The 55,023-nt window shown below is 69.6% G+C and carries 54 protein-coding genes and 5 pseudogenes (1 of these 59 cut by a window edge); 27 read left to right on the top strand and 32 right to left on the bottom strand.

Features of this window, described 5'->3' with window-relative positions:
- Window positions 1–89 precede the first annotated feature (89 nt).
- The 5 genes from FCH28_RS38340 (at window position 90) to FCH28_RS30110 (ending at window position 4,392) form a co-directional block, all read left to right on the top strand.
- Window positions 90–260 (top strand): hypothetical protein, encoded by a 171-nt coding sequence (locus tag FCH28_RS38340; protein ID WP_169314288.1) that lies wholly within the window; start codon window positions 90–92, stop codon window positions 258–260.
- 361 nt (window positions 261–621) lie between these two features.
- On the top strand, window positions 622–1,434 hold the full coding sequence (locus FCH28_RS30125) for a hypothetical protein (protein WP_136743345.1): 813 nt from the start codon (window positions 622–624) through the stop codon (window positions 1,432–1,434).
- Entirely contained in the window at window positions 1,431–2,093 is a 663-nt protein-coding gene (locus FCH28_RS30120; RefSeq protein ID WP_136743344.1) for a class F sortase, read from the top strand. Before FCH28_RS30125 ends, FCH28_RS30120 begins: the two co-directional genes overlap by 4 nt.
- Before the next feature lie 323 nt (window positions 2,094–2,416).
- Window positions 2,417–3,934, top strand: coding sequence for an alpha/beta hydrolase (locus tag FCH28_RS30115; RefSeq protein WP_136743343.1), 1,518 nt, complete (start codon window positions 2,417–2,419; stop codon window positions 3,932–3,934).
- 146 nt (window positions 3,935–4,080) lie between these two features.
- Window positions 4,081–4,392 (top strand): hypothetical protein, encoded by a 312-nt coding sequence (locus FCH28_RS30110; RefSeq protein WP_136743342.1) that lies wholly within the window; start codon window positions 4,081–4,083, stop codon window positions 4,390–4,392.
- A gap of 352 nt (window positions 4,393–4,744) precedes the next feature.
- On the opposite strand, the gene FCH28_RS30100 is transcribed toward FCH28_RS30110, so the two are convergent.
- The 6 genes from FCH28_RS30100 to FCH28_RS30075 all read right to left on the bottom strand — a co-directional run bounded on the left by FCH28_RS30100 (window position 4,745) and on the right by FCH28_RS30075 (window position 9,389).
- Entirely contained in the window at window positions 4,745–5,038 is a 294-nt protein-coding gene (locus FCH28_RS30100; RefSeq protein WP_136743341.1) for a DUF1330 domain-containing protein, read from the bottom strand.
- 33 nt (window positions 5,039–5,071) lie between these two features.
- Window positions 5,072–6,505, bottom strand: a complete 1,434-nt coding sequence (locus FCH28_RS30095) for an MFS transporter (protein ID WP_136743340.1) — start codon at window positions 6,503–6,505, stop codon at window positions 5,072–5,074.
- A complete protein-coding gene (locus FCH28_RS30090) occupies window positions 6,502–6,864 on the bottom strand; it encodes a MarR family winged helix-turn-helix transcriptional regulator (RefSeq protein ID WP_014173936.1) in 363 nt (120 codons plus the stop codon). Before FCH28_RS30090 ends, FCH28_RS30095 begins: the two co-directional genes overlap by 4 nt.
- A gap of 232 nt (window positions 6,865–7,096) precedes the next feature.
- Complete coding sequence (locus FCH28_RS30085) at window positions 7,097–7,864, bottom strand: dienelactone hydrolase family protein (RefSeq protein ID WP_136743436.1); 768 nt, start codon at window positions 7,862–7,864, stop codon at window positions 7,097–7,099.
- A 296-nt stretch (window positions 7,865–8,160) separates the two neighbouring features.
- On the bottom strand, window positions 8,161–8,637 hold the full coding sequence (locus tag FCH28_RS30080) for a nuclear transport factor 2 family protein (protein ID WP_136743339.1): 477 nt from the start codon (window positions 8,635–8,637) through the stop codon (window positions 8,161–8,163).
- 14 nt (window positions 8,638–8,651) lie between these two features.
- Window positions 8,652–9,389 carry an SDR family oxidoreductase gene (locus tag FCH28_RS30075; protein ID WP_136743338.1) on the bottom strand — a complete coding sequence of 246 codons (738 nt, stop codon included), beginning with the start codon at window positions 9,387–9,389 and terminating at the stop codon, window positions 8,652–8,654.
- Between the two features lie 125 nt (window positions 9,390–9,514).
- Between FCH28_RS30075 and FCH28_RS30070 the strand changes: the two genes are divergently transcribed.
- Entirely contained in the window at window positions 9,515–10,357 is an 843-nt protein-coding gene (locus tag FCH28_RS30070; protein ID WP_136743337.1) for a helix-turn-helix transcriptional regulator, read from the top strand.
- Window positions 10,358–10,594: 237 nt separating this feature from the next.
- Here FCH28_RS30070 and FCH28_RS40140 read toward each other — a convergent pair.
- From FCH28_RS40140 to FCH28_RS30055, 4 genes and pseudogenes are all read right to left on the bottom strand, one after another.
- Window positions 10,595–10,705: pseudogene (locus FCH28_RS40140) on the bottom strand (VOC family protein); the annotation flags it as partial.
- A gap of 79 nt (window positions 10,706–10,784) precedes the next feature.
- Window positions 10,785–11,261, bottom strand: a pseudogene (locus tag FCH28_RS30065) (DUF4158 domain-containing protein); the annotation flags it as partial.
- 213 nt (window positions 11,262–11,474) lie between these two features.
- Window positions 11,475–12,335 (bottom strand): haloalkane dehalogenase, encoded by an 861-nt coding sequence (locus tag FCH28_RS30060; RefSeq protein ID WP_136743335.1) that lies wholly within the window; start codon window positions 12,333–12,335, stop codon window positions 11,475–11,477.
- A gap of 157 nt (window positions 12,336–12,492) precedes the next feature.
- Window positions 12,493–13,278, bottom strand: coding sequence for a helix-turn-helix domain-containing protein (locus FCH28_RS30055; protein WP_169314286.1), 786 nt, complete (start codon window positions 13,276–13,278; stop codon window positions 12,493–12,495).
- Window positions 13,279–14,165: 887 nt separating this feature from the next.
- Here FCH28_RS30055 and FCH28_RS30050 point away from each other — a divergent pair.
- The 3 genes and pseudogenes from FCH28_RS30050 to FCH28_RS30040 form a co-directional block, all read left to right on the top strand.
- A pseudogene (locus FCH28_RS30050) lies at window positions 14,166–14,750 on the top strand (class I SAM-dependent methyltransferase); the annotation flags it as partial.
- 61 nt (window positions 14,751–14,811) lie between these two features.
- The gene (locus FCH28_RS30045) at window positions 14,812–15,291 is read left to right on the top strand and encodes an OsmC family protein (RefSeq protein ID WP_136743332.1); all 480 of its coding nucleotides are present in this window, start codon (window positions 14,812–14,814) and stop codon (window positions 15,289–15,291) included.
- An 82-nt stretch (window positions 15,292–15,373) separates the two neighbouring features.
- Complete coding sequence (locus tag FCH28_RS30040) at window positions 15,374–16,609, top strand: ankyrin repeat domain-containing protein (protein WP_169314285.1); 1,236 nt, start codon at window positions 15,374–15,376, stop codon at window positions 16,607–16,609.
- A 50-nt stretch (window positions 16,610–16,659) separates the two neighbouring features.
- On the opposite strand, the gene FCH28_RS30035 is transcribed toward FCH28_RS30040, so the two are convergent.
- The 3 genes from FCH28_RS30035 to FCH28_RS30025 form a co-directional block, all read right to left on the bottom strand.
- On the bottom strand, window positions 16,660–17,487 hold the full coding sequence (locus FCH28_RS30035; protein WP_136743330.1) for a dienelactone hydrolase family protein: 828 nt from the start codon (window positions 17,485–17,487) through the stop codon (window positions 16,660–16,662).
- Between the two features lie 334 nt (window positions 17,488–17,821).
- The gene (locus FCH28_RS30030; RefSeq protein ID WP_136743329.1) at window positions 17,822–18,286 is read right to left on the bottom strand and encodes a hypothetical protein; all 465 of its coding nucleotides are present in this window, start codon (window positions 18,284–18,286) and stop codon (window positions 17,822–17,824) included.
- A 261-nt stretch (window positions 18,287–18,547) separates the two neighbouring features.
- The gene (locus tag FCH28_RS30025; protein ID WP_136743328.1) at window positions 18,548–19,123 is read right to left on the bottom strand and encodes an AMIN-like domain-containing (lipo)protein; all 576 of its coding nucleotides are present in this window, start codon (window positions 19,121–19,123) and stop codon (window positions 18,548–18,550) included.
- A gap of 163 nt (window positions 19,124–19,286) precedes the next feature.
- Between FCH28_RS30025 and FCH28_RS30020 the strand changes: the two genes are divergently transcribed.
- On the top strand, window positions 19,287–19,628 hold the full coding sequence (locus FCH28_RS30020; RefSeq protein ID WP_136743327.1) for a hypothetical protein: 342 nt from the start codon (window positions 19,287–19,289) through the stop codon (window positions 19,626–19,628).
- A 93-nt stretch (window positions 19,629–19,721) separates the two neighbouring features.
- Here the strand turns inward: FCH28_RS30020 and FCH28_RS30015 are convergent, their stop codons facing one another.
- Window positions 19,722–22,307, bottom strand: a complete 2,586-nt coding sequence (locus tag FCH28_RS30015) for a SpoIIE family protein phosphatase (RefSeq protein ID WP_169314284.1) — start codon at window positions 22,305–22,307, stop codon at window positions 19,722–19,724.
- 387 nt (window positions 22,308–22,694) lie between these two features.
- Between FCH28_RS30015 and dnaK the strand changes: the two genes are divergently transcribed.
- The 6 genes from dnaK to pstS all read left to right on the top strand — a co-directional run bounded on the left by dnaK (window position 22,695) and on the right by pstS (window position 28,727).
- A complete protein-coding gene (gene dnaK, locus FCH28_RS30010) occupies window positions 22,695–24,599 on the top strand; it encodes a molecular chaperone DnaK (RefSeq protein WP_136743326.1) in 1,905 nt (634 codons plus the stop codon).
- A complete protein-coding gene (grpE, locus tag FCH28_RS30005) occupies window positions 24,596–25,255 on the top strand; it encodes a nucleotide exchange factor GrpE (RefSeq protein WP_136743325.1) in 660 nt (219 codons plus the stop codon). Before dnaK ends, grpE begins: the two co-directional genes overlap by 4 nt.
- Before the next feature lie 23 nt (window positions 25,256–25,278).
- Complete coding sequence (locus FCH28_RS30000; RefSeq protein WP_281289774.1) at window positions 25,279–26,292, top strand: zinc-dependent alcohol dehydrogenase family protein; 1,014 nt, start codon at window positions 25,279–25,281, stop codon at window positions 26,290–26,292.
- Window positions 26,293–26,486: 194 nt separating this feature from the next.
- Entirely contained in the window at window positions 26,487–26,654 is a 168-nt protein-coding gene (locus FCH28_RS38335) for a hypothetical protein (RefSeq protein WP_169314283.1), read from the top strand.
- A gap of 155 nt (window positions 26,655–26,809) precedes the next feature.
- Entirely contained in the window at window positions 26,810–27,205 is a 396-nt protein-coding gene (locus FCH28_RS29995; protein ID WP_136743324.1) for a DUF2267 domain-containing protein, read from the top strand.
- Between the two features lie 382 nt (window positions 27,206–27,587).
- Window positions 27,588–28,727 (top strand): phosphate ABC transporter substrate-binding protein PstS, encoded by a 1,140-nt coding sequence (pstS, locus tag FCH28_RS29990; RefSeq protein WP_136743323.1) that lies wholly within the window; start codon window positions 27,588–27,590, stop codon window positions 28,725–28,727.
- 9 nt (window positions 28,728–28,736) lie between these two features.
- Here the strand turns inward: pstS and FCH28_RS29985 are convergent, their stop codons facing one another.
- The 8 genes from FCH28_RS29985 to FCH28_RS29950 form a co-directional block, all read right to left on the bottom strand.
- Window positions 28,737–29,618 (bottom strand): carbohydrate ABC transporter permease, encoded by an 882-nt coding sequence (locus FCH28_RS29985; RefSeq protein WP_136743322.1) that lies wholly within the window; start codon window positions 29,616–29,618, stop codon window positions 28,737–28,739.
- Window positions 29,615–30,562 (bottom strand): carbohydrate ABC transporter permease, encoded by a 948-nt coding sequence (locus tag FCH28_RS29980; RefSeq protein WP_136743321.1) that lies wholly within the window; start codon window positions 30,560–30,562, stop codon window positions 29,615–29,617. Before FCH28_RS29980 ends, FCH28_RS29985 begins: the two co-directional genes overlap by 4 nt.
- Before the next feature lie 76 nt (window positions 30,563–30,638).
- Window positions 30,639–31,871, bottom strand: a complete 1,233-nt coding sequence (locus tag FCH28_RS29975; RefSeq protein WP_136743320.1) for an ABC transporter substrate-binding protein — start codon at window positions 31,869–31,871, stop codon at window positions 30,639–30,641.
- Window positions 31,872–32,109: 238 nt separating this feature from the next.
- The gene (locus FCH28_RS29970; RefSeq protein ID WP_246103355.1) at window positions 32,110–33,015 is read right to left on the bottom strand and encodes a sugar-binding transcriptional regulator; all 906 of its coding nucleotides are present in this window, start codon (window positions 33,013–33,015) and stop codon (window positions 32,110–32,112) included.
- 132 nt (window positions 33,016–33,147) lie between these two features.
- A complete protein-coding gene (locus FCH28_RS29965) occupies window positions 33,148–33,633 on the bottom strand; it encodes an ATP-binding protein (RefSeq protein ID WP_136743318.1) in 486 nt (161 codons plus the stop codon).
- Window positions 33,634–33,892: 259 nt separating this feature from the next.
- Complete coding sequence (locus tag FCH28_RS29960) at window positions 33,893–35,128, bottom strand: PP2C family protein-serine/threonine phosphatase (RefSeq protein WP_246103354.1); 1,236 nt, start codon at window positions 35,126–35,128, stop codon at window positions 33,893–33,895.
- Between the two features lie 83 nt (window positions 35,129–35,211).
- Window positions 35,212–36,609, bottom strand: coding sequence for a diacylglycerol/lipid kinase family protein (locus FCH28_RS29955; RefSeq protein ID WP_136743317.1), 1,398 nt, complete (start codon window positions 36,607–36,609; stop codon window positions 35,212–35,214).
- A 93-nt stretch (window positions 36,610–36,702) separates the two neighbouring features.
- Window positions 36,703–37,950 (bottom strand): cation:proton antiporter, encoded by a 1,248-nt coding sequence (locus FCH28_RS29950; RefSeq protein ID WP_136743316.1) that lies wholly within the window; start codon window positions 37,948–37,950, stop codon window positions 36,703–36,705.
- A gap of 189 nt (window positions 37,951–38,139) precedes the next feature.
- On the opposite strand from FCH28_RS29950, the gene FCH28_RS40220 reads away from it, so the two are divergent.
- Window positions 38,140–38,214, top strand: coding sequence for a hypothetical protein (locus FCH28_RS40220; RefSeq protein ID WP_464332458.1), 75 nt, complete (start codon window positions 38,140–38,142; stop codon window positions 38,212–38,214).
- A 63-nt stretch (window positions 38,215–38,277) separates the two neighbouring features.
- On the opposite strand, the gene FCH28_RS29945 is transcribed toward FCH28_RS40220, so the two are convergent.
- Window positions 38,278–38,928 carry a TetR/AcrR family transcriptional regulator gene (locus FCH28_RS29945; RefSeq protein WP_136743315.1) on the bottom strand — a complete coding sequence of 217 codons (651 nt, stop codon included), beginning with the start codon at window positions 38,926–38,928 and terminating at the stop codon, window positions 38,278–38,280.
- 75 nt (window positions 38,929–39,003) lie between these two features.
- Between FCH28_RS29945 and FCH28_RS29940 the strand changes: the two genes are divergently transcribed.
- Both FCH28_RS29940 and FCH28_RS29935 read left to right on the top strand, forming a co-directional pair.
- Window positions 39,004–39,801 carry an alpha/beta fold hydrolase gene (locus tag FCH28_RS29940; RefSeq protein ID WP_136743314.1) on the top strand — a complete coding sequence of 266 codons (798 nt, stop codon included), beginning with the start codon at window positions 39,004–39,006 and terminating at the stop codon, window positions 39,799–39,801.
- Window positions 39,798–40,298 carry an SRPBCC family protein gene (locus FCH28_RS29935; protein WP_136743313.1) on the top strand — a complete coding sequence of 167 codons (501 nt, stop codon included), beginning with the start codon at window positions 39,798–39,800 and terminating at the stop codon, window positions 40,296–40,298. The genes FCH28_RS29940 and FCH28_RS29935 overlap by 4 nt, the downstream gene beginning before the upstream one ends.
- Window positions 40,299–40,325: 27 nt before the next feature.
- Here the strand turns inward: FCH28_RS29935 and FCH28_RS29930 are convergent, their stop codons facing one another.
- Window positions 40,326–41,081, bottom strand: coding sequence for a hypothetical protein (locus FCH28_RS29930; RefSeq protein ID WP_425472032.1), 756 nt, complete (start codon window positions 41,079–41,081; stop codon window positions 40,326–40,328).
- A 340-nt stretch (window positions 41,082–41,421) separates the two neighbouring features.
- Here FCH28_RS29930 and FCH28_RS29925 point away from each other — a divergent pair, with 340 nt between their 5' ends.
- Window positions 41,422–41,940: a SixA phosphatase family protein gene (locus FCH28_RS29925; protein ID WP_136743312.1), complete on the top strand. Its 519-nt coding sequence runs from the start codon at window positions 41,422–41,424 to the stop codon at window positions 41,938–41,940.
- A 15-nt stretch (window positions 41,941–41,955) separates the two neighbouring features.
- Here the strand turns inward: FCH28_RS29925 and FCH28_RS29920 are convergent, their stop codons facing one another.
- Window positions 41,956–42,525, bottom strand: coding sequence for a PadR family transcriptional regulator (locus FCH28_RS29920; protein WP_136743311.1), 570 nt, complete (start codon window positions 42,523–42,525; stop codon window positions 41,956–41,958).
- A 125-nt stretch (window positions 42,526–42,650) separates the two neighbouring features.
- Between FCH28_RS29920 and FCH28_RS29915 the strand changes: the two genes are divergently transcribed.
- Entirely contained in the window at window positions 42,651–43,064 is a 414-nt protein-coding gene (locus tag FCH28_RS29915) for a nuclear transport factor 2 family protein (RefSeq protein ID WP_136743310.1), read from the top strand.
- 73 nt (window positions 43,065–43,137) lie between these two features.
- On the opposite strand, the gene FCH28_RS29910 is transcribed toward FCH28_RS29915, so the two are convergent.
- Complete coding sequence (locus tag FCH28_RS29910; protein ID WP_136743431.1) at window positions 43,138–44,547, bottom strand: MBL fold metallo-hydrolase; 1,410 nt, start codon at window positions 44,545–44,547, stop codon at window positions 43,138–43,140.
- 258 nt (window positions 44,548–44,805) lie between these two features.
- On the opposite strand from FCH28_RS29910, the gene FCH28_RS29905 reads away from it, so the two are divergent.
- Together FCH28_RS29905 and FCH28_RS29900 are read left to right on the top strand one after the other, a co-directional pair.
- Complete coding sequence (locus FCH28_RS29905) at window positions 44,806–46,095, top strand: ATP-binding protein (RefSeq protein ID WP_136743309.1); 1,290 nt, start codon at window positions 44,806–44,808, stop codon at window positions 46,093–46,095.
- A 241-nt stretch (window positions 46,096–46,336) separates the two neighbouring features.
- A complete protein-coding gene (locus tag FCH28_RS29900; RefSeq protein WP_136743308.1) occupies window positions 46,337–46,741 on the top strand; it encodes a YidB family protein in 405 nt (134 codons plus the stop codon).
- Window positions 46,742–46,790: 49 nt separating this feature from the next.
- Here FCH28_RS29900 and FCH28_RS29895 read toward each other — a convergent pair whose 3' ends face one another.
- The gene (locus FCH28_RS29895; RefSeq protein ID WP_169314282.1) at window positions 46,791–47,276 is read right to left on the bottom strand and encodes a DinB family protein; all 486 of its coding nucleotides are present in this window, start codon (window positions 47,274–47,276) and stop codon (window positions 46,791–46,793) included.
- Window positions 47,277–47,429: 153 nt separating this feature from the next.
- Window positions 47,430–48,434, bottom strand: coding sequence for a tetratricopeptide repeat protein (locus FCH28_RS29890; protein WP_169314281.1), 1,005 nt, complete (start codon window positions 48,432–48,434; stop codon window positions 47,430–47,432).
- Between the two features lie 887 nt (window positions 48,435–49,321).
- Here FCH28_RS29890 and FCH28_RS29885 point away from each other — a divergent pair.
- Window positions 49,322–49,690 (top strand): peptidoglycan-binding domain-containing protein, encoded by a 369-nt coding sequence (locus tag FCH28_RS29885; protein ID WP_136743305.1) that lies wholly within the window; start codon window positions 49,322–49,324, stop codon window positions 49,688–49,690.
- Window positions 49,691–49,855: 165 nt separating this feature from the next.
- Window positions 49,856–50,134 (top strand): annotated as a pseudogene (locus FCH28_RS29880) (3-oxoacyl-ACP synthase); the annotation flags it as partial.
- 39 nt (window positions 50,135–50,173) lie between these two features.
- Here the strand turns inward: FCH28_RS29880 and FCH28_RS38580 are convergent.
- The 3 genes and pseudogenes from FCH28_RS38580 to FCH28_RS29870 form a co-directional block, all read right to left on the bottom strand.
- Complete coding sequence (locus tag FCH28_RS38580; RefSeq protein WP_246103387.1) at window positions 50,174–50,761, bottom strand: class I SAM-dependent methyltransferase; 588 nt, start codon at window positions 50,759–50,761, stop codon at window positions 50,174–50,176.
- Window positions 50,762–50,856: 95 nt separating this feature from the next.
- Window positions 50,857–51,997: pseudogene (locus FCH28_RS29875) on the bottom strand (permease); the annotation flags it as partial.
- Window positions 51,998–52,114: 117 nt separating this feature from the next.
- Window positions 52,115–52,726: a TetR/AcrR family transcriptional regulator gene (locus tag FCH28_RS29870; RefSeq protein ID WP_136743304.1), complete on the bottom strand. Its 612-nt coding sequence runs from the start codon at window positions 52,724–52,726 to the stop codon at window positions 52,115–52,117.
- Window positions 52,727–52,851: 125 nt separating this feature from the next.
- Here FCH28_RS29870 and FCH28_RS29865 point away from each other — a divergent pair, with 125 nt between their 5' ends.
- Window positions 52,852–53,346, top strand: a complete 495-nt coding sequence (locus FCH28_RS29865; RefSeq protein WP_136743303.1) for an FBP domain-containing protein — start codon at window positions 52,852–52,854, stop codon at window positions 53,344–53,346.
- A 45-nt stretch (window positions 53,347–53,391) separates the two neighbouring features.
- Here the strand turns inward: FCH28_RS29865 and FCH28_RS29860 are convergent, their stop codons facing one another.
- Window positions 53,392–53,778: a (2Fe-2S) ferredoxin domain-containing protein gene (locus FCH28_RS29860; RefSeq protein WP_136743430.1), complete on the bottom strand. Its 387-nt coding sequence runs from the start codon at window positions 53,776–53,778 to the stop codon at window positions 53,392–53,394.
- A gap of 291 nt (window positions 53,779–54,069) precedes the next feature.
- Here FCH28_RS29860 and FCH28_RS29855 point away from each other — a divergent pair, with 291 nt between their 5' ends.
- Window positions 54,070–55,023: the beginning of an NACHT domain-containing protein gene (locus tag FCH28_RS29855; RefSeq protein WP_136743302.1), read on the top strand. The gene runs 2,268 nt beyond the window's last position; the window shows 954 of its 3,222 coding nt (coding positions 1–954); the start codon lies at window positions 54,070–54,072; its stop codon lies off the right edge, out of view.

The raw sequence follows: 55,023 nt of genomic DNA, 5'->3' as shown, positions 1-55,023 counted from the left end.
CCGGGGCGGGCCCGAGCCATACGGAGGGATCCGGCAGGTGGGCGTCGGCCGTCCGGTAGCCCCATGCGCAGCATCCTTCGTACTCGGTCATGAAGACGCGGTGCTCGCCGGCCTGCTGCGGCGGCCACGTCAGGATGGTCTCGTACAACTGGCGGTCGACGAGGAACGAGTTGACCGGCGAGGCCATCCAGGCGGTGAGCGCCTCCGGGACTCCGGTGACCGCCGGCTTCGTGTTCGCGCTCCCGACGGCACCGTCGTAGCCGAACTCCCGTTGGAGCTCCGCCACGAGTTGCCGCCGCTGCGGCCACGGAGCAGTCAGCCGCTCGGCGAATCGTCCATAGTCGATGGTCGTGGGTGAGTCAGCGACCCATGTAGACCCCGTGCCACAGCTCCGGTGCCACATACGAGAGACGCAGCTGTCAAGGGAATCCTTCGTTTTTAGACAAGGCGCTACATCGGGCAGGGCGCTGAACACGTCGTCGGTGGGCGTCGTACTACGGGCTACTTGCGCCCGGCAACATCGCACGGTCACCCCAGCCGTGAGAAGCATCGTTGTACGGGCCGTCCGGACGAGACCACGGCGATCCCAGACGGGACACCGCCGGAAGGGAACGAACGACCGTGACAACCCAGCGCACCGCCCGCCTCGCCGCCCTCCTTGTTCTGCCTGCCGCCCTGGCCCTCGTGGGTGCCGCCGCTCCGGCCACTGCTGCCGGGGAGAAGGCGTATCAGATCAACCTGGACCAGCTGAACGACTCGCAGGGCAAGGGCACGGCGTTGCTCAGTCTCAGTGGCAACAAGCTGACCGTGAAGATCGAGTCGGAGGGGCTCGTGCCGGGCCAGCCGCACGCACAGCACATCCACGGCTCCACCGATGGGCACGACTTCCAGTGCCCGGACGAGAGCGCCGACACGGACGGCGACGGGATCATCAACAACACCGAGGCCACGGTGCATTACGGCGATATCAACATCTCGCTCACCACCGATGGCGACACCAGCGCGGAGAGCGGGCTAGCCGTCGACCGCATGCCCAAGGCGGACGCCCAGGGGAAACTCTCCTACGAGCGGACCATCCCCGTGTCCCAGGACGTGGTCGATCACATCAAGGACCTTCATGTGGTGCAGCACGGTATCGACCCGAACGGCAACAAGAAGTACGACTTCGGCGTGGGGAAGAGCGAGCTCGACCCGACGTTGCCTCAGGAGGCCACCGCGCCCGCGGTCTGCGGGATTGTCGAGGGGGCGGCGGTCGGATCCGTTCCGGTGGGTGGCGTGGAGACGGGTGGCGGAACGGCCGCGAGCGACGAGGTGCCCGGGGCCCTGGTGGCCACCGGCGCGCTTGCCGTCGTAGCGACCGCCGGGGCGGTGCTGCTGGGCCGCAGGAAGCGCTCGGCCGCCGGTGTCGAGGCGGCCGGACGGAGCGCCGCGTGAGGGCCCGGATCAAGCGCGTAGCCGGATGCTTTGCCGCCGCCGCGGCGTTGGTGCTGGTCAGCGGATGCGGAGGCCAGGAGTCGGCGTCGCAGGCAGCGCCCGTCGAGCAGCCGCCCGCGCAGGGAGCCCAGGGCGCCCCCGGAACGGGAACGGGAACGGGAGCTGAGAGTGGTCAGGGCGGTGGGCGGGAGACGGGGGGTTCGCAGGGAGCGGCGCCACAGAAGATCTCCGTTCCGTCGCTCGACATCTCTTCCAGCCTGGTGCCCCTGGGTCGGAAGAAGGACGGCGCGATGGAGACGCCCGCCGACCCCGGGAAGGCGGGCTGGTACACGCCCGGCCCGGCGCCCGGCGAGAAGGGCCCGGCCGTCATCGCGGGTCATGTCAGCTGGAACGGGAAACCGGCGGTGTTCCATAGGCTGTCCTCGTTGAAGGCCGGTGACGCGATCGAGGTCGCGCGGACGGACGGGAAGTCCCAGAAGTTCACCGTCAGCCGTGTCGCCCAGTACCCGAAGAACAAGTTTCCCACCATCGAGGTGTACAAGAACGTCGACTACGCGGGCCTGCGTCTGATCACCTGCGGTGGTCAGTACGACGCATCGCAGCACTACTACCCGGACAATGTGGTGGTGTTCGCCAAGCTGGCCGGGGCGGCGGAATAGCATCGCCCGCCGCTGCTGGGGCCGGCTGCTGAAGCCGGCCCCAGCAGCGGCAGCCGCGCTCTGCGCTCTGCGCTCAATGGGTGTTGTTGTCCCAGCTGAATGGGTGTTCTTGTGCCAGCTCAACGGGTGTTCCTGTGCCACGTCCGCCGGGCGCGTTTCGCGGCGTGGCGTCGACCGGCCTCAGGGTGGGCGACGTGCCGGTGAGCACGCCGGCATGAGGCCGGGTCGTCGGCCGGTTCCGCCGACCGTCGTTGCCGACCGCCGTTGGAGGGTTCGTGCCGCTTCCTGCTGCCATCCGTTCACGTTCCAGGACACCACGGGCGATGCGCGTCGCGGCCACCGCGTTGACCGTCGTGGCCCTCATGGCAAGTGGTCCGGCTGCACCCTCGGCCGTCCCGGTGGCTTGGCCCGGCGGGTCCGGACCGCTGACCTGGCATGTCTGTCCCCCCACCAAGTCGGTCCCCCATGACTCGCCCCTGCGCTGCGCCTCCGTCCAGGTGCCGGTGGACTACGCCCGTCCCGAAGGCCCGCGGGTCAAACTGACGGTCTCCCGTCTCCGGGCGTCCGACCCGCGGCATCGGCGCGGCGTACTGCTGCTCAATCCCGGTGGCCCCGGCGGACCGGGGGTGGCGATGCCTGTGTGGTGGAGCGCGACGGTGCCCGCTTCCGTTCGGGCTCACTACGACCTGATCGGCTTCGACACCCGAGGGCTGGCCGCCAGTTCGGGTGTCTCGTGCCATCTCTCGGTCCACCAGTTGGACAATCTGCCGCTGGCTCCGCCGCTGTACGGCAAGCCGTTCTCCGCCACCGCCGAACTGCAGCGGAGCGTCGGCCGGTCGTGCGCCCGGCACGCCGGACCGCTGGTACCGACGATGTACACGAAGAACAACGCCCGCGACATGGACCGCATCCGGGCGGCGCTGAAAGAGCGGCGGATCTCCTACTACGGGGTCTCCTACGGGAGCTATCTGGGCGCCGTCTACGCGCAGATGTTCCCGCGTCGCACCGAGCGGTTGATCCTCGACAGTGTGGTGGACACCTCCGCCACGTGGCGGCGACGCTTCCGGCTCCTCGGCCTGGGATCCGAGCAGCGCTACCCGGACTTCACCCACTACCTCGCCACGCATGACGCCACGTACCACCTGGGCCGGGACACCGGGCGAGTGGGACGGATCCTGTTCACTCTCATTCACCGGCTCGACCGGCACCCGGTCGTCGTCGGCCGGCACAAGGTGAGCGGCACGGTGCTGCGTCAACTCACCTTGCAGGGGCTGTACTCGGACAGCGACTTCCGCAATCTGGCACTGCTCTGGCAGTTCCTGGCCCATGCGCCCGGCGCACCGTCCGCCGAGCGGGTCAGAACTCCGCTGGACGCGCTGTACGCCAAGGCGCTGGATCCCGTGTTCAACCAGCTCGTCCAGCCCAGCGCGGCGGCCACCATGTGCCAGGACGACCGAAGCTGGCCGCGCAGCGTGGCTCCGTATCGGCGCTCGCTACGCGAAGACTCCCGGCGCTATCCGGTGAGCGGGCCCATGAGCAGCGACATCTTCCCGTGCGCCTTCTGGCCCTACCGGCCCCGCGAAGCGCCGGCGAAGATCACGGGCCGCGGGCCGCGCAACATTCTGCTGCTGCAGAACCTCCGCGACCCGGCCACGCCGTACATCGGGGCTCAGGCCACGCGCCGTGCCCTCGGCCGCCGAGCCGCGCTGGCCGGCGTGGAGCAGGGCGGGCACGGCGTCTACGGCTTCACCCCGAACCGCTGCGCGAGCGCCGTCGCCACCGCCTGGCTGGTCGACGGCGCACTCCCCCGTCGCGACATCCGCTGCCCCGGCACCCGCTGACCGGCGGTCCGAACCCGCCGGCAGGGTGTGAGTCCCTGGAATCGGCCCGCACTCGCCCTCGACACCGTCGTTTAGTGTCCGTTGATCTCCGGCAGGAAGGATCACTCTCACAAGGTCGCACCACCAGCCATGAGGGGGAAACACCTATGGGTGTCGTGAAGTTCGTCCGGCTCGAATGCGTCAAGCAGGAGGACTGGAATGGTGAGGACGACATCTACATCACGATCAATGGTGACCAGGTCTACTCGACCAGCATCAGCGAGGACGACAACAAGCGCGACATCGACCAGACCTTCACGTACCAGGGCGACGTCGCGACCGTCCGCATGTATGAGTACGACAGCACCGATGACGACGACCTCCTCGGCGAGCAGATCGTGCTCGGCGACTACGGCGAGATGAAGTTCACCGAGGACGACGCCTACTACACACTCTCCTACCGGGTGATCGAACGGTAGCCGCGGGCGGGGCCGCGCGGTTGGTGCGGGCGGCATCCGGCTTGTAACGCCGGACCGACCTAAACCGGTCGGCCGCGCGCCGGCCGCGCCCCCGTCGAGCACGGCTTCGCGCACCTGAAGACCTGGCGCATCCTCACCGAACTCCGCACGAGCCCCGCCCGCGCCACCAACCTGCTCCGCGCCCTGCTCGTCCTGACGACCCTCGAACTCGACCGCTGACAGACGGTCAAGACCGAAGACAGCCGCCCACGACCAGCACGAGCACGAGCACCCACGAACCCCGCCACACCAGCAGCCGCACCAGCTAAAACCAAGATGGTGGACCTTCAGTGAAGATCCGACTGGATCTCGGTCAGTCGATGCCTTCGACTATGCGGAAGTCGCGCTCGACGCCGTCGGAGAGGGCGGCCAGCGCCTCCTGGTAGGCCGCACTCTCGCGCGCCGCGACGGCCTGCTCGAAGCTGTCGAACTCGACCAGGACGGTGCGCTCGGCGATTCCGGCGTCATACGCCACGACCCGACCGCCACGGACGAGGGTCCGACCGCCCATGGGCCCGACGGCCAGACTGGCCAGCTTGTTGTAAGCAGCCAGCTTCTCAGGGTCTGAAATGGTGCGGTAGACGCTGACCCAGTAGCCCTTGGGCATGGAACCTCCAGTGTTGGGATGAGTGCATCTGACTTACGGGTTGGTCTCGGACGGGCGTCGGCGGGCGAGAGCGAGGCTTGTCAGCGTCGCGATCGCCATGGCGCCGATGCCGACCAGCGCCGCGGTGGTGTAGGCGCTGTCGTCGGGCAAGAGGTGGCCGGGGCCGGTGCCCGCGGCGAGGATCAGGCCGCCGATGGCGCTGCCCAGGGAGTACCCGACGCTGCGGACGACGTAGTTGAAGCTCATGGCGCTCGACGTCTCGCTCTTGGGGGTGACGGCCAGGATGACGCCGGGCATCGCGGCCGAGAAGCCGCCGACGCCGAAGCCGAGCACGCCCATCGCCGCGAACAGTTCGGCCAGGTCCGACCGGGCCGCCGCGAACAGGGCGAACCCGCCGCCGACCACGACGGCGCTGCCGGCCAGGAGCAGGGGGTCGGCGATCCGCGTCCGGATCCGCGGCGTGAGCTTGCCGGCGACGAACCCAAGGACCGAGAACGGGATGAGGACCAGCCCGGCGACGAAGGTCGTCAGCCCGAAGCCGTAGCCGGCGCCGTGCGGCGTCTGCGCGTACCGGGTGATGAGCGTGAGCAGGAGGTACATGCCGATCCCGGCGACGAACATGGCGAGGTTCGCCCCGGCGACCGCCGGGTGCCGCACCGCCCGCACATCGACCAGGGGCGTCGTACTGCGCAGCTCGATGACGGCCCAGACGCAGAGCAGCACCACCGCGACGACGGCGAGGCCCGCCGCCACGACGAGGTGCCGGCTCCACAGATTCCGTTCGCCGGCGAGAAACAGCACCAGGAGCAGCGCAGCGGCCAGGACGACCGCGCCCGCCACGTCCACGTGGGCGGAGCGGCCTTCGGGAGCTTCGGGCATGGAGCGCCACGCGGTCAGGAGGGCGGCGGCGGTGACGACCAGGCCGAGGCCGTAGGCGGCCCGTACCCCGCCGAGCTCGGCGAGCAGTGCGGCCAGCGGGTAGCCGACGCCGGCCCCGATGACCGAGACCACCGAGATCAGGGCGATCACGGCCGCGCTGCGCTCCTCGGGGAGGTGGTCCCGGGCCACGCCCATCATCAGCGCCGTCAGCCCGAGCCCGACGCCCTGGGCCGCCCTGCCGGCCAGCAGCCACGCGAACGGCAGCGGCAGCACGGTGAGCGCGCTGCCGGCGACGACGACCGCCAGCGTGGCGAGGATCGTGGCCCGCCGGTGCGGGCCGGCTCCGAGCCGGCCCAGGACCGGCGTGGCGACGGCGCCGCTGAGCAGCGCGACGGTCAGCGTCCACTGCGCGCTGCCGAGCGAGACGTGGAACGAGGTCGCCACGCTGGTGATGAGCGGCGTCCCGAGGCTGGCGACCGCCGCCACGACCAGAGCGATGAACATCAGGGCGGGGACCAGCAGCCGCGCCTCGGAGCGCGCCACCGCGAACGCCTTCACCGCGACCCCGCCGACCGGCTGCCCGGTCACTGCTTCGGCCCTTCGCGGTCCTGGCTTTCGAGCTCGGCCAGATGCTTCAGCGCCGGAAGGGCCGCCACCAGCGCCTCGACCTCGTCGCCGGTGAGCTCGCCGATCAACCGCTCGAACGCGTGGACGCCCGCCTGGCGCCGCGTCCGGACATAGGACGCGCCGGCCTCGGTCAGGCACACCAGCGTGACCCGCTTGTCGGACGCGTCGCCCCGCCGCTCGACCAGGCCGGACTCCTCCATCACCCGGACCAGGGCGGTCATCGCGGGCTGGGTGACGCCCTCGACCGCGGCCAGATCGGTGATGCGCCGCGGGCCGGTCCGGTCAAGGGTGGCCAGGGTGGCGGCGGACGTCAGGCTCATGTCCCGGGGCAGGCGTCTCGCGGCCCTGGTGGCCAGGCCGTAGAGGGCTGCCCCGATGGCGGCGGACGCGCCAGAAGCGGTGTCTTGACGACTCATGCTCGAAGCATAGCATTTTTATATTCATACTTTATGGAAATGGCCGACTGGCGCGGGCGGCCTCGACCGCTGGGAGCCGGTGACGGGGATGAGGGTGCCGTCGATCAGCACGGCCGGACTTGAGGGGAGTGGACTGTCAGTGCCCGGCGCCAGCATGCTCACCTGGGTCGTGCCCCAGATCCTCCGTCACGGGCAGGCACTCGGCGAGCAGGTCGACGACGTCGCGCCAGGCTCGCTGCGCGTGCCGTGGGTGGTAGCCGACGCCGGGGACCGCGGGGTGGTCGACCGGCGGGTGGTGGAAGGCGTGCAAGGCGCCGCCGTAGACGGTGAGGCGCCAGTCGACGCCCGCGGCCTGCATCTCGGTGGTGAACGCGTCCCGTTGCGCGGGCGGCATGATCGGGTCTTCCGACCCGACCCCGGCCCACACCGGGCAGCGAATGCGCGCCGCCTCGCCCGGTCGGCCCGTGGTCAGTGCGTTGACTGTCCCGATCGCACGCAGGCTGACGCCGCCGCGCCCGAGTTCCAGCCCGACGGCGCCCCCGGTGCCGTAGCCGACGGCGGCGATCCGGTCGGGGTCGGTCCGCGGTTCGGTGCGCAACACGTCGAGCGCCGCATGCCCGATGCCCCGCATCCGGTCGGGATCAGCGAGCAGCGGCAGGCAACGGGCCAGCATCTCCTCGGGGTCGCCCAAATAGCGCCCGCCGTGAAGGTCGAAGGCCAGCGCTATATATCCCAGTTCGGCGAGAGCATCGGCCCGGCGGCGCTCGACGTCGCTGAGCCCCATGCCCTCTGGTCCTAGCAGCACCGCGGGCCGGCGGTCGACACCGGCCGGGAGCGCGAGGTGCCCGATCATCGTCAAACCGTCGGCCGGATACTCGACCGTACGCGTCGTAATCGTCGTAATCGTCGTCATGAGACTGGACTGTAGTGATCGTCGAGCCCGGTCCGGCCGGTGTTCTGCCGCTGGCAGAACAGCGCGGGTATCCCTCGGAAATACGGCGAGGGCTCACGAGGCTCGACCCGCTTGGTCGGCCGGGGTGATCGACGTGCTGCCTCCTCGTCAGCAGACTGAGGCCACTTCATCCTGGATGGTGGCGTCTCTGGGGCGCGCGGCGGCCGCAAGCACTTGATCGGCCGGCGGTGAAGCTGCCGCGCGGCCCAGCGTGTTGATTCACCGAGCAGTCGACAACGTAGTCCCGGTCACTCCGGTTCGAAGGCTCGCAGGGTGTCGTCGCCGTCGGTCCACAAGACCCCGAGTCGCTGCCGGGCCAAGAGCCAGCCGTCCCCGTTCCGGCGGAACTCCCAGTCGTAGGGGCCGCCCATGGAGTAGGGGGCGGAGGTTCTCCCGGGAGCGGTGACGGCGACGAACCACATGTATCCGATCCCGGTTGCCCGGTCGCCCGCCACGTCTACGTGCATGTTGAGGATGTGGTGCTGGATGCTCGTGTAAGGCGACTCGGCCTCCTCCACCTTCGCGCGAATGGCCTCCTTTCCCTGGGTTCGCTGCCAGGGCCCGAACTCCAGCACGGCGTCTTCGGCCCAGCAGGCGGACCAGGTCCGCCAGTCCTTGCGGTCCAGTGCCCGCCAGCCGCGGATCATGAGGGCGTGCAGGGCGTCCCGGTCCTCCAGGTCCCGCACTCTGCGCGTCAGGTCGTCGAGGGCGGGCGTGTGCAGCATTCCGGTTCCTTCCGTCACTGGGCGCTCGCTGCAGGTCGTACGACGATCTCGTTGACGTCGACGTGCGGCGGCTGGGAGATCGCGTAGGCGACGGCGTCCGCGATCGCGGAGGCCGGCAGGGCCACGGCGCGGTAGGTCCGCATGGCCGCCCGGGCGGCCGGGTCCGCGACGCTGTCGGCGAGTTCGGACTCCGTGACGCCCGGCGAGACCAGCGTGACCCGGACGTCACCGGCGGACTCCTGACGCAGGCCTTCGGAGATCGCACGGACCGCGAACTTGGTGGCGCAGTAGACGGCGGCGGTGGGAGAGACCTCGTGCGCGCCGACGGAGGCGATGTTCACGATGTGCCCGCCGCCTTGCGCGCGCATCACGGGCAAGGCTGCGGAGATGCCGTGCAGGACACCCCGCATGTTCACGTCGATCATGCGGTTCCACTCCTCCGTCCTGAGCGCCTCCAGCGGCGACAGCGGCATCACCCCGGCGTTGTTGACCATCACGTCCACGCGGCCGTAGCGCTCTGTGGCCGCTGCCACGAAGTCCTGGACGTCGGCGGCCTCGGTGACGTCCAGGCGCTGGGTCGCCGCCGTGCCGCCCGTGGCGGTGATCTCCGTGACGAGTTGGTCCAGGCGATCGGTGCGCCGTGCTCCCAGGAACAGGCGGTGGCCGTCGGCGGCGAGCCGGCGGGCGGTCGCCTCGCCGATCCCACTGCTGGCACCGGTGATCGCTACGACCTTGACTGTCTGGTCCGGCATGACTGCCCCTTATCTCTTGGTAGGGCACCGAGTCTGGGCGAGGTGTTGCACACGGCCCAGGCCGTGTGCTGCCTGGGTGCGCTACACCCAGGCAGCACACCGGTCCCGCGGCCTAGCCTGGGCACATGACCGACAACCAGCTGGGTGAGTTCCTGCGGGCGCGCCGTGCGGCCGTGCGGCCAGACGAGGTCGGGATGCCGAGCCATGGCGTGCGGAGGGTCGCCGGGCTGCGCCGCGAAGAGGTCGCCGTACTGGCAGGGGTGAACGCGGACTACTACACCCGGCTGGAACAGGGCCGCGAACGCCACCCGTCCGCGCAGGTGGTGGATGCGCTCAGCCGCGCGCTGCTGCTGGGCACAGACGCCCAGGCACACCTTCACCAACTGTCCGGAACCGCACCGTCCCAGCGGCCGGTCGCCGCCACCGACCAGGTCGCCCCCGCCCTGCGCGTCCTGCTGGACGGCTACCCCAGCACTCCGGCGTTCGTCATCAACCCGACCCTGGACATCCTGGCCGCCAACGCCCTGACCGAGGCGCTGTACTCCCCCTTCGAACCGACGGACAACCTGGCCCGCATGGTCTTCCTCGACCCGGCAGGTCGGCCGTTCCACCCCCGATGGGACCGGACAGCCGAGATGGTAGTGGGGCACCTGCGCCAGGCGTCCGGCGTCGATCCCGGCAGTCCACGCCTACGAGTTCTCGTAGGCGAACTCAGCACGCGCAGCACGGACTTCGCCCGGCTGTGGAACACCCACGCCGTGCGCGGCAAGACCCGGGAAAACAAGCACTTCCACCACCCGGACGTCGGTGGCCTGACCCTCACCCACCACGCATTCGACGTGCGGGACGCCCCCGGCCAGCAGTTGATCATCTACCACGCCGAACACGGCAGCCCCAGCGCCGAGGCACTCAGCCTGCTCGGCTCCGTGCACGCCACAACGAACCGCGCCTCTCGGTCCGCCGGGTGACAGCCTGTGCGTGGCACGGTGAGCACAACGGATCTACGGACCTCACGCCGGACGTAAACCGCGGCGCCGCCGCATGATCGGGGCTGAACGTGCCTTACATGCCCAACTGGCTTGCGCGCCTTTCACCTGCAAGTTTGCGCGATAGCCCTAGATAACGAGCGACGCCCTGGGGAAAGGGTGGAGTTCGGCCAGATGACCGCCTGGTCGAGCGCGCTGTTTCGCGCACCCGACCAGGTCCTACCTCGGTGACAGATACGGGCGGGTGATCAGCTCAATCGCATGACCGGCGGGGTCTTTGAAGTACACGCCTCGACCGCCGTACCCGTTGTTGATCTCGCCTGGGCCCCGCCCGCTGAGGAGCGCTCATGCGGTCGTGGATACCCGTGCAGATCGAGGCGTTCACCTCGGTGCGGATCTTCGAGGCCATCTTGTCGAAGGTCGAGAACCCGGGCAGCTCCAGCCCGGCATCCACCACCTTCTCCAGCGCGATGTTGATCAGATCCGCCGGGCGGTTCTTCGCCGCGGCTTCCTTGCGGATCGACTGTTCGACGATCTGCCGGGCCTTGGCCTGGTCGTACGTCACGCCGGCCTGCTTGCGGACCAGGCCCCGGTGGTGCTTGGCGGTCCGCTCCGCCCGGTACACCGGCAGCGTGCCCTCCGGCAGCGCCACCGCGCGCCGGACGAAGTCCACCACCATCTCCGGGACGTCCTCCAGTGCGGGGAAACACCCCATACGCCGGTACGACTTCAGCATCAGCAGCAGCGCCAGCAGATGCTCATCGCAGTCCGTGGCATCGGCCGCCCACTCCAGCGCATCACGGCTCGGGGAGAAGAACAGATGCAGCTCATGCGCGGTGATCAGCCGCTTGAACCACGGATACCCGGTCCGTTCGATCGATGTCACAACCCACCCCAGGCCAGATGACGCTCAACATCACCACCAACGACACTGAACTGAGCCGAATGGGTGACGGCCGACGGGCGCTCAGGGCTTCGAGATCATCCCGTTGCCCCTTTGGCGCGTATCTCGGTCACGCCCCTCACAACGCCGGTTCAGGCGATTCACCGATCCGCGGAGGGACAACGGCGAAACCGTGATCCCGGCTCAGAACAGGTTCTAGAGGAAACGCTCGGTGATGGCTTCGGCGATCTCGCCGGGCTCGTGTTCGGGGATGTAGTGCCTGGCGTCGGGCAGTTGGAGAACCTTGTGATCGGTGAAGGTGCCGCGCATCCGCGGCAGGTGCACCGCGGGGCGGAAAGCCATGTCCTTCATTCCCCAGACCAGGAGGGTCGGCTTGTTGCCGAGTCGAGCGGGCACGTCCGTGGCCAGCTGCTCTAGCAAGGGGCGGGCAGCCAGGATCTGCTGGGGCATGACGGCGATGCCGCGCCTGGCTTCGGGGGACGGCTGCACCTTGCGGTAGTGATCGGCCTCGGCGGCGCTGAGCTTGTTCCGCAGCTCACCGAGCAGGAAACGCTCAACTATGAGGTTGTTGCGCAGAATCTGCCGCTGCATCGGCGGGCTTCCCATGACCCGGCCGAAGGCCTTCATGGTCCAGGCTTCCGCCGGCCAGAACAAGGTGTTGCCGAGCACCAGCCCACGAACCCGGTCGGCTCGCTTGGTGGCTACGGCAGTGCCGACCGGTCCGCCCCAGTCCTGGCCCATGATCACGAACTGGTCGAGCCCCAGATGATCGACGAATTCGCCGATGACAGTGGCGTGTTCGGCGATGGTGTAACCGTAGTTCGGCGGCCGTTCCGACAAACCGAAGCCCAGATAGTCGACCGCCACGCAGCGGAACCGGTCGCGTAGCTCGCCGATGATCTTGCGATAGAGGAAACTCCACGTGGGGCTGCCGTGACAGAACAGGATGGGGATTCCGGATCCCTCGTCTATGTAGTGGATTCGGCCGGCGGATGAATCGAACCAGCGGGATTCGAAGGGGTAGAGGGCTTTGTCCGGGGTGAAGTCGATCATCATCGCGTCGTCCTGTCCGAAGGCTTCGACCGACCCTACGGCCGAATCGACTGCGGTTCGGTGCCCTCGGTGGATGCACCAGTGAGATGCTCGCCACGCGGCCGGTGGCGGTGGCGGTGGTGCTGTCGAGATGGACAGAGAGCAAAACCGTGATCCCGGCTCAGAACAGGCCCTCATACGCTGCCGTCGTCCTGCCCCTGGTCTCCTGTTCCCACATCGTCATGACCTCGGCGGCGTCGACACCGCACTCCTCGGCGAAGCGCTTGGTGAGAGCTCGGCTCGGAAACTTCCGTCCGGCCAGCACCTGGGACAGATAGCTCGCCGAGACACCGGTGCGCTGGCCCAGCCTTCGTAGTGTGATCCCGGCTTTCCGTTGCATGAGTGAGAGCGTCGGCGCGAGGCGGTTGGACGCTTGCGGTGACAGGGGCAGCGGTCCGGGTTCCGGGCGTTCGGCAGGGGCTTGCCCACCTAGTTCTTCGAGGCCTTCGGTTCCTGCGGAGCCGTACAGGACGTCGGCAGCTGACGGGAGGTCGGTTCGGCGCCATCCGACCATGCGTTGCACCAACCGTGTGGCCGTTTCCCTGCGGTGGACCCGGCGGGCCGTTTCCGGGCTCACGTTCAGGGCGCGGCCGACGGCCTCCCAGCGGACGCCTCGGGCGCGGGCCTGTTGGACGAGGCCGGCCGTCACGGCATCGATCTGGGCCTTCATTCGGGCCGCGGACTGCACGGCGGCAATGGCACCCTCGGCATCGCCGTCCATGGCCGCCAGACGTACGACGTGGCGGACTTCCTCCTGGAGGTCCAAGGTCAGGTCGAGCAAAGCTTCATCGCGGGCGGGATCGGCGGCGGTTCGGTTCCGCTGCTGCTTCAGCCGGTGGAAAGACTGGCGGCATTGGGCGCTGCAATATTCCGGGCGGCGTCCCGGGCGTGCCGGGGCCTGCACCACCGTGTGGCAGTGCTTGCAGTCGTAGAAGGAGGCTGGCCGGCTGCCCATGTCGGGCGTCTCCCTTCGTTCGCCGGTGACGAAACGGGTTCTGTACACCGTTTTTCCGTGGCACTGGCGGTCACCTTTGACCGATCTCCTGGAAGAAACTCCGGGGGTGGGGCGGCGCGTGTGCCGCCCCGCCCCCGGGGCCGTGTCCTTACGAAGACTGCACCGCAGTCTGCGCAAACGCGCAGGCCACAGGCACTGCGAGGGCTGTGAGGGCCGTGAGGGCATCCAGCCAGGACGGCTTCGGCGCGGCGTGGATCACGATGATCGGGCCGCGCCGCAGAGCGAGAAAGGCGCTGACGGTCGCGTTAACCGGTTCATCGTGCTCGTTGCTCGCCCAATTCCCGGAAACGCGGTTCGCCAGGCGCACCTTAGGGTTGAGAGCACGGGCGACGGTCTGCGTTAACCGCCTCGCCCATGATCGGTCAGGGGACATGCTGTTACCTCTCGTGATCGGTAGCTGTGGAAAAGCGCGGGCCCCCTTGGTGGTGCGAACACCAAGACTCCGGGGCCCGCGCTCAGCGTATTGAGTCACCGATCGCCACCAGCGCGGATATTCGTTCCGGTTTGACGCGAGATATCCGCTACTTTTCGGGGCATATGGCGCTGCGCGATTAATCCTTTCCGGGTTGGTTTCGCCGAAGCCACACGCGAGGAGGCGTTGATTGGTAGGCGGGGCATGGGGGGGGCGGCGTCTTCGGTGCCGTCGGGGCGGCAGGCCACGCGGGTGAGCACGCGGGGTGACGTGTGATCAGCGCTGTTGGAGGTTAGGGCCACCGCCGGGCAAGGCCTCGCGCCGGACGGCAGCCGCTATCCTCCGGCCGCATGGCTGACGAGCTCTGCGCGGTATCGAGGTCGTCGGTGTGGATCCGGCCCGCGCCTCCATCGATGTGGCACGGGCCAAACCAGGCGGCGACCGGGTTCGTTGGCTCTGTGGTGACGCGACCGTGCTCCCGCCGCTGGAGGTCGACCTCGTCACCATGACGGCGAACGTCGCCCAGGAAATCGTCACCCCACTCACATGGCAAAGGACCCTGACCGAGGCTTATCAAGCGCTGCGGCCGGGCGGTCATCTGGTGTTCGAGACCCGGGACCCGTCCCGGCGCGCCTGGGCGGAGTGGAACCGTGAAGCCTCCCACAGGGTTGTGGAGGTGCCGGATGTCGGTACGGTCGAGAGCTGGGTCGAACTGGTCGAGGTCGACGAGCCGTTGGTGACATTTCGCGGGCACTATGTGTTCGCCGCGGACGGGCGGGTGCTGACGTCCGATTCGACCCTCAGGTTCCGTGACCGACAGGAAGCCGAAGCGGACCTGGTCGGGCATGGCTACGTCCTGCAAGAGGTTCGCGGCGCGCCCGACCGGCCCGGCAAGGAGTTCGTCTTCGTCGCTCGGCGGCCGACGCAGGCGCATCGATCTCTACGTCGGTGATCAGCATCCTCAGCACCCCTCAGCGTCTTCGTCACCCTCAGCGCCTTCTAAGCTCTGGTCCATGACGACAACACATACGTACGACGTCACGGTCGAGTGGACGGGCAACCTCGGTTCGGGGACGGACAGTTATCGGTCCTTCAGCCGGGATCACGAAGTACTGGCGGACGGCAAGGCCGGGATCGCCGCCTCCTCGGATCCCGCGTTCCGCGGCGACCCCGCGCGCTGGAACCCCGAGGAGTTGCTCGTCGCCTCCGTCGCTCAGTGCCACATGCTCTGGTACCTCCACCTCTGTGCTGTCGGCGGGGTCGTCGTCACCGACTACGAGGACCACGCCCATGGAGTCATGGCCATGGACGAGAGCGGCGGCGGAGGACAGATCACCGAGGTTGTCCTACGCCCCGAGGTGACGGTCGCCGACGCGTCGATGACGGAGAAGGCCCGGTCGCTGCACGGGGACGTACCCGCACTGTGCTTCATCGCCCGCTCGGTGAACTTCCCCATCACCCACGCACCCGTGATTCGGGTCCAGGAGAGCTGACGGAGTCCGTCCGGCCTCACCACGGCAGTCGGTTACCAAGTGGGAACGGGGAAGTGGGGACGGGGAATTGGGGACGACGGACGTGGGTGATGAGTCACTCATAGCGGCGGTACGGAACGGGGACGCGAAGGCGGTTGCCGCACTGCTCGAAGCGGGGGCCGACCCCGACGCCGTCGACGGGGACGGTACGCCCGTTCTGCACCTGGCGGTGGACGCCTTCGACCTGACGGTCGTCGAGCTCCTGATGTCGTCGGCCCGGTTGGACAGCGTTTCCGCCGACGGTCGTACTCCCCTCCTGCGCGCGATCGACCGCGGCGCGTACGACATCACGGCGGCGCTCATCGGCGGTGGTGCGCAGCTGTGGCACAAGGACGCCGAAGGGCGTGACGCTTTGGCGCTGGCCCGGTACTGGCATGAAACAGGCGCCGTGGCCGAGCTGCGCCGCAGGAGTGGGATGTCGGAGTCGGTCGGGTCCAGGACCGTCCAGGGTGAGTTCGGGGGGAGCTGTGCGGAGCTGTCACTGGGCGGCCTTACGGTTCGTACCGGGCACACCGCGATCCTCACCGAGCTGGAGCCGAAGTACGGGATCAGGCCGTCGTTCGACGAGTTGATGTCCCGTGCCCTGGCCGAACCGGACCACGACCACGCGGTGTGGTGGGCGACGACGTCCGTGCTCCAGCAGCGTCACGACCCCGCCGTCCGGGCGGCGGCCGCCGCCCTGCGGCACCGTCCTGACCCGTTGGAGCGGTACTTCGGCGCCCAGGTGCTCCGCCTCAACCTCTTCGACGAGAGCAAGGACGCGCCGTTCGACGGGCTGCTGGCCGACCTGTTCCTGCCCTGGGTGGCGCGGGAGCCGGATCCACGTGTGACATGGATTCTCGTCGCCGGACTGAGCGACGCCATGGACCCCCGCGCCGAGGAGTCGCTGCCGGCATTCACCCGCCACCCCGACGGCAGGATCCGGCAGCTGGCGGTGTCCGGGCTGCGCAGTGCAGTCGGGGCTGGCAATCCCGAGGCGCTGGCCGCCGTCCTGGCGCGCACCCGGGACGAGGACGCCGCGGTCCGTCAGGCGGCGTGCGCGGCACTCGCCCTGGCTCCCGCGCACTCCGCGGCCCCCGCGGACGCCCTCGCCGGATGTCTCGCCGACGGGGACGAACGCGTACGGGTCACGGCCGCGGCGCAGCTGGCGCTGCGCGACGATCCGCGCGGTGAGGAGATCCTGCGGGGCCTCGAACCCGCCGACGAGGGTTCCCCGTACTACTGGTTGTTGGACGAGGTGTGTCGTCACCGCCAAGGGGGTTCTGACGGGCGGCTGTGACGCGCGTGGCTGGGGCTGCCACCGTTACTGAAACGGGAACTGGTGGTTGGTCAGTTCACCGCCGGGAGCAGGCGGTTACGGAAGAGGTCGAGCACGTCGTCCAGCGCCGCGCGGGTCGGCTGGCCGGGTTCGTCGATGAGGTGCTCGGTCAGTACGGAGTGCGGCGGCAGTGCGGCGTCGGGGTTCGCGTCGGCGTCGTCCAGTTCGACGGCGATGAACGCATCACCGAGTTCGCGGCGCAGAAAGGCGAATCGGTCGCCCGGTACGAACCTGTCCCCCTTGAAACGCAGCCCCATGACACGAAGGCCGTCGCGTTCGCAGCGGGCCCGGACGGCGGCGAGGTCATCGGCGCAGATGTCGATGCCGGCGGCCCGCCTCTTGGTGAGGGCCAGCGGCAGGGAAGGCTGGGACAGGACGGGGGCGAGAAGGCGCTCATCGGCGGCCATGGCCAGGGCGAAGCCGCCGGTGAAACACATGCCGACGGCTCCGACGCCGGGGCCGCCGCAGCGCTGGTGCTCTTCCGCGGCCAGGGCGCGCAGCCAGGTCACCACGCGGGAGGACTTCCCGGTGGCCAGTGCGGTGAACTCCCGGCTCACACACACCTTCCCTATCGACGAGGCCACGTAGAGCCCGGCCTTCAGCCGGCCGACGGTATTGGGGTCGGCATCGCGGCCGGGCGTGCCGAAAAGCACCGGGAGCACTGCGGTGCAGCCGATGGCGGCCACCCGTTCCGCGAACTGCAGCACCTTGGGCGTGATCCCCGGAATTTCCGCCATCACGATCACCGCGGGGCCCGTGCCGCGCCGCAGGACCCGGCGGGTGATGCCGCCGTGTGCGAAGGTGCCGCGGTCGAAACCGGACAGGTCATGATCTGCCATGGACTACCACCATCCTGGTCTGGTGCTGCTCGAAAGCTGATCGCGTACGGCTCTCCGCGCAGGGTGAGAGCGGTGAGGATCATGTCCTCGCAGGAAGTGTCCTCCACCGGTGCGGTTCTGCGTGGGGCGGGGGGGGTGGGTGGCTGTCGTGCGCTGGGCCGTCCGGCGCGCTGTGCCCGGTCGGGTGGCCGTGGTGTCCCCCGCCCCGGCAGACGGGCGGAGCGTCCGATCTGACGGAGTATCCGATCTGACGGAGAGCCGTCTGATCTGACGGAGCGTCCGGTCTGCCGGGAGCGAGGGCCACCTTCACTGGACCGGGGTCACCGGACCGGGGTCACAGGACCACGGAGGTCTCCTGCCGCGCGTAGCTGAAACCGTCGTTGTCGAAGTAGAAGACGGTGACCTTGACCTTGTCGCCCTTGGCGAAGTGCGAACCGGCCGACGGGCGCAGCGCCACCTTCGCGGCGTGACTGTTGTAGTCACAGGCGAGCTTGTCGGCCTTGATGGTGCCTGCGGCGGTCGACTCGTCGTGCCCGGTCGGGTTGAGCTTGGTGGCGTTGGCGACCAGTTGGTGGTTGATGCCCGTGTCGCAGGAGTACGTGACATTCACCTGGAGGCCCGGCTCGCGGAGCGAGACCTTGTCGATGGCCAGCAGGTTGGCCTTGGCGACAGCGGACGGAGCGGCGGCCAGCACGCCCGCGCCGGCCAGGATGGTGACGGCCGCGGTGCCGGCGAGGCGGCGCCGGAGAGCCGATGCCTTGGTCGGCTTCGCTGACCGCACGGTGTTGACGGACTTCATCGAGGTTCCTTCCCCCACACGCGCTGTCCCCCGTGGTCGACACAGCGGAGAAATCTCCGACTGTGCGGGCGACTGCGACAGTTGTTCGTTTTGGAGCGTGATCCTACGTGATCTCCTGTGTGAACCGGAGTGGGAATTCGTCACGGAGCTCCCATGGGGTTCTGGGGGCCTCCCCTGTGCGTGGGGGGGTGCCGGGCCGACAGAGCAGGGCCGCCCGGCCGCATGTGGGGTGCGGCCGGGCGGCCTTGGTGCTCGGCCGGGTTACCAGCTGTGTGCTACATCCACGATCAGCTGGTCGCCGGACTGGAGCACCCGGAAGGGCAGCTTGGCACGGAGGCCCAAGCCGACCTGGGTCTGTCCCTCGAAGCTCGCCCCGAACTTGGTGTCCTTGAACGTCTTGTAACCGGTGAGGTTCACACCCGGCAGCGGCTTCCCGGCCCGTCCTGCGTAGGTCTGCTTGCCGGTCGCCCCGTCGTAGCTCGGCGCGGACACGTAGATCTGCAGGATGGCGCGGCCGTTGACCGGTATCAGCTCACCGGAGCCGTCCTGATGGAACTTGTCGACGTAGCCGACGTGGTAGCCGAGCTTGCCCTTCGCGCCGCTGATGTCGAAGACCATGCGGTCGTAGCATGCGCTCCGGCTGGTCTTGATGTTCTTCAGCGGTTGGCCGTCCGAGTCCGTGGCCGACTTGTCGCCGCTGCCCCAGACGGTCGAGCAGACCATGGGCGCGGCGGCCTTGCCCACCGGGCCGGTCGCGGCGCCGGCTGCTTGGGCGGTGCCCGCCAGCCCGGCGCCCGCGAGTACGAGCGCCGCGGCCGCTGTCCCCAACCGTCGCATGAATTACCCCCAAAGAGAATTGAGTACAGATGCGTTGGGGAGGACGGGCGGCGTTGCGGCGGGGTTGTATCCCGATCGGATTTCCGCCAAGGGTGGCGTGAAGTGGTGCGTGAGGGGTGAGCACGAACAGGACAGCCGTGCCCTTGCCGTTTACGCTGACGTGGTGTCGAGTAACGAGTTGGAGCGGCTGGCCAGGATCCGGATGCAGGTGACCGGAGAGAGCCTCGAACGTGCCATGGCGGTACTTCAAGGTCGCCCCGAATCCGCCGGCCACGGCATGCCGTCCGGCCACCACACGCCATCCCCGGAGCCCGAGTCGGAGTCGGAGTCGGGGTCGGAGTCGGGGTCGGAGTCGGGGTCGGAGTCTGATCCGGAGTCGCAGGCGGAGTCTCGGCCGGACGAGCAGCCGAAGGCGCAGGCCGAGGCACAGCAGTCGCAGTCGCAGTCGCAGTCGCAGTCGCAGTCGGGCGAGCGTAGGCAGCCGTATCTGCGGGCCGTGCCCTGACGCGGCCGCGGCCAACACCACCATCACCGCCAACACCACCATCACCGCCATCGCGACCGTCAGCCCGAGCAGGGACCCCGGCCCGCTGCCCCCTCAGCCGCGTTCCATGAGCAGCAGAGCGATGTCGTCGGCGCGGTACGAGGAGCGTCCGGCGTCGTGGAGGAGGCGGTCGGCGAGTTCGTCCAGAGAGTCGGCGCGGGCGTGGGCCAAGGAGGCGCGGAGGCGGTCGATGCCCACGTCGATGTCGGCGGTGCGCTCCTCGATCAGGCCGTCCGTGTAGAGGGCGAGGAGGGAGCCGGGCGGGAGGGCGATCTGGGTCTGCGGATAGTCGCTTGCGTGGTCCACGCCGAGGAGGGGGCCGAGCTCCAGTTGTACGACGTTGGTCGTGCCGTCGGGGCGACGCAGCAGTGGTGGCGGGTGGCCGGCGCGGACGGCGTACGCGCGGTGGCTGCCCGGCTCCAGGCGGATGTAGCAGCAGCTGGCGAGGAGCCCGGGGTCGAGGTCGATGAGGGTGTGGTTGGCGCCGGCCAGCACTTCGGCGGGCGTGTGGCCCACCGTCGCGAACGCCCTTACTGCGCTGCGGAGTTGAGCCATAGTGGCCGCGGCGGCGATGCTGTGTCCCTCGACGTCTCCGATGACGAGGGACACTCCGCCGCCGGTGGAGATGACGTCGTACCAGTCGCCGCCGATGTCCATCCCGCGGGTACCGGGCAGGTAGCGGGCGGTGGTGCGGATGTCGGGGAGGACGGGCAGCCGGTGCGGCAGCAGTGCCTGCTGGAGGCCGCGGGCGAGGGCGAACTCCGAGTCGTAGAGCCGGGCTCGTTCCAGGGCCTGGGCGATCAGCCCGGCGCTGGCGGTCAGCACGCTGCGGTCCTTGGGCGTGAACCGGTGGGGCTCGTCGAAGCCGAGAACGCAGGTGCCGACGGGGCGGCTGGAGGCGATCAGCGGCAGGTACGCCCAGGAGCTCACCTCCGCCACGGGGATGCCCGGGTAGCCCTGGGCGAGGTCCTCCGGCGACTCGATGAACAGCGGAACGCCGGAGGTCAGGGCCTCCGTGCCGGGCAGGTGGGCGTGCAGCGGCATGCCCTCCAGCCAGTCGAGGAAGCTTTCGTGGTGGCCGGTGTGGAGGAGCAGATGCATCGTGCGCTCACGGACCAGGTAGATGGCCAGCTGCTGGCCGCCGAAGGCCGGGAGGAGCTGGTCGGCGACCACGTCGCAGACTTCGCGGGCGGTGACCGCTTCGGTGAGTGCGCTGCCCAGTTGCAGGACGTGGTACATGACGCCCAGGCGGGCGGGGGCGGCGGTCGGAGGTGCCATCGCGGCCGACGCGGCGGGTGCCGGCGCGGGCCCGGGTGTGCTCTCGGTGGAGGGAGGCTGTCCTACGGGGACCACTCGGCCGGTCACCCCGCCCGCGTCCGGATGGAGGACGAAGGCGAGCCACTGATCGGGCGGGCGGCAGGCGAGGAAGGATGCCGGGGTCTGCGAGATCATCACGGACCGGTGCCGGTACTCGAAGGCGGGATCCGACAGCCATGGGAGGACGTCCCAGAGGTACTGGCCGACCAGCTCCTCGCCCCGTACGCCCAGCAGTTGGTCCAGGCTGTTGTTGGTGTAGGTGACCCGGCCGTCCGGGGCCAGGGAGATCAGGCCGTCCTGGAGCCGTTCGACCGCGGCGACGGCGTCGCCACCGGCCCGCGCGTCGACGACCGCGCCGACGAGGTGGGTGCGCGCCCGCTCGTCGCCTGCTTCCGGCACCCGGCCCCACAGCTCGACGGTGCGGTACTCCTCGCCACCGAACCCGCCGTGCCCGCCCTGGCCGCCGTCACCGCCGGGGCCGGATTCGGCGCCGCCTGCACCGCCTTCGCCGCTCTGCACGCGCAGACGTCGCGCGGTGAGGCGGCCGTCGGCGGCTGCCGCGCGGGCGGCGGCACGGAAGGCGGCGCGATCGCCGGGGTGCAGGCGGGACGCGAGGGTGTCGGCGCGTCCGTCGAAGACGGGGGCGTGGACCTGGGCGAGGTCCTCGGTGCGGTCTTCGGTGCGGTCTTCGGCCTCGAAACCGAAGATGGCGAGGAACTCGTTGTCCACGGTGAGGGTGCCGGCGGGGAGATCCCAGTCGAACAGGCCGATCCGCACGGCCGGCGCGGAGGGAGCCGGGCTCTCGACGGGAACCGTCTCCGGGTCGCACTCGATCGGATCGCCGGTGCGGGCGCGGAGTTCGGCGAGTGCGGCGCCGATGCGGTTGGCGGTGGCGCGCAGATGGCGGCGCTGGGCCTTGGAGAGCCCCTCGGTGCCGGGTGGTGCTCCCCATACGATCGCCATCGCCCCGAAGGTCTCTTCCGCCGTGCCCACCGGCACCGAGCAGGAGCCGAAGGCGTACGGGAGGGCCACCGCGAGCTGGGGGAACCGGCGGGCCGCCTCGTCGGCGTCGGCCAGGTGGACGGTGCGCCCGGAGTTGTAGGCCACGGCGAGCGGGATGGGGCTGCTCACCGGGATCAGGTGCCAGCCGCCGAGCAGTGAGGGTGGTACGCCGCAGGTCGCGGCGAGCACGATCGAGCGGCGGTCGCGGGAGCGGAGGAAGAGGCTTCCGGAGTACGCGCCCGTCCCCTGGACGGCCTTGACGATGCCCGCTGCCAGCAGGTCCTCGCGTTCCGCCGTCTCACCGGTGGCCACACCGCCCATGTACCCAGTGTGCGCAGGGTTGGCCCCGGCGGCCCAGTGAGACGACCTGGTGTGACGGGCGGTGCACAGGGACGGATGAGGGACGGGTCGAGGGACGATCACGGGGCTGATCTCGCGGCTGACCTCGGGGCGGATCACGGGGCGGATCTCGGGGCGGCTCGGCCGATGACATCGTCAGGCGGCCGCCGGCCACCTTCCGGCCACCTCGGAAGCGCACACACGGGTCATTTTTGGACCGATTTTGAGCGTCTTGACACGCGTGTCGGCGCGATTTATCCAGTTTATGGAGGAAGGTTGCAGGCGGTTCGCTCTCCAAGACAAGCAGGTGAGAGGGCCTGTGAGGGGAGTTCCGGGGCCGGGAGTGGGCCGCAAGGTGAGGAGAGGGCCATGGCACGTGCAGTGGGTATCGACCTCGGTACGACGAACTCGGTGGTCAGCGTGCTGGAGGGCGGCGAGCCCACGGTCATCACCAACACCGAGGGCGCCCGGACCACTCCGTCGGTGGTCGGTTTCGCCAAGAACGGTGATGTGCTGGTGGGCGAGGTGGCCAAGCGGCAGGCGGTGACCAACATCGACCGGACCGCCCGGTCGGTCAAGCGCCACATGGGCGAGGCGGACTGGCGCTTCCCGAGCAGCGGCGACATCGACGGCAAGAAGTACACCGCGCAGGAGATCTCCGCCCGGGTGCTGCAGAAGCTGAAGCGCGACGCCGAGGCGTACCTGGGCGAGGACGTCACGGACGCCGTGATCACCGTTCCGGCGTACTTCAACGACTCCCAGCGCACGGCGACCAAGGAGGCCGGTGAGATCGCGGGCCTGAACGTGCTGCGGATCATCAACGAGCCGACGGCCGCGGCGCTCGCCTACGGGCTGGACAAGGAGAACGACCAGACCATCCTCGTCTTCGACCTCGGCGGCGGCACCTTCGATGTGTCGCTGCTGGAGATCGGCGAGGGCCTGGTGGAGGTCAAGGCGACCAACGGCGATACGCACCTGGGCGGCGACGACTGGGACCAGCGGATCGTGGACCACCTGACCAAGCAGTTCAAGAACGCCTACGGCATCGATCTGTCCAAGGACAAGATGGCCACGCAGCGGCTGCGGGAGGCCTCGGAGAAGGCGAAGATCGAGTTGTCGGCCGCGACCGAGACGACGATCAACCTGCCGTACATCACCGCTTCCGCCGAGGGCCCGCTGCACCTGGACGAGAAGCTCACCCGCTCGCAGTTCGAGCAGCTCACCGCGGACCTCCTCGATCGCTGCAAGGCGCCGTTCCACAACGCGATCAAGGACGCGAAGATCGAGGTCTCCGACATCAACCATGTGATCCTGGTCGGTGGCTCGACCCGTATGCCGGCGGTGACCGAGCTGGTCAAGTCGCTGACGGGCAAGGACCCGCACAAGGGCGTCAACCCCGACGAGGTCGTCGCCATCGGAGCCACTCTCCAGGCCGGTGTCCTCAAGGGTGAGGTCAAGGACGTCCTGCTCCTCGACGTCACCCCGCTGTCCCTCGGCATCGAGACCAAGGGCGGCATCATGACCAAGCTCATCGAGCGGAACACGACGATCCCGACCAAGCGGTCCGAGACGTTCACCACCGCCGAGGACAACCAGCCCTCCGTGCAGATCCAGGTCTACCAGGGCGAGCGCGAGATCGCGGCGTACAACAAGAAGCTCGGAATGTTCGAGCTGACCGGCCTGCCGCCGGCGCCCCGTGGTGTCCCGCAGATCGAGGTCACCTTCGACATCGACGCCAACGGCATCATGCATGTGACCGCCAAGGACCTCGGCACCGGCAGGGAACAGCGGATGACGGTCACCGGCGGCTCGGCGCTGCCCAAGGACGACATCGACCGCATGATGCGCGAGGCCGAGCAGCACGCCGAGGAGGACCGCCTCAAGCGTGAGGCCGCCGAGGTCCGCAACCAGGGCGAACAGCTCGCCTACCAGACCGAGAAGTTCCTCAAGGACAACGAGGACAAGGTCCCCGCCGACCTCAAGAGCGAGGTCGAGACCGCCGTCGGTGAACTCAAGGAAAAGCTGAAGGCCGAATCCGCCGACGGCGACAACACCACGGAGATCCGCACCGCCACGGAGAAGGTCGCGACCGTCTCCCAGAAGCTGGGCCAGGCGATGTACGCACAGGCGCAGGCCCAGGGCGCCGGCGGCGGCACGGCCGACGCTGGCGAGGCCAAGTCCGGTACGGCGGCCGGGGCCGAGGAGGAGGTCGTCGACGCGGAGATCGTCGACGAGGACAAGCAGGAGGGCAAGCAGGAGGGAGGCACGGGATGAACCGCTCGACCGACGCCCGCGGCGGCTCCCGCCCGCAGCTGGCGCTCGTGCGGGGCGGCCCCGGCGACGGCCGGACCGCGCTGCCCGACCGTGCCGCCCGCAGCGCGGAGCGTACCGGCCGGGCGGCCGGTGGGCCCGCCGGCCGCGACGGGGCCACCGCGCGGCCGCCGTCCGCCGAGGCGGAACTCCGCGCGGAGCTGCGCGAAATCACCGCCGACCTGCAACGACTGAAGGCCGAATACGACAACTACCGCAAGCGGATACGCCGCGACCGGCTGGCCGTCCGGCAGATCGCGGTGGCCAACGTGCTCGGCCGACTGCTGCCCGTGCTCGACGCACTCGCGGAGGCGAGGGCGCAGGGGGAGCTGACCGGCGGCTTCCGGCGCGTCGCCGAGGCGCTGGAAACGGAGCTGGCGGCGCTGGGTCTGGAGCCCATCGGCACGACGGGCGAGGCGTTCGACCCGCGGGTGCATGAAGCGCTCTCGTACTCGCAGGGGAATGGGTGCGAGACCGGGGACGGGTTCGCGCCTGCGGAGCGGCGCACCTCCGCGGAGGCGCCCGCCTGCGCCTCGATACTGCGCCTGGGCTACCGGGTGGGCGACCACCTGTTGCGCCCCGCCCAGGTGGCGGTCGCCGAGTCCGCCCGGCCTCGCTGAGGGTACGGAGCGAGGTGCCGGCGGTGCCCTCGGTCGCGGAGGCGGGCTGGGCCTGGGTGGTGCGGCGCCCGGGGCCGATGGCCACCGCCCCGCTGCGGTATGTGCGACGTCCGATGCCCGAGCCCGGCCCCGACGACCTTCTGCTGCGGGTGCGCGCATGCGGGGTGTGCCGGACCGATCTGCATCTCGCGGAGGGCGACCTGCCGCCCCGCATGGCGCTCTGTACGCCGGGCCATGAGGTGGTCGGCGAGGTGGTCGCCACCGGGCCCGACGTGCGGGACTTCCGGGCCGGCGACCGCGTCGGGGCCGCCTGGCTGGCGGGAACCTGCGGGTGCTGCCGCTTCTGCCGGGCCGGGCGGGAGAACCTGTGCCCCGGCTCCCGCTACACCGGCTGGGACATCCACGGCGGTTTCGCCGACCACGTTCTCGTGGACGCCCGCTTCGCCTACCGGCTCCCGGCGGGGTGGTCCGACGAGGACGCCGCACCGCTGCTGTGTGCGGGCATCATCGGCTACCGGGCGCTGCAACGTGCCGAGCTGCCGTCCGGCGGCCGGCTCGGCGTCTACGGTTTCGGGGCGTCCGCGCATCTGACCGCCCAGCTCGCCATGGCCCGGGGCGCCGAGGTGCATGTCGTCACCCGCTCCCCCGGGGCGCAGCGACTGGCGCTGGAGCTGGGGGCGGCATCCGCGGGCCCCGACGCGCCGCCGAAGGCGCTGGACGCCGCGATTCTGTTCGCCCCGGCCGGGAGTCTGGTGCCGGCGGCGCTGGCGGCGCTGGACCGCGGTGGCACCCTGGCGATCGCCGGGATCCATCTGAGTGCCATTCCCCCGCTCGACTACGACCGGCATCTGTTCCAGGACCGGACGGTGCGCAGCGTGACCGCGAATACCCGAGAGGACGGCCGTGCCTTTCTCTCCGAGGCCGCGCGATTGCGGCCCACGGTCCGCACCAAGCGCTATCCGATGCGGTGGGCCGACGAGGCCTTGGCGGATCTGGCGGCCGGGCGGATCACCGGGGTGGGCGTCCTCATCACCTAGGGACTTTCCGAATTTGCTTAGGGACTTTCCGACGGGTCAGGGCCGGGAAGGCCTTGTCCCGCACCACTCCGTACAGCCGGCCCGTCTCGGAGGGTGAGCCGGAGCATTGAGGTGTGAGCTGGGTCATTGACCGTATTGGCGGCCATGTGTCCACGATGAGTGGAAATTTTCGCCACCAAGGAAAAGCGGCTCGCATGACTATGCATGTGCACGTCCGCCTCATTCAAAGCCTCACCGCCTCGGAACATGGGGAACTGGTGGAATTCTCCTCCTGCCGATGCGGGGCCACCTGGCTCAATACCTATCCGGCAGAGGGCACCGGCGCCGGCGCGGATACCGATGCGGACGCCGACACCGAATAGGGCGCAGCGATCGCCAGGGCCTGCTGACTGACGAGCGGCCACGGCAGCGGTGGTGGACTGGGTCGGCCGGGCGAACAATGGACGGAGTTCCGCGCTCACCCGCCCGGGCCGTTCCCGCAGGCAGGCGGGCGCATGAGGCCAGGGAGGCAGCGCCGATGCCGTTGCGCTGGGACGCGTTCTTGTCGGCCGTGCGGGAACGAGGCGAATATCCGTCACGACAGGAGACCGAGCGCGCGGCCAGAGTCGTACTCGCTCTCCTGGGCGCACACATCGTGGGCAACGAGCGATCCGAGCTGGCCGCCCGGTTGCCGGAGGAATGCGCCCTCGTGCTGCTCAATCCGCTTCCCGCCGCCGAGCCGCTCGGACCGGACCGATTTGTGCGGGCGACGGCCGCGTGGATCGATGGATCCTCCGAGGAAACCGCCAAATGGGATGTCGGCGCGGTCCTCAGCATTGTGGCCGAGGCCGCCGGCGAGGAACTGATGCGGCGCGTTCTGCTCCAACTCCCCCCGGGGTACGACCTGCTGTTCGGTCACCCGGGATCGGCGTGACCGCCTTTCGGTCAGGCGAAAAGAGAAAGTCGCCGCCCGGAGCGCCGATTCCGGACGGCAATTCCCTTCCTTGTCCAAGGTCTTGGCGGCGCATGCCCGCGCCTCGGCCGATCGGGTGACGTGCCGCCGCCATTGGGGCGGTCTAGACGCCCGGTAACGCAACTGCCCGATACCGAAGGCCGCGATGCCGGCAGTTATCCATATATTGCATATGGTCGTTTTCGATCTGTCGGGCCGCGGCCGCTGCCCGTGGAGCGCCAACGGTGAGCCTCGTGCGCCCGGGCGCGCGCTGCCACATTCATACTCCGCGGCCTTCCCGCGGCACCACATCCAACTCTCTGCTGGGCCGGCCCCGGCCGTCCGCAGGAAGGAGCACGGGACAATGAAGCGTCAGCACACGAGCGGGCTGCACACCCTGGCGGCCGGCTCGGCGATTGTCTCCGGGGTGCTGATCCTGACGGCCTGCGGCTCGGACAACGGCTCCGGCCAGAACGTGTCCACGGCCAAGCCCACCACCTCCGCGGGCGCCGGCGGCATCGCGTGCGGCAAATCGGCCACCTTGCAGGGTTCCGGCTCGACCGCCCAGCAGTACGCGATGCAGCTGTGGATCAAGAACTACACGCGGGCCTGTCCCGGCACCAAGATCACGTACAACGCCACCGGCTCCGGATCGGGCCAGAAGGATTTCCTCCAGGGCAAAACCGCATTCGCCGGCTCCGATTCCCCGCTGAACGCCGAACAGATCACCCAGTCCAAGAGTGTCTGTCCCGGGGGCGGCCATGCCGTCCATCTGCCGATGGTCGGCGGCCCCATCGCCATCACCTACAACCTGCCGGGCGTCACCAGACTGATCCTTGACGCCCCCTCACTCGCCAAGATCTTCAACGCACAGATCACCATGTGGAACGACCCGGCGATCGCGAAACTCAACCCCGGAGTCAAACTGCCGTCGATGCCCATCAAGGCGAGCCACCGCTCCGACTCCTCCGGCACGACGGACAACTTCACCTCCTATCTGAGCGAGGTGGCACCGAGCGACTGGCCTTACCCGCACAGCAAGGAATGGAAGGCCAAAGGCAGCGCGACCGCCGAAAAGTCCGCGGGCCTCGCCGACTACGTGAAACAGAACCGGGGCGCGATCGGCTATGTCGAGCTCACATACGCGCTCGCCCGCAGGATTCCCACGGTCGCGATCGCCACCGGCGCCTCCTCCCCCGTCGACGCCAATGTGCTCTCCTCCTCCAAGGCGATCTCCGAATCCAAGCCCACCGGCAGTGGCGAGGACCTCGTGCTGAAGCTCAACTACGCGACCAAGGCCACCGGCTCGTACCCCATCAACGCCGTCACCTACGAAATCGTCTGCGACAAGGGCAACAAGCCCGAGACCTGGCCCGCCACCAAAGCGTTCCTCACGTTCATGGCCAGCAAGAAGGGCCAGGAAGAGCTGAGTTTCCAGGGGTATGCGACGCTTCCGGCCACTGTGGTGAACAAGGTCCGGAGCAACGTCGGAAAGCTCTCCTGAAGCCGGCCGCTATTTGACCGCTCCCATCGACAGGCCCTGGACCAGTTTGTCCTGGGCGGCGAATCCGGCGAGGAGAACCGGCAGGGACACCACGACGGCCGCGGCACAGACCTGGGCCAGGAAAAGGCCCTGGCTGGTGACGAAGCCAGTCAGGAAGACCGGCGCGGTGATGGACCGGACGCCGGTGAGGACACGGGCGAACAGCATCTCGTTCCAGCTGAAGATGAAGCAGATGAGAGAGGTGGCGGCGATACCGGGAGCGGCCAGCGGGATGACGATCCGGCGGAGGACGGTGGGGAGTCCGGCACCGTCGATGGCTGCCGCCTCAAGGATATCGATGGGAATCTCGGCGAGGAACGAGCGCATCATCCACACCGCGATCGGCAGATTCATCGCGGTGTAAAGGACGGCCATGAGCCAGATGTTGTCCAGCAGTCCGGTGTTCTTGGCGACGAGATAGACCGGCAGCAGGCCCGCGACCGCGGGGAGCATCTTCGTGGAGAGAAAGAAGAACATCGCGTCCGACCACTTGCGTACCGGTTTGACCGACAGGGCGTACGCCGCCGGGATCGCGAACACGAGGACGAGTGCGGTCGACCCGATGGCGGCGCTGGCGGAATTGGCCAGCGCGGGCCAGGGGCTGGTCCCCGTGGAGGTCCCGAAGAACTCCCGATAGCCCTCCAGGGTCAGCGGAGCGGTGACGGATGGGGGGTTGGTCGCGGCGTCCGCCTCGCTGTGGAAGGAGGTGAGGACCATCCATACGACGGGGAGGAAGAAGAGGAGTCCGGTGGCCCAGGCGGCCAGGCCCCACATCACGCCCGGGCGACGGTTCGCCCCTCGGCGGGAGCGGCCTCGGCGCGATCGCTCCGCCGATTTCGTGCCGGTGCTCATGACTGCTCCTGACGCAGGAGTGTGGAGACCAGGCGCAGCGCCAGAACGGCGATGACGATGGTGCCGAGGAGAACGATGACACCGGCCGCGGACGCCTGACCGTAGTCATGCGCCTGGTAGAAGCTCTGGTAGATGGTGTAGGGCAGGTTCGCGGTGCCCAGGCCGCCGGAGGTGATGGTGAAGACCGCGTCGAAGTTCTGCACGATGTAGATGGATCCGAGCAGCGCGGCCAGTTCGAGATATCTGCGCAGATGAGGCAGGGTCAGATAGCGGAAGATCTGCCAGGCGTCGGCTCCGTCCACCCGAGCGGCCTCGACCGCCTCCAGGGAACGGCTCTGCAGGCCGGCGAGCAGGATCAGCGTCATGAACGGTGTCCACTGCCAGATCAGGGCGACCACGATGGACGCCAGTGGTGCCTGGGTGATCCAGTCCGGCTGCGGCGGGTGCTGGCCGCCGAACAGCGCCCAGATCCACGTCAACAGGCCGTTGAGCAGCCCGTATTCGGGGTTGTAGAGCGCGTGTTTCCAGAGCAGCGCGGCGGCGACGGGAACGACCAGGAACGGTGCGATGAGCATGGTGCGCACCACCCTCCGGCCGCGGAACCTCCGGTCGAGGAGGAGGGCCGCTCCCAGGCCGATCACCAGGCTGAACAGCACCACGCCGACGGTGAGCCGGACGGTGGTGAGCACGGAGGAGCGCAGGGCCGGTTCGCTGAACACCTGGGCGTAGTTTCCGAACCCCGTGAACCCCTGCTCACCCGGCCGCAGGGCGTTCCAGTCCATGAAGGAGATCACCACGGTCGCGACGAACGGCAGCTGAGTGACGACCACCATGAACAGCAGGGCCGGCAGCAGCGGGGCGCGTCTGGCCCAGGGCCGGCGCGGGCGCCGGACTCGCCGAGCCGGTGCGGAGAGGGGGCCGGCGTCGGGGCTTGCCTTGTCCATGTGGGCGGTACTCATTTCGGGCCGGGAGGTACGGCGAATCAGGAGTTCAGAGGTTCAGGGATGCGAGGTAGGCGGATCAGTCCTTCCGATATCTTTCGGCGACGTCCTCCGCGAGCTTCTGCGCCTTGTCGAGGGCCTCGGGCACCGAGATACGTCCCGCGATGGCGGAGGCGACTTCCTGGGAGGCCCTGGTCCCCAGGTCCGGGAATTCCGGGATGTCGACGAACTGGATGCCGATGGTCGGGCGGGGCTGTACGCCGGGGTCTTTCGGGTCGGCGCCGGCGATGGCGTCCCTGGTGGCCTGATAGAAGGCGGCCGCGGTCTTCTGGTAGTCGGGGTTGGTGTAGGTCGAGTTGCGTTTGCCGGCCGGTACCCGCGCCCAGCCCAGTGTGGTCCCGACGAGTTTTTCGTAGCCCTTGCCCGAGGCCCAGGCGATGAACTTCGCCGCGTTGTCCTGGTGCCTGCTCGCGTTCTGGATTCCCCAGGCCCACGAATAGAGCCATCCGGAGTCCTTGGTCTTGTTCACCGGAGCCATGACATAGCCGACCTTGCCGGCGACGGGTGAGTCCTTGCTTTCCAGGAGCCCGGCGGCCGAAGTGGCGTCGTACCACATGGCGGTCTTGCCGTGCTGGAAGCTGCTGAGGCACTCCGCGAATCCGGCCTGTGCGGCGCCGGGCTCTCCGTGCTTCCTGACCAGATCGACGTACATCTTCGTCGCCTCGGTGAAGCCCTTGCCGTTCACCTGAGCCTGCCAGTCCTTGGTGAACCACGTTCCGCCGTAGGTGTTCACCACCGTGGTCAGCGGGGCGATCACCTCGCCCCAGCCGGGCATTCCGCGCAGACAGATGCCTTTCATGCCCGGCCTCGCGCCGTCCGCTTCGGCCGCGAGAGCGGCGGCCTGCTGCCAGGTCGGGTGCTTCGGCATGTTCAGCCCTTCGCTTTTGAAGACGTCCTTGCGATACATCAGGAACGAGGACTCGCCGTAGAAGGGCTCGGCGTAGAGCTTTCCGTCATCCCCGGTCAACCCCTCCTGAATGGGGGTGAGGATGTCGCGCTGGTCGAAGGAGGGGTCCTTGGCGACGGTGTCGTCCAGCGGGGCGAGCCAGCCGTACTTTCCGTAGATGGGCGCCTCGAAGTTGCTGATCGATGCCACGTCATAGGTGCCCGCCTGGCTGGAGAACTCCTGACTGATCTTGTCGCGTACGTCGTTCTCCGGCAGGACGGTGTAATTCACCTTGATGCCGGTCTGCCGGGTGAAGTGACTTCGGGTCAGCTTTTGCAGATCGAGCATCTGGGGGTTGTTCACCATGAGTACGTTCACCGTGCCGCCGTCCCCGCCCGTGGCTCCGCCATGGCCCCATCCGGCGCAGGCGGTGAGCAGCACGGCGGAGGCGCAGACCCAGGCGGCAAGTTCCCTGGTGCGCCCCCTGGACTTCCCGGTTCCGGTGGCCCCCGTCCGCCGTCTCCCACCGGTCCTTCGGTATCTCGCGTTCAACGGGAATGCTCGTTTCTGGACGGAATTCGGGAGGTGTATTTTTCCGTCTCCGTCAGACGAGCAGGTGCTCCGCCACGGCCGTGTCCGTGACAATTCCGTTGAACAGCCCGGTCTTCAGGGCAGCGGCGGTCGCGGTGGCCCGCTCCACGCCGTCGGCGAGGAGAATCACGTCGGGCACCCGGCGCAGTTCCTCGAAGCTGATGGCGATGATCCGTTCGCTCAGTTCCGGGGCGACCACCTGCCCCTCGGCGTCGATGAGCCGGCCGGACACCTCGGCGCACGCTCCCTGCCGCCGATAGTCCTCGCGCTCGGCTTCGCCGAGTGCGTCGTAGACGGTGGAGAGCCCCGGGCCCCATCCGCCGACGGTGATGACGGCCTTGGTGACCTGGCTGAACCGGCTGACCGCTTCGACGATGCCCGGCTGCCGGCGCAGCATCCGGGCTGTCTCGCCGTCAGGCAGCAGGTGCGGCGCGTAGATGGGGTAGGCGACGCCTCTGGCCACCGCGGCGGCGCGGCGCACCGCTTCCACGGCGTTGGCGTCGACGGGCCGCAGCGGGGTCACGCCGCACAGTTGCACGACGGTGCACCGGGCCAGGCTGGTCAGTTCGGGGCCGAGCGCCTCGATCTCGGGGCCCCAGATGAGTCCGAGGACATCGCCTTCGGTGACGATCTCGGCGAGCAGGTCCGCGGCGACGGAGCCGAGTCTACGGGTGATCACGGCGGCGCCGCCCGGGTCGTCGGCCTGCGAGTTGAACACCAGGGAGTGGCTCAGGCCGTACCGGGTGCGCAGCGCGTCGGAGCGTTCGGCGTCCAATTCGGCGGGCAGGCGGATTTCCAGCCGGATCAAGCCGTCGCGGACAGCGGATTCCAGCGTCCGGGCCACTTTGAAGCGGCTGATTCCGAACTCCTCCGCTATCTCGGTCTTGGATTTGCCCTCCAGATAGAACCGTCGGGCCATGGCGGCCGTATGCACCAGTTCCTCGGGGCCTGTGTGGTGCGCGCGGGCTCCGCCCCTTGTCCTTTGACGCGTACTCATCCGACTCTCACCACCCGTTCTCCGGGAATGTCCGCCCGTCGGTTTGCGGATACGTCAGCCCGCGAGGGCTTCGGGTACGCGGGAGAGGGCGGCGCGGACCCATTTTCCGCCGTCGGGATCGAGGCCGCAGGTCCAGGACTCGGCGAGTGCCGCGATGATCAGGAGCCCGCGTCCGCAGTCGTCGTCCCGTCCGGGCGTGCGCTGGACGGGCAGGATCGCCGACCCGTCGTACACCTCGATATGGAGCACATCGGGGCGCAGTGCCAGCCGCAGCGTGAAATGCGGTTCCGGGCCCCGCTGACCGCGACCGCATTCGGCCGGCAGCAGATCGGCGGCGCCGTGCCGGATCGCATTGGTGACCAGTTCGGAGACGACCAGAACAGCGGCTTCGATGAGTTCCTCGCCCTCGCCCCACCGGCGCAGCGATTCCTTGGTGAAAGCCCGCGTCCGAGCGGCCGCCGGCAGGAAGGCCTGCAATTCGAGCGAGGCGCAGGCGACTTCGACATCAGGGGGGACGGCGATTTCCGCCACAACTGTCATTTCATCGGCCCTTCAAGCAAGTGCGCGATCGACCCTTGAGGCTGCCGGGGCCTCAAGGCGGTTCCCCCCGATCCGGTGCCGTACGGAGGCGTCCGTACTGCAACTTTTACTCAAGTGAGCACATACAACTCATATGTGTATTTGTTCTTCCATTAAAGATCGTCGCAAGGCGATGTCAATAGATTGAAGGCACCGCCGGCCAACTTTTTCGAAAAACGAGCGGCTAATGCTCGGATGAGCAGATCCGACCCGGCTTTCGTTACGGTGCGCAGCCGGTAGGGGACGTCCGGGTACTCCCGTTGGGCGCGATGGCGAGGATGGCGACGTCGTCGTGGAAGGCGTGGGTGTGGCGGGGCAGGTCGGTGTTGAGGAAGTCGATGACGTCGGCGGGGCCGGGGGCGGGCCGGTCGGTGAAGCGGTGGCGGAGCCGGTCGAGGAGCGGGTAGAAGGCGCCGGTGTGGTCGCGGGCTTCGATCAGTCCGTCGGTGCAGAGCAGGAGGACGTCGCCGGGGGTGAAGCGGTGGGTGCGGGCGACGGGGCGATCCGCGGCGAGGTCGCCCAGGCCGAGCGGGAGGGCGGGCGGCCCGGTCATGGCCGTCACCTCGCCGCGGGAGATCAGCACCGGCTCGATGTGCCCATGGTTGATGACCGTCAGTTGGTGGGCCAGGGCGTCGTACTCGATCAGGGCGGCGGTCACGAACAGCTCGTCGTCGGGGATTTCCTCGGCCTCGCGGGTCAGGCACCGTTCCATGCGCGCGGCGACGGCCGTCAGATCCCCCCGGTCGTGGGCGGCCTCGCGGAAGCTGCCGAGGATGTCGGCCACCGTGCGCACCGCCGTCAGTCCCTTGCCGCGGACGTCGCCGATGATGGCGCGCTCGCCGGCCTTGGTGGCACGGATGTCGTAGAGGTCGCCGCCGACCATCGTGCCGACCTCGCCGGACCGGTAGAGACCGGCCGCCAGCAGATGCCCGACCTGGTGCGGCACCGGCCGCAGCAGGGTACGCATCAGGGCTTCGGCCACCGAGTTGACGCGTACCAGGTCCCGTTCCTGGCGGTGACGGTGCGCGGCCAGCGCCACACCGAGCAGGCCGACGAGGCCGGTGGCGATGTAGGCGGCGACGTGGTGGGTTTCCCAGAGTTGGTGGAGGTTGTGGCCCGTGCAGCACGGTGTGCCGGCCACGACGCCCTCCATCACGATGGCGAAGACCGTGACCGCGGCGACGCTCACGGGACCGAGGGCGTACGCGGCGATCACGGGCAGCGCGATGAGCAGGAAGCTCACCGCCCACCCCGTGGGCGTCACGGTCTCCAGGAGCAGGACGAAGACGAAGTAGCAGGCCGGCAGCCAGCGCATCCACGCGGGCCGGGCAGGCGTCTCGAAGCCGTTGTCGCCCGCGGTCGCGGTGAGTCTGCCGGCCGGGCGGCGGTCCGGCCGGCTCACCGTGCGTCCCGGGGTCGGCTCCGGCTCGGCGGCGGCCTCCGCAGAAAGATCCACTCACGCGACCTGTACACACAGGCTCCTGACACAACCGTGATCAAAGGCCACAGCCTGACGCAGCCGTACGGCCGGCACGGCCATTAGGCCGTCGGCGGCGTGTCATCCGGGCTGTGTGACCCGCCCGCCGCGAGCTTGACCAACCGCCGCCAGTTCACGGGCCGCTTCGTCCGGGGCACACCGGGCCGGTGCCTCGGCACCCGTACGCGCAGGGCCCCCGGCTCGATGCGGCAGTGCACCGGCGTCGGCAGGATGAGCGCCTCGCCGTCCACACCGACCGGGATCTCGGGCTCGTCGGCGTCGACGACCAGCTCGTGGGCGGTGAGCGCGGTGAGGCCGCCGGCGTGCTGGCCGCGCAGCAGGCCGGCCGCCTGCGCCGCGTTGTCGACCTTGACGCCGAGTACCCCCAGCACACCGGAATCCAGCCGTTCGCGGCGCCCCATTCCGGCCTGGTCGCCCATCCGGTACGGATTGTTGCTGACCAGTACGGCCTGCGGCCCCTCGATGGCGACGTCCGTGGCACGCACGGTCAGGCGGGGGCCGCTCTGGTGGGTCAGCAGATCGGGCAGCAGCTGAAGCGTGGTGTGGACCTTGTCGTTGCGGTAGGCGGGGCTCTGCACCACGGCCGCGTAAGCGCCGAACGAAGCGTTGTTGACGAACGGGCGATCACCGATGAAGCCCAGGTCGACGCGGAGTTCGATGCCGTCGGAGAGGGCGTCCAGGCAGGTCGAGGGGTCGTCCCGGTCCAGGCCGAGATCGAGGGCGAAGTGGTTGCGGGTGCCGGCCGAGATCACCATGTACGGCATGCCGTGTTCCGCGGCCACGCCGGCGACCAGGGCCTGGGTGCCGTCACCGCCCGCGACGCCGAGCAGGTCGGCACCTTCGTCGACGGCCCGGCGGGCGAGCGGGACGACGTCCTGCGGATGGGCGGGATCGAGCAGCAGGACCTCGGCACCGAGTGCCTCGGCCTTCGCCGCCAGGCCGAATCTCCCGACCTTTCCGCCGCCCGACCGGGGATTCATGATGAGGAACGGGCGTCTGGGGGTGGCGATCCGGAACTCCGGAGTACGCGCGGGCTGGATGTCCACACCGAGCGCGGCGCCGCCCGCGGACACCGCGACCGCCCACAGCGCGACGGTGACGATGACGACCCAGAGCAGTCCGACGAGCGCGTACAGCACCAACACGGCCACCGGCGCGATCACCGCCGCCGCGAACGCCAGCACCCTGCCCAGACCGCGGCGGGTCAGCCCCCACCACACACAGGCCGCACAGACCACCAGCCCGCCCGCCCCGAAGGCCACCAGGGTGACGCTCTTGAGTCCGGCGAACAGCAACAGCACCACGACAGCCGCGATCACGGCGACGAACGCCAGTCGCGCCGACCAGCGCTGTGCCGCGGTGCCACGCGCGCCCGTGGCACGAGAGCCGGAGACGGTGCCCGTGGGTCTGTTCTCAGGACCGCCCGAAGGTCTGTCCATACGGCCATTGCACAGCCGTCGGGCGGGAAGCGCATCATCTTCCGGGTGGGCCCGCCGTCGATGCCCGACCAGCCCCTTGATGCGCCGTACGCATCACCGCCGGGGCGGCACCCGGACACCGCCCGCCGCCTCGCACCACTGTCCGTAGCGCCTGGCCACGGCAACCGCCGACATACCGTGCGCGAGCACGCTGAGACCGACCGTCACCGCGACCACCCTGCCCACCAGCACGACGCCGGGGACATGTTCCTCCACCACCAACAACCCGAAGACGAGGGAGGCCAGACCGCGCGGGCCGAACCAGCCGATGTACGCGACGGTGGGCGCACGCAGCCCGGTCCCGATCAGCGAGAGGGCAACCGGCAGCATTCTGACGACGGTGAGGCTGAGCACCGCGTAGCCGACGATCCGCCAGCTGAGATGTTCCAGCGCCGGACCGAGCAGCACCGCCCCGAAGACCAGAAAGCTCATCGCGGCCAGCAGATCGGCGATGGTCTCGGCGAGTTCGGCGGGCCGGGCCGCCTTTTCCGTCTCGGGCGGGGAGCCGGTCCGCAGGGCGGCCGAGAAGGCGAAGCCGGCGATCCAGGCGGCGATGAACCCGCTGCCGTCCGTGGTGTCCGCCAGCGTGTACGCGCCGGCGGCGACCATCGGCACAAAGACCTGAAGCCAGCCGTCGGCCACCCAGCCCCTGGCGCGCGACCACCGCAGCAGCCACCCGCCGCACCACCCGACGGCCGCGCCCCACACGAAGCTGAGGAGCAGCGCACGCCAGAAGATGCCCGCCGCTCCCTCTTCGGCGGCCTTCGTCCCGGGCACCGACGCGAGGAAGAGGACGAAGAACGGCAGCACCAGGCCGTCGTTGAGGCCGCTCTCGACGTTGAGGCCCTGGCGTACGAGCGGCGGCACATGACGGTCGGCGAAGGCGGTCTTGCCCACGACGGCGTCGGTGGGCGCGAGGATGGCGGCCACCAGCCCGAGCTCCCCCGCCGTCAGGCCGGGCAGCAGGGGCCAGGCCAGCAGCCAGCCCGCGGCGAGCGTCAACGGCAGTCCGATGGCCAGCAGGCGGGCGGGCAGAAACCCACCACTGCGCAGGTCCCGTCGGCGTACGGCCATCGCATCGGTGAAGAGGGCCAGCGTCAGGGCGGTCTCGGCGAGCAGCAGCACCGGGCCGGCGTCGTGCTCCAGGTCGAGCAGTCCGAGCCCGGCCGGCCCGATGAGCACCCCGAAGCCGACGAACCACATCGCGGCGGTGAGGGGCGTGGCGGCGAGCCGCTGTGAGCACAGTGCGTAGCCGGCGGTGACGGTGGCCACCGCGGCGCCCGTCCACGCGCCACCGCTCATTCCCCGCTCGTTTCCCACTCATTGGATCGTCCGGAATCCGCAATACGTCATAGTGATGCGCCGCCCGGTCTCCGCCCGGCACCGACACCCGCAGGTACTCCGTTTCGCGATCGCCGCTGGAACACCGATGTGAAATGGTAGAAATTCCGCGAAAAGCATCACTGCAAGAGGAGAGCGGAAGGAGACGACATGTCATCGAAGCGGCGCCGTAAGAAGAAGGCACGCCGTAAGGGAGCCAATCACGGTAAGCGGCCTCAGTGCTGAGCGGCTGAATGGCCGAAGCGGGACGCACACACCGCGTCCCGCTATGGCGACCGGCGCGTCACCTCACAGCTGATGCCGTTCGGTCACCGCCCCGGCCCCGTTCAGGACCGTACGTACGGCGCGCGGCACGAAGTCCTTCTCGACGGGAAGTTGACGGAGTACGACGCGAAGCCAGGCGGCTCCGGCCAGCAGGTCGACCAGGAGCATCGGGTCGGTGTCCGCCGCGAGTTCGCCGCGGGCGACGGCGCGGTCGAAGACGGGCTGCTCGCGGCCCATCCGTTCGGCGAAGAACTCCCTTACGTGACCGGCCAGTTCGGGGCTGTGGGTGACCGCGCCCAGCGTCGCGACGGCGATGTCGGAGGCCGGCGGTGCGGTGAGGAGGGTGACGATGGTGTGCAGCAGGGCTTCCAGGTCGCCCTGGAGGCTGCCGGTGTCGGGCGGTTCGAGGTCGAGTTGGCGGGCGCCGGTGAGCGCGGCGCCGAGCAGAGCTCCCTTGGAGGGCCACCAGCGGTAGATGGTGGTCTTGTTGACCTGGGATCGCTGGGCGACCCCCTCGACGGTCAGGCCCTCGTACCCCTTCTCCGCGAGCAGATCCAGCGTGGCGTCGAAGATGTCCTGCGACTTGCGCGGGCCGGCGGTCCCACCGCCGGGCCGTTCGCGGTTCCGCGCTCCGTATCGCTCGCCTTGTCGCTGCCCGTCCCGTCGCTCGCTCATGAGGCGAAGACTAACGAAGACCCACTCCAGAACACAACGCAACGTTGCGTTGCATTTGGGTGTAGCGTGCCGGGCATGGACCCCACAGCGCCCCACGATGAAGCCCCACCGCCCATCGTTTTCGTGCACGGCATGCGCGTGAGCGGCACGATGTGGCATCCCGTGATCGAGCACATCGGCAACCGTCATCCCACGGCGGCACCCGACTTGCCGGGCCATGGCGCCCGGCGCGGCGAGCCGTTCACGATGGCCGGCGCGGTGCGGGCGGTCGACGGAGCCATCGACGCGCTGGGCGGACGGGCACTGGTCGTAGGACTGTCCCTGGGCGGCTATGTCTCCATAGCCACCGCCGCGAGCCACCCCGACCGGGTTCTGGGCGTGGTGGCGATGGGCTGTACGTCACTGCCGCGCGGGCTGTTCGGTGCCGCCTTCCGCGGCGCGGGCCGGGCGGCGGCCGCGTGTCCCGAGGCGGCCAATCGGCTCAGCGCGTTCGGATTCCGTCGCACCCTCCCCAGGCCGACGGCCGAGGCCATGATCTCGGGGGGCCTTGCCAGCGAGGTGATACCGGGCGTCGTCGACGCGGTTGCCGACATGAACCCGCTGGCCTCGCTCGCGGCGTATCCGGGACCGGTATGGCTGGTGAACGGCGGACGCGACCACTTCCGCCGTCACGAACGCCTCTTCCTCCGGGCCTGCCGCGACGGCCGCCTCGCCGTCCGGCCGGGGTGCGGGCACGTCACCAGCCTGTCCGACACGGCGGCTGTCGCCCGTACGGTGCTGGATGCGGCGGCCGTGGTCAGGGCGGGCGTGGACCGCGTCCCGACGCCGGAGGGCGCTGCGGACCGGGCACGGGCCCTGGAGGCCGGTCGATGACCGCGCGAGCGTCTGGCGGCCGGCCGGCCCATGACCGCGCCAGGGTGTGGAGCGTTGAGGAATCGCTGGAGATTCCCCGTCCGCCGGATGCCGTCTACGCGGCGCTCGCGGACATCCGGCGGATGAAGGAGTGGAGTCCGGAGGTCTTCTGGGTGTGGTCGCGCGGAACCCGCTTCGTGGGCTTCAACCGGAAGGCGCTGTGGTTCTGGTTCACCACCTGCCGGATCGTCATCGCCGACCCGGGCCGGGAGTTCGCCTTCGACGTCAGCACCTTCGGTATGCCTGTGGCGCGTTGGGGCTACCGTCTGACGCCGGTGGGAGAAGGCACGCTGGTCACCGAGTACTGGGTGGACCATCGGCGGCACGGCTGGCGCCGCTGGGGCGCCGAGACGCTGGGGCTGTTCTTCACGGGAACCCCGGCGGCCCGGCGCGCCGCGCACAACCGCGACAGCATGCGCGCGACGCTGCACCGGCTGCGTGCTCGGTGCGGTCGCTGAGGGCTGCCTGCTGAGGCGGGGGGTGCTTCAGGAGCTGAGGTGATACTGCATCCAGGGCTGTGCCGACGCCGCCACCGGCGGTGGTTCCTCATAGGGAGGCGCGAACTGTCCCCACGCGGCCAGTGCCTGATCCCAGTCCGTCGGCACCGCCGTCACCTCCGCCACGGCCTCCACCGACGGCGTCCCCGTGGAGTACCAGGCCGAGGGCACGGCCTGGGCCGACGACACCGCGCCCCAACTCCCCGGCTGCTGGGCGGGGATGGAGCACTCCGCCTCATGCGACTCGTTGGTGCTCTTCCGATGGCGCCCCCCGTACCCCTCCTGCACCGGACCGGAGGGCAACCGTCCCTGAGCCGACAACTGCTGCGCACGCGCCACCAACCGCGACAGATCTAGACCCAACTCCGCGGCCAGCTCCCGCAGATCCACGCCCGTCTGCCAACTCCCCACCAGCACCGCATCCACCGCGGCGGACACGCTCGGCTCCCCCACGACGCCACCGGAGGTCGCGCCGACCCCCTCACTCACACCCGAAGGCGACGCCACGTCCTCGTCCTCGTCATCCTCATCCACCGACTCCACGGGGGGCATCGCGGGCGGAGCCGTCGCGGCGGCCAACAGATCATCCGCCACCGCCCGCGCGTCCTCCTTCCCCACCGTCCGACGCGCCACCCGCACCTCACGCTCACTCAACCCAAACAAATCAGCAACCGCCCCCGTACTCCCCACCGTCACCGCAAAAGCCGCCAACACCCGCAACCGATCCGCCTGCGCCTCATCCAACCGCGCCTGCGCCTCCCTCACCCGCTCATCCCCCACACAAAACGCCTCCGCCAAAACCGCATGACGACCCCACAACTCTCTCGGCTCCATACCCACACAACACCCCCCACCCCCCACACGAAACCCAGCCACCCACCAAACACCACGAACGCACCCATCCACCCACAACCCGACAATCACCCAAGATCAACGATCGCCAGCCACACCCGCATCACACACCTCACGCAGGCACCCCAGCCCCAGCCCCGCCCACGCGCTGCGCTTCGCCGCAACGAGTGCCATCCTGGATCACGCCACGGCGGGGAAACCGACCGCCGCTCCCCCTCCTCGGAGTGTCTGCATGTCTTCCTTGCGGCGCCTGGTAGTCCTCCGACACGCCAAGTCGGCACGCCCGCCGGACGTGGCGGACCACGAGCGGCCCCTGGCGCCCCGGGGCCGCCGTGACGCGCCGGCCGCCGGACGCTGGCTGCGCGATGCGGACTGGCTGCCCGAGCTCGTCCTCTGCTCCACGTCCCAGCGCACCCGGGAGACCTGGGACCTGGCCGCCGCGCAACTGGGTACCCCGCCCCCGGCGCGATATGAGCCCGCCCTCTACGCGGCGACCGTCCCGGAGCTGCTTACCGCCGTGCGCGAAGTCCCCGCGCATGTCCATACGTTGCTGCTGATAGGGCACAATCCGAGCACCCAGGACCTGGTGCTGACCCTCGCCGGTGACGGGCTCGGCGACGCCCTCCCCCGCACCCAGGAGTCCTTTCCCACCTCCGCGATAGCGGTACTGACCTGGTACGGAACCTGGCAGGCCATCGAACCGGGCAAGGCGCTGCTGACCGAGATGGTGGTGCCGCGCGGGAAGAAGTGAGGGCGGCTCGGGCCGTTACGCCGAGGAGCGCGCCGAGGTGCGCCGCTCCAGGATCGCCAGGGCCTGTCGGGCCCACCGGATGTTCTCCTGCTCGAATGCGCGGCCGCGCATGAGGGTCAGATAGGGGCCGATGCGTTCGGCCTTGGCGAGATGTTCCTCCTCGGTCCGCCCGTCGAGGAGACGCGCGCGGATCCGGTCGTAGCGGGCCAGTTTCGCCCGCGCCCACTCCATCCGCTCGGCGATCGCCGCTTTGACGGCCTCGGCGTCGCCCTGGTCCACGGCCTGCACCTTGACCAGGAGTTCGTCGCGGATCGCCCCGGGTTTGGGGGGCTCCGCGGTGAAGTCGTACAGCGCGCGCAGCCCCGCCTCGGTGAGCGAGAACAGCCGTTTGTTGGGGCGGCGTTCCTGCTGGACGACCCTGGCCTCGATCAGGCCGTCGGACTCCATGCGGTCGAGTTCCCGGTAGAGCTGCTGCGGGGTCGCCATCCAGAAGTTGGCCACCGACGCGTCGAAGCCCTTGGAGAGGTCGTAGCCGGACGCCTCGCCTTCCAGGAGTGCGGCCAGGACCGCGTTACGCAATGCCACCTCGTCATCGTATGGCCTCTGAAGGGAGGGCTGTGGACACCCGGCTCGGCGCCTACTACTCTCCAGTACACCTACTCAACAAATTGAGTATATGAGCCGAGTGAGCTGATCAGAAAGGCGGCGGGATGCCTTCCTTCCGTGCGGCCGTAGAGGCCCGTGATACCGAGGCGATCGAGGCCCTTCTGGCGGAGAACGTCGTGTTCACCAGTCCGGTCGCTTTCAAGCCCTATCCGGGCAAGGCGATCACCGCGGCGTTCCTGCGCGGCGTGATGCGCGTCTTCACCGACTTCCACTACGTCCGGGAGATCGCCGGTCCGGATGGCCGCGACCATGCGCTGGTCTTCAAGGCGAAGGTCGGCGATCGGGAGATCAACGGCTGCGACTTCCTGCACTTCGACGACAACGGCCTGATCGACGAGTTCACGGTCATGGTCCGTCCGCTGTCGGCGACCCAGGCCCTGGGCGAGGCGATGGGCGCGCAGTTCGAGCGGATCCAGCGCGAGGCCCTGGAAGCGATGGGGGCGACCGAAGCGAGGTAGGAAACCCGGCGAGGGGCGATGTCCGGCGGGCGCCGGCCGGGGACGCACGCACCCGTCGCGGGAGTCGGGCGGGTCAGCGCGGGTCGGTCCCGGTCACCGGCAGTCCGGCCCGGACGGCGGCGTCGAAGTCGTCGTCGACGGCGACCACACTGCGGTCGACGGCGTCCAGCAGGGAAGCGCCGATCGCGGCGCGCATCCCGCTGGCGCAGTGCACCCACACCACGCCGGGCGGCACCTCGTCGATACGGCCGTGCAGCCGGTGGATGGGGATGTGCACCGAACCGTCGATGTATCCGCCGGAGCGTTCCGCGTCGCGGCGGACATCCAGCACCACCATGTCGTCACCGTCCGCGCGGGCGGCCGCGAGCGCGGCGAAGGTGGCACGCGGGAAGGACCGCAGCTTCTCGCCCGCGCGGATCCAGGCGTCCGGGGCGCCGGTGGCCGCGGCGGCCGGACGGTCGATACCCACCCGGGTCAGCTCCCGCTGCGCGTCGGCGACCTGTCCGGGCGTCTCGCCCAGCAGCGTGACGGGCTTACCCCAGGGGATCAGCCACGCAAGGTAGGTGGCGAGCTTGCCCGCGCCCTCGAAGTTGAACGATCCGGCGACATGGCCGTCCGCGAACGCAACGCGATTGCGCAGGTCCACGACCCATTCCCCGGCCGCGAGCCGGGCCGCGATCTGCTCGGCGTCGGCGGGTCGCGGCTCGGTCAGGTCAACCGGCGCGGGCCCCGCGGCGTTGGCCGGTCCCATGTGTGCGTAGTAGGCCGGCACGTCCTCAAGACCGGCGAGCATCTCGGTGACGAAGGTGTCGACGTCCTTCGTCAGCGCGTCGTTGTTTCGTCGCTCGACGCCGATGGTGGTGGCTTTCCAGCCGGCTCCGCCGCCCTCGCCGTCCCTCGCCTCCCCTCCACCTGGCCCCGAGGAGCAGAAACTGCCGAATCCGTGCGTGGGCAGCACCGCCGCCTCGTCGTCGAGCTCGTCGGCGAGACGGTGTGCGGAGGCGTACTGGGCGCGTGCCAGCTGTTCGGTCAACCGCGGCTCGACGAGGTCGGGCCGCCCGACGGTGCCGATCAGCAACGACCCGCCCGTGAACACCGCCCTTCCCCGGCCCTCCTCCTCCAGGACGTACGAGAGGTGGTGCGGTGTGTGGCCGGGCGTGGCCACCGCCCGCAACACCAGCCCCGTGTCCAGCGCCACGGTGTCCCCGTCGGCGACCGGCGTCCGGGCGAAGGACACGGAGGCGCCGGCCGGCACCAGATAGCGGGCTCCGCTGAGCCGGGCCAGCGCCAGCCCGCCGGTGATGTAGTCGTTGTGCAGGTGGGTCTCCGCCACGTACGCGATCCGCACCCCGTGCCGGACGGCGGCCGCGATGACCTGATCGATGTCCCGCGGCGGATCCACCGCGACCGCGGTGGCATGACCGCCGGCCAGGTAGCTGCGATTGCCCAGGCCCTCGAATTCCAGGGTGTCGACGAAAAACACCACTACGACTCCTTTTGTCACAGTTTACCCAGCGGGGTTTCGGCGACGCAGGATGAACGCATACCCGTGGCGGCAGGGGTGACGCTCCGGCAGGTGTTCGCGGACCCGGCGCAATGTGAGGCCGCTCCCGCCGCATCGCCGGCTCCCGCCACATACGGAACGTAGGGGTTCGCGGCCCCGATTGTGCACAGTGGAGCAGGCCCCCGTTGCCCGCCGCCCCTAGCCTCACTGCAACATCACCCACGAGGGGCGGTACCGGTGAACTGGCACATCCACGACTACCGCGAGAACGATCTCGCCGAAGTGGTCCACCTGATCGACTCCACGGCCGAACTCGGGCAGGAGTCGGTGTTCTCGCTCGCCGAATGCATCAGCGCACTGAGCTCCCGGCAGCCCGCCGTCGTGGCCGTTCACCAGGGTGTTCCCATCGGCACGGCGCTGGCCTGCGTGGCGGGTGAGCGGGGCTGGGTGATGCGTATCGCGATCTCCGCGGCGTGGCGGGGCCGGGGGCTGGCGAGCGCGCTGCTGGTGGAGCTGGAGCGGCGCCTGATCGCCGCCCGGGTGAGCCGTATCGCGTATGTGCTCCCCGAAGAGGACCTGCTCGGCGAGGGCCTGCTCAATGCGGGTTATACGAGGCAGCCGGCCGTGGCCTACTTCGAGAAGGTCGAGCCGCACCACGGCCCTTCGGCAAGTCTCCTGGAGGACCTCGGCGGACGGTTCCTGCCCACCGACCTGTGGGCCAAGGTGGCCGGCATGGAAGCGGAGAAGGACCTGATCGAACGGCGTGTCGTGCTGCCGCTGGCGGAGCCGGAGCGAGCCGCCAGGCACGGCGTACGGCCGCCGCGTGCGATCGCCCTGTTCGGTCCGCCCGGGACCGGGAAGACGACCTTCGCGCGGGGTATCGCTGCCAGGCTCGGCTGGCCGTTCGTCGAACTGCTTCCGTCCAGGCTGGCCGACGAGGGCAACCTCGCGGCGGCGCTGCGCAGCGCGTTCGCCCGGATCGCGGAGCTGGAGCGGGTGCTCGTCTTCATCGACGAGGTCGAGGAGATCGCCCCGGTGCGCAGCGAGTCCGCCCAGCCCGGTGGGCTGCACGGCGTGACCAATGAACTGCTCAAGCTGATACCTGGATTCCGTGAGCGGGACGAACGGCTGCTGGTGTGCGCGACCAACTCCATCCGCTCGCTCGATCCGGCGTTTCTGCGCCCCGGCCGGTTCGACTACCTGATCCCGATCGGTACGCCGGATGCGGCCGCCCGGTCGGCGATCTGGTCCCGGTACACGGACGGCCGGGCCGATGTGGATGTGGCGGCGCTGGTGGCGGCCAGCGAGTTGTTCACCCCTGCGGACATCGAGCATGCGGCCCGGGTGGCCGCCCAGGCCTCGTTCGAGCGGGACCTCGAGTCGATCGGCGTCGGCGCGGGCGTCCAGGGACGACTCGGGGCGGGCACCGAGGACTACCTGGCCGCGATCGCCCAGAGCCGGCCGACCGTCACACCGGCGATGATCGACGAGTTCGGCGCGGACATCACGGCCCACGCACGCTGCTGACATACACGAAGGGCCGGCTCGGACAGCCCACGCCGACGGCCCACGCGAATTGCCCACGCGAGCATCCCGCGACACGCAGAGAGTTCACCGAAGCAGCGCCGAACTCCCCCAGTAGGCCAATATGTCTGCTCTGACTCGGCGTCATGATCTCCGCCTGCCTTGCGATCGGCATTCACCGCGGGAAACGTGACGAAGGGATCTCCCGAGTGCGTCCAGGAAAGGCAATGGCAGGGCAGCAGCTATGACTGACAGCGACCTGGGAAATCTGCTCGGCGACCTGCTTGGCGGCAGCCACAGCCGATCGGCCGGCAGTCTCCTCGCGTCCCTCCTTCGGACCATCGGCAGCGACGGCGGCGGAAACCCGCTCAGCGGCCTGCTCCAGCAACTCCATGACGGCGGTCTCGGCGAGAAATCCGAGTCCTGGGTGGGCACCGGCCAGAACCAGCCCATCAGCGGCGTGGAACTCGCACAGGCTCTGCCGTACCAGACCCTGGAGCACGTCGCGCACCAGGCGGATATCTCTCCGGAGCATGCCGCCGATCAGCTCGCCCAGGCAATTCCGAACGTCGTCGACAAGCTCACTCCCCAGGGCGAGGTTCCGCAGTTGTCGCTGGAAGACCTGCTCGGCCAGCAGAACGCCGGATAGGGGCCGGCCGGCCGCCGCTCGGATATCCGTGGGGCGGTTGCTCGGCCGTCTACCGAAGAGAGGCGAGGGTCGCGGGCGCGTAGCCGAACTGAGCGGGTACGTTCACGCCCAGCGTGCGGGCCATCGGCACCATCACCGCGACGTGGTGAACGGCGTGATGGGAGACGAACAGCAACTCCCGGCTCGCGGTGGAGCGGGTACGGGCCACAGAACCGTCCGAGTCGACGACGCTGATCACCTCCACAGGACGGTCCAGGGAGCGTGCTGCGAGACCACACACCTGTGACCGGACTTCCGCGAGCCGGGCGAGCGCGAAACTCCGATCGGTCTCCAGCGCGGTGCCGCGTACCCGCCTGTCGTATTCGACCGTGCCGGTGTCGACACCGTCCAGAATCGCGGTGTAGTGGTCCACGCAGTGACGTACATGGCTGGCGATGCTGCTGGCTCCTTGGGGCCGGTGCACATACTGCGCGTCGGTGAGTATGCCGACCAGTTCCCGCAACTCGTGCAGTTGTGTGGCCGCGCATTCCGTCACCGTGACAGTGTGCTCTCTCAATTGGCATGCTCGCTTTCCGCGTTACGGTCTCCTGATTCCCGCCGGGAGCGGGCGCCGGCCGTTGCGCCCCTGGCCGGGATCGCCACCGTAGCGGCCGGTGCCGCCGACTCACCGGACCGAAGTGACGGGACGTCACCCGAAGGGGCGCATCCGGAGCGCCCCGGCGGCAGGAGTGTCGGACGGTGCGGTACATGCCAGCAGCCGCCGCGATGCGAGCGTGTGCGGGTGGCGCGGGCCGAGGGTGTGCTCGCGGGCCGGAATCAGGGTGCGCAGCATCGCGGCGGCATCGTCAGGGCGGCCCGCGGCGTATGTCCACCGGGCCAGTTCATGCCAGGTCTCCAGCGTCCGATGGTGGCGTGGCCCCTGAATCTGTCGTCGGATTTCGAGCAGCTCCCGCAGCCTTGCCTGCGCCTCGTCGATACCGCCCGTCTCGCCGGTCCAGCGGGCGAGTTCATGCCGGGTGGACAGGGCGTGCGGATGCTCGTCGCCGAGCACGTCCTCGCGAAGGGGCAGGAGGTCTTCGAGCATGTCGCGGGCTTCGGCCGGGCGTCCGGCCGCACCGGTCCAGCGGGCGACTTCGTGCCGCGTCCTCAGCGTTCCCGGATCACGCGGACCCGCGAGCCCATCGCGTAGCGTAAGCAACTTGCGCAGCATGGCAGCAGCTCGGTCGGGGGCGCCCGCCGCGCCGATCAGGACCGCGGCCCCATTGCGTGTGACGAGCGTGTCGGGATGTTCCGGGCCGAGTACGCGTTCCTGGCCGGCGAGTGCCGCAAGGCGCAGCCGGGCGCCCTCGGCCGGGTCGCCGCTCTCGCCGACGAAGTAGCCGAGACTGTCCAGGGTGTAGAGCGTGTCGGGGTGGTCGCTGCCCTGGATCCGCTCGCGCGTCACCAGCAGGTCGCGAAGTGTGGCGACCGCGTCCGCCAGGCGTCCGGCGTCGCCGGTCCACAGTCCCAGCCCGTCGCGCACTGCCAGGGTCTCCTCGTGTTCGGCCCCCCACGCCCGCTCGTAGAGGGGTAAGAGTCCCTCGAACAGGGCGGCCGCGGCACGATGATCACCGCTCTTGCCGACATGCTGCGCATTGTCACGCCGCCGGCGAAGGTCGTCGAGGAGCCCAACGGCTTCCTTCCCTCGCGTCATGGTTGAGGTCTCCTTCGCGGCCGTCTGCGCGGTATCGAGTCCGGACGTGGTGTGCTGTCGTGCGGATGTGTTGCGGGCGGTCGTGCGCATGCGGGGCGGGGGGCGTGCGGGATGCGTTGCAGGCCGTGGGTGCGGGGCGACGTTCCGTGGCCTCCCGTGGGTACGACCAGCCGCCCGTGATGCAGATACCCGTCGGGCCTACGCCTCCAACTGCCTTTCCCGGGCGGCACCTGAAGCAACACGAGGCCCGTGACGCTAACGCCACGGGCCTCGGCCGCAGACCAACTGCACCTGCGTAAAAACAGTCCCCGGTAGTCCACCCGCCACCATCTACCTCAGTCGTCGCTGAGGCTCCGGTTCGAGGGGCTTCCCGGGGGCCTAGCCAGAGCCAGACCAAGGGTCTCTTGCCGACAAACGTCTTCGTCGGCGGTGTGGCTCTCCGGTTGTCTGGTGTATTGCCCATTTTCCTCACATATCGGCCGCAGTCAAGCCTTTCTTAGCAAAACGGACACTTGATGGAAGGGCGGCGGCAGCAGGCCTTGATCGAGTCGGCCGAAGTCGGTCGATCGGCTCTCGACCGGGTAGTCCGAACCGTTCACGTCCACGCTCCGCGTCCGCACACCATGCGCGGCCCTCCGGCCCGGCTCCTGGGCGATCCGCCGGACAAGGGCGTCACGAGGGTGGACCTCTCGTAGATCACACGCGACTCGTAGATCACACGCGGCTGGTAGATCACACGCGGTTGCACGCACCCGACGGGCCGTCCCTCGCAGGAGTGAAGATTCGGCGCGGCATGCGCATCTGCCGAGGTTCCAGGCGTCAAGTTCCTTCGTGGATCACCTTTCCGCGGGCGATCCACGAAGAACCGAGGAGAAGGGAACCTCCACATGCTCACACCGCAGCGCACCGCTCGGGCCGCGGCCGTCCTCCTGGCCGGGCTGCTTCTGGCTTCGGCTCCCACCGTGACCGCGTCCGCCGCTTCCACCGCCGCGCCGACGGCAGTCGGCCGAGCGGCCATGGCCACTACCTGTGGCCACTACGAGGGCACCGATTCGACCCAGCGCCATGATGACGGCGAGCGCGTCCGCGAAGTGCAGTGCCTCATCAACAGATGGCACGGAAAGGAACCCCTCGCCATCGACGGCCACTACGGCCCGCGCACGGAAAGCTGGGTCGTCCTGTTCCAGGAATCCAAGGGCCTCACGGTGGACGGCCAAGTCGGTCCGCAGACCTGGGGGGCCCTGCGCGGGGCCTGACACCCACACCCACGGCGCAGCCGTTCCAGCCGCCCGCGGCTCCGTACGAGAGGCGTTGTTCCTGCCGTCTCGTGCGGGGCCGGGGGCCAGGGGCGGGCGGACGGCAGGGGCTGCACCGACACCCGGCGGCGCGCCCGCACACGCGCGTGCTGATGGGCGCGCTCCGTGGGACGAAGCCGTCGCGGGTACGGCCTGCGACTGGCCGTCGACCGGGCGCTACAAGCAGCCGACGGCGCCGCGGCAGAGGTCGATCACATCAACGCACACGGGACCAGCACACCGCTCGACGACCGTACCGAAGCGGCCTAGCTGCACCGGATGTTCGGCGCCGATCCCCCGACGGTGACCGCGCCGAAGGGCGTCCTGGGCCACACGATGGGCGCGGCCGGAGCGATCGAAGCCGCCCTGACGGCCCTGACGGTCGAGCACCAACTCGTCCCGCCCACCGCCGACTTCCACCGGTCCGAACCGGGGTGCGGCCGCTTAGCGTCTGGTCTGGCTGACGCGCCAGAGGCGGCGCGGCAGGTCGCCCTCCTCGAAGGCGTGCACCTCGTCCAGCCGCCAGCCTTCGGCGAGCGTCTCGACGAGTTCCCGGTCGAAGAAGTGGACGGCGAACCCGCCGTGCTCGTAGATGCCGTCGCCGTGGGAGATCCCTGTCCGGTAGTGGGCGTCGCCGGTGTGGCGGACGGTGTAGACGAACAGGCCGTTGGGGCGCAGCACGCGGGCGATTTCATCGACCGCCGTCCGGATCTGCTCGGTGGACAGGGCCATGCACAGCAGCATGTGCGCGAAGACCGCGTCGACGGAGCCGTCCGGGAACGGCAGCGGGTCGCGTACGTCGTGCACGGTGGTGGTCACCCGATCGGCGACGCCGGATTGCCGGGCGGCGGCGGTGAGTTGTTCCAGGGCGACGGTGCTGAAGTCGGTGGCGTGCACGGTGAGGCCCTGGTGGGCGAAGTACAGCGTGTCGCGGCCGTGCCCGGCTCCGAGGTCGAGGACGGTGCGCGCGCCGGACGTACGGAAGGCCTCGGCGGCGTGGCGGGCGGGTTCGGACGGCTCGTTGCCGTACATCACCGGGTGCCGGGCGTATGTCGACTGCCAGTGCGCGTGCTGGGCCGCGGCGAGGGAGTCGTCGTCCGGAGGGCGTCGGTCGGCCTGTTCTGCTCCCCCGCTCGTCTCAGGTGCGCCGCCCATCATCCGCAGCATCGCCGGGCCGCCGGTGCGCCAGAAGCGTACGAGCAGCGCGGCGGCCAGCAGCAGGAAGGCGATGTTGAGCCAGGTCGTGTAGTTCCAGGAGATCCCCTCCATGGGGACCTCGGCGTCCGCCTGGTCGGGGATCAGCCCGAGGCCGCCGAAGAGGAACTCCACCGCGTACCCGGCGGCGACCATCGACACGAAGAAGGTGACCAGCAGGAAGACGGCCATCCGGGCGCCGTAGTACTTCCGGTAGATGTTGAGGATCGGCAGGATCAGCAGGTCCGCGTAGATGAAGGCGATGACGCCGCCGAAACTGATGCCGCCTTTCCACAGCACCACGGCCAGCGGCACATTGCCGATCGAGCAGACGAATGTCGCGATCGCCACCAGCGGCCCGACGAGGGGTCCGACCAGCTTCGCGGCGAGCGGATGGTCGGCCAGGAAGAACGTGCGCCAGAAGTCCTCCGGGACCCAGGCCGCGATCGCGCCCGCGATCAGCAGCCCGGCCACCAGGTCCCGCAGGATCGCGGCCCACTCCATGACGAAGATGTGCGAGACCGAGGTGAAGCCCTGGCGCGAGAACAGCCGGCGCCCGAAGCTCCCCTGCGCGGGGACGGACATATCCATCGCCGCATGGCCTTCCATCGCACCGGACAGCCCGCGTCCGGCCTGCTCACGGGCGCGTCGTAGCAGCCCCTCGCGCAGCAGGATCCGGAACAGCACCGCGAGTACGACGATCATGAGAGGGCCGCCGACGAACTCGGCGGCGGTGAACTGCCAGCCCATCAACAGCGCCATGATCACGCCGAGTTCGACGACCAGGTTCGTCGAGGCGATCTCGAAGGCCATCGCCGCGGTGAAGTCCGCTCCTTTGCGGAAGAGCGAGCGGGCGAGCGCCACGGCCGCGTACGAGCAGGACGAGGAGGCGGCGCCGAGGCCGGTGGACAGGGCGAGCGTACGGGGCCGGGCGTCGCCCAGCGTCCGTACGATCGTGGCCCGGTGGACGACCGCCTGCACGACGGCGGACAGCGCGAATCCCAGGATCAGTGCCCAGGTGACTTCCCAGGTCATCGATCCGGCAATGGACAGCGCATGCCCGATCGCGTCCATCGGTCCGCACCCTTCGTCGCCGTCAGCCGTCGTGCGCCACCGTGAGCCGGTGTCAGGACGACTATCCCCCAGGGGCGCGGCCCGGCGACGGCTGTGCGCGGGCCCGGCGGGTCGCCGTCAGGGGCCGGGCTCGGCGGTGGTCGCAGGCGTCGGACCGGCGGATGAGGCCGGCCAGTTCTCCAGCAGGACGTGCAGGGCGTCGAGGCCGCGCTCCCAGGACGCCTGGACGTCGCGGGGGTGGCCGAATCCGCCGATCGCTTCGAGGCCGGCGTAGCCGTGGAAGGTGCTGCGCAGCAGCCGTACCGCGTCGGTCAGGTCCGGCTCGTCGAGCCCGTAGGCGCGCAGCATCGCGTAGGTGTTGTCGATGCTGCGCAGGAGGCCGGGGGACGCGGCCACCACGGCGGGGTCGAGCCGGATCTGGGTGGCCGCGTACCGGCCGGGCCGCTCCAGGGCGAACGCGCGGTAGGCATGGGCGAACGCGACCAGCGCGTCCTTGCCGGCCCGGCCCGCGACCGCCGCGCCGATACGGTCGGCGAGTTCGGTGCCCGCGAGCACGGCGACCCGGGTACGGAGATCGTGCAGGTTCCTGATGTGGGAGTACAGGCTCGCGTCCTTGACTCCGAAGCGCCGGGCCAGCGCGGTCATCGTGACCCGCTCGAATCCGACCTCGTCCGCCAGCTCTGCCGCCGCCGTCACCAGACGCTCAACCGTCAGCCCCGCACGCGCCATGCGCCACCTCCCTCAGCAGACCCGGGATCGGCCTCCCAGGCCCCCACCCGCACATCCTAGGGCCTCTAGGTTTTTCCCTAAAATACTTTGCCTGACATCCGCGGACGCGGCTAGCGTCCACCGATATGAAGTCAGCAACCGAGCAGGACATCCGCGCCTCTTTCATCAACTGCTCCAAGGGAGCGGCCAAGCGCCTCGCGGTACCACGGAACCTTAATGAACTCCCCTGGGACGACCTGGACTTCCTGGGGTGGCGCGATCCGGGGGCACCGGACCGCAGCTATCTCGTCGCCGAGCGCGCGGGCCGTCTCGTCGGCGTCACGCTGCGCTTCCCCGCCAAGCAACGCGGCTTCCTCCACCGCAGCATGTGCTCGCTGTGTCTCACCACGCACCCCGGCAACGGCGTCTCCCTGATGACCGCCCCCAAGACCGGCCAGTCCGGACGGCAGGGCAACTCGGTCGGCGAGTACATCTGCACCGACCTCGCCTGCTCCCTCTACGTACGCGGCAAGAAGACCCCGGAGGTCGGAGGGCGCCTGGAGGAATCCCTCACGCCGGAACAGCAGATCGCGCGCACTCAGGCCAATCTGTTCGCCTTCCTGGACAAGGTCGCCGCCTGATCGGCGGGGGGCCGCCGGGTGCGCCGAGACGGCCCGCCCGTCCGATCACCGGGGTGCACGGGGCTCCGGCGCTCGGGTGCGCGCCCGCGCCTCGGCGGGCGAGGGCACGAACTGGAGCTCCAGGGCGGGCGAGGGCGCGGCCATGCCGGGACCGCCGGCCGTCGCCCAGGCGAGGAGGTCGTCGATGCCGTCGTCACTCAGCACCCAGCCGACCCAGACCGCACGGGCGCCACGTCGACGTCCCTCGCCGGAGGGCTGGACGACCACGAGGTTGGCCTGACCGCACGGGCCCAGGCACTCGCTCGTTCGGATCGCGAGCCGTCCGTCCGACTCCGCCGCGGCGGCGCGGAGCCGGGCGAGCTGCCCTTCGTGGTCGGTGCCGGGGTGCTTGCGCGGGCTGCCACAGCAGCAGCCGCGGCACACCACCAGCATGCAGGGGCGGCCTCGGGCCGCGCCTTTGTCGAGCGCCGCCAACCGCCGTACGGATTCCTCCACTTCGGTCACGCAGGGACTCTGCCCCGGGGGCCGGGCTCCGATCGCCCTCACGTGTCCTCTCCGGCGGGCGCATGAGGCGGCAGGGGGCGCATCGGGGCGTAAGGCATCAAAGAGTCCCGGGCACGGAACCGGCCATGCCGCGGCCGGCGTGCTAACACTCGGCCTGACGCGGGCGGTCCGCCGCTAGGGTGAGGCAGGCAGAATTCAGGGGGCTGAGGGAGGGCTGCTGTGGACGGCGGCACGGTGGGGCTGCGGATCGCGTCGGCGGTGGTGGTGCCGCTCCTCAAGCGCCTGGTACTGCCGCCCGCGAGAGTGCCGGGAGCGGAGTTCGGCGACCGTCCGATCCCGATCCGGCGGCTGCTGTCCTTCGCCAAGGAGCACCGCACGCTCACCGAGGACGATCTGCACAAGCTGGCCCGCGAGCTGGTCCGCCGCGCGGTACGGGCGGCCGGGCCGCACGATCCGCCGGTCGTCGCCGACGAGCACGACGCCGTCGGACAGGCGCTCACCCGCACCCTGCACGCTCTCGGCGACCTCGACATGGACGACGTCCACGCCTTCGCGCTGGGCCCCGAGCGGCTGGCCGCCGAGCTGTCCAGGAGTGCCGGTCCCAACACCCGACGGCTGCTCAGCGACGACGCCGCCCGCTTCCACGACCGTCTCCTGGAGACGGCCTGTGTCCATCTGGTGCGCTTCTTCAGCCAGCAGCCGGGGTTCGCGGCCCGCGCGCAGATCGAGCACAGCCGCGAAATCCGCGAGCAGAGCGAGAAGTTGGACAGGATCCTGCAACGACTTCCGGACATCTCCCTCCAGGACGCGCAGTTCGAGGAGGACTACGCGCGCTATATCGTCGAGTGCCACGGCAGGCTCACGATCTACGGCGTCGACCTGCGCGAACCGGACGGTCAGGACTGGCCGTTGGAGGCCGCGTATCTGAGCCTGGAGGCCATGCCGTACCGCGGCGGGGCGGATCCCCTGCCGGTGGTGAACGGCGAGCCGGGCGCCGACCGGGACACGGAGGCGGAGCGGGCCGCGGGCCCCGCCGACGCGGTGTTCGCCAGCCATGAGCGGGTACTCCTGCGCGGGCTCGCGGGAACCGGCAAGACGACCCTGGTGCAATGGCTGGCGATCACCACGGCGCAGCAGGACCGGGTGCCCGGCGCCCGGTCGCAGCTGCTCGGC

Source organism: Streptomyces piniterrae, assembly GCF_005048155.1.
GTDB classification, from domain to species: domain Bacteria; phylum Actinomycetota; class Actinomycetes; order Streptomycetales; family Streptomycetaceae; genus Streptomyces; species Streptomyces piniterrae.
Note: the sequence above shows the minus strand (reverse complement) of the source record. Positions and strands in the feature narration are given on the sequence as shown.

What these genes read in the sequence shown, in the direction of transcription:
- FCH28_RS29985 (WP_136743322.1), bottom strand. Translation starts at nt 29,618, where the DNA reads ATGAGCACCGGCACGAAATCGGCGGAGCGATCGCGCCGAGGCCGCTCC.
- FCH28_RS29940 (WP_136743314.1), top strand. Translation starts at nt 39,004, where the DNA reads ATGGACCCCACAGCGCCCCACGATGAAGCCCCACCGCCCATCGTTTTC.
- FCH28_RS30100 (WP_136743341.1), bottom strand. Translation starts at nt 5,038, where the DNA reads ATGCCCAAGGGCTACTGGGTCAGCGTCTACCGCACCATTTCAGACCCT.
- FCH28_RS29885 (WP_136743305.1), top strand. Translation starts at nt 49,322, where the DNA reads ATGCTCACACCGCAGCGCACCGCTCGGGCCGCGGCCGTCCTCCTGGCC.
- grpE (WP_136743325.1), top strand. Translation starts at nt 24,596, where the DNA reads ATGAACCGCTCGACCGACGCCCGCGGCGGCTCCCGCCCGCAGCTGGCG.
- FCH28_RS30090 (WP_014173936.1), bottom strand. Translation starts at nt 6,864, where the DNA reads ATGAGCCTGACGTCCGCCGCCACCCTGGCCACCCTTGACCGGACCGGC.
- FCH28_RS29925 (WP_136743312.1), top strand. Translation starts at nt 41,422, where the DNA reads ATGTCTTCCTTGCGGCGCCTGGTAGTCCTCCGACACGCCAAGTCGGCA.
- FCH28_RS30060 (WP_136743335.1), bottom strand. Translation starts at nt 12,335, where the DNA reads ATGATGATCGACTTCACCCCGGACAAAGCCCTCTACCCCTTCGAATCC.
- FCH28_RS30015 (WP_169314284.1), bottom strand. Translation starts at nt 22,307, where the DNA reads ATGGGCGGTGTGGCCACCGGTGAGACGGCGGAACGCGAGGACCTGCTG.
- FCH28_RS30045 (WP_136743332.1), top strand. Translation starts at nt 14,812, where the DNA reads ATGACGACAACACATACGTACGACGTCACGGTCGAGTGGACGGGCAAC.
- FCH28_RS29865 (WP_136743303.1), top strand. Translation starts at nt 52,852, where the DNA reads ATGAAGTCAGCAACCGAGCAGGACATCCGCGCCTCTTTCATCAACTGC.
- FCH28_RS29935 (WP_136743313.1), top strand. Translation starts at nt 39,798, where the DNA reads ATGACCGCGCGAGCGTCTGGCGGCCGGCCGGCCCATGACCGCGCCAGG.
- dnaK (WP_136743326.1), top strand. Translation starts at nt 22,695, where the DNA reads ATGGCACGTGCAGTGGGTATCGACCTCGGTACGACGAACTCGGTGGTC.
- FCH28_RS29995 (WP_136743324.1), top strand. Translation starts at nt 26,810, where the DNA reads ATGCCGTTGCGCTGGGACGCGTTCTTGTCGGCCGTGCGGGAACGAGGC.
- FCH28_RS30070 (WP_136743337.1), top strand. Translation starts at nt 9,515, where the DNA reads ATGACCGACAACCAGCTGGGTGAGTTCCTGCGGGCGCGCCGTGCGGCC.
- FCH28_RS30110 (WP_136743342.1), top strand. Translation starts at nt 4,081, where the DNA reads ATGGGTGTCGTGAAGTTCGTCCGGCTCGAATGCGTCAAGCAGGAGGAC.
- FCH28_RS29970 (WP_246103355.1), bottom strand. Translation starts at nt 33,015, where the DNA reads ATGGCCCGACGGTTCTATCTGGAGGGCAAATCCAAGACCGAGATAGCG.
- FCH28_RS29890 (WP_169314281.1), bottom strand. Translation starts at nt 48,434, where the DNA reads ATGACGCGAGGGAAGGAAGCCGTTGGGCTCCTCGACGACCTTCGCCGG.
- FCH28_RS29870 (WP_136743304.1), bottom strand. Translation starts at nt 52,726, where the DNA reads ATGGCGCGTGCGGGGCTGACGGTTGAGCGTCTGGTGACGGCGGCGGCA.
- FCH28_RS29900 (WP_136743308.1), top strand. Translation starts at nt 46,337, where the DNA reads ATGACTGACAGCGACCTGGGAAATCTGCTCGGCGACCTGCTTGGCGGC.
- FCH28_RS29860 (WP_136743430.1), bottom strand. Translation starts at nt 53,778, where the DNA reads ATGCTGGTGGTGTGCCGCGGCTGCTGCTGTGGCAGCCCGCGCAAGCAC.
- FCH28_RS29965 (WP_136743318.1), bottom strand. Translation starts at nt 33,633, where the DNA reads ATGACAGTTGTGGCGGAAATCGCCGTCCCCCCTGATGTCGAAGTCGCC.
- FCH28_RS30035 (WP_136743330.1), bottom strand. Translation starts at nt 17,487, where the DNA reads ATGGCAGATCATGACCTGTCCGGTTTCGACCGCGGCACCTTCGCACAC.
- FCH28_RS29955 (WP_136743317.1), bottom strand. Translation starts at nt 36,609, where the DNA reads ATGGACAGACCTTCGGGCGGTCCTGAGAACAGACCCACGGGCACCGTC.
- FCH28_RS29980 (WP_136743321.1), bottom strand. Translation starts at nt 30,562, where the DNA reads ATGGACAAGGCAAGCCCCGACGCCGGCCCCCTCTCCGCACCGGCTCGG.
- FCH28_RS30030 (WP_136743329.1), bottom strand. Translation starts at nt 18,286, where the DNA reads ATGAAGTCCGTCAACACCGTGCGGTCAGCGAAGCCGACCAAGGCATCG.
- FCH28_RS30075 (WP_136743338.1), bottom strand. Translation starts at nt 9,389, where the DNA reads ATGCCGGACCAGACAGTCAAGGTCGTAGCGATCACCGGTGCCAGCAGT.
- FCH28_RS29975 (WP_136743320.1), bottom strand. Translation starts at nt 31,871, where the DNA reads ATGGTGAACAACCCCCAGATGCTCGATCTGCAAAAGCTGACCCGAAGT.
- FCH28_RS29950 (WP_136743316.1), bottom strand. Translation starts at nt 37,950, where the DNA reads ATGAGCGGTGGCGCGTGGACGGGCGCCGCGGTGGCCACCGTCACCGCC.
- FCH28_RS29945 (WP_136743315.1), bottom strand. Translation starts at nt 38,928, where the DNA reads ATGAGCGAGCGACGGGACGGGCAGCGACAAGGCGAGCGATACGGAGCG.
- FCH28_RS38340 (WP_169314288.1), top strand. Translation starts at nt 90, where the DNA reads ATGAAGACGCGGTGCTCGCCGGCCTGCTGCGGCGGCCACGTCAGGATG.
- FCH28_RS30080 (WP_136743339.1), bottom strand. Translation starts at nt 8,637, where the DNA reads ATGCTGCACACGCCCGCCCTCGACGACCTGACGCGCAGAGTGCGGGAC.
- pstS (WP_136743323.1), top strand. Translation starts at nt 27,588, where the DNA reads ATGAAGCGTCAGCACACGAGCGGGCTGCACACCCTGGCGGCCGGCTCG.
- FCH28_RS38335 (WP_169314283.1), top strand. Translation starts at nt 26,487, where the DNA reads ATGACTATGCATGTGCACGTCCGCCTCATTCAAAGCCTCACCGCCTCG.
- FCH28_RS29915 (WP_136743310.1), top strand. Translation starts at nt 42,651, where the DNA reads ATGCCTTCCTTCCGTGCGGCCGTAGAGGCCCGTGATACCGAGGCGATC.
- FCH28_RS30025 (WP_136743328.1), bottom strand. Translation starts at nt 19,123, where the DNA reads ATGCGACGGTTGGGGACAGCGGCCGCGGCGCTCGTACTCGCGGGCGCC.
- FCH28_RS30115 (WP_136743343.1), top strand. Translation starts at nt 2,417, where the DNA reads ATGCGCGTCGCGGCCACCGCGTTGACCGTCGTGGCCCTCATGGCAAGT.
- FCH28_RS38580 (WP_246103387.1), bottom strand. Translation starts at nt 50,761, where the DNA reads ATGTACGGCAACGAGCCGTCCGAACCCGCCCGCCACGCCGCCGAGGCC.